Here is a 57,671-nt window from a genome sequence, read left to right as displayed (position 1 = left end):
AGGACGCCGTCTACTTCATGACCGGCGAGTCCCGCGAGGCCATCGAGAACTCCCCCCACATGGAGACCTTCCGCGCCAAGGGCGTCGAGGTCCTGCTGCTCACCGACCCCGTCGACGAGGTGTGGGTCGACGCGGTCGGCGAGTACGAGGGAAAGCGGCTGCGGTCCATCGCCAAGGGCGAGATCGACCTCGGCGACGGCGGCGACGACGGCGCGGCCGACGAGGAGAAGGGCAAGCAGGGCGAGGCGTACGCGGCCCTGCTCGGCTGGATGACGGAGCACCTCGCCGACGAGGTCAAGGAGGTCCGTCTCTCCTCCCGTCTCACGGTCTCCCCGGCCTGTGTCGTCTCCGACGCCGACGAACTCACGCCCGCGCTGGAGAACATGTACCGCGCGATGGGCCAGGAGGTGCCGCACGCCAAGCGCATCCTGGAACTCAACCCCGAGCACCAGCTCGTGAAGGCTCTCAACCGCGCCTACGCCGAACGCGAGGACCGCGCCGAGCTGACCGAGACCGCCGACCTCCTGCACACCCTCGCCGTGCTCGCCGAGGGCGGCCGGCCCAAGGAGCCGGCCCGGTTCGTGTCGCTGGTCGCCGACCGGCTGGAGCGCACCCTGTAGCGGGGACGCCCCGGCGCGTGGCCGCGTGGGTGACGGACCCCGCACGGCCACGCGCCGGACGGCTGCGGCCGCGGGCCGGAGGGCTCGCAAGGGGCGGTCGCCCGCGGTGGCGACGCGTTCGGCGACCCGGCGGTGCGCGCGGTGGTCGCGCACCGCGTCGTGCCGGGTGACCCGGTTGTCCCGGAACGCCAGGTCACCCGCCCGCCGGCGGAAGCGGACCCGGGCCCCCGCACGTCTCCCGTACGTGGCCCGGCGCGCCCTCGGGCGTCACGCCCACGTCCCGCCGTACGACGGACAGTTCGTGGCCCCACCGGCCGCAGGCCCGCTCCAGTCCGGCCGCGTCGTACTCGACGACCAGGACGCGGTCGCCGAACGCGTCGGTGTAGTCGCCGCATTCGTCGTGGCGGCCGCACTCCTCCGCCACGGCGAAGTCGACGCCCACCTCCTCACGGACGGGGGCGAGTTCGACGGTGTTCTTCTGGGCGATCGCCAGCCCGCGGCCGTGGGCGCGGGCGGCGAGCAGGGTGAGGAACGCCTTCGCGTCGCCCGCGCCGAGGAGCCCCTTCGGGGCGCGGGTGTAGCTGTCGTAGTTGTCGGGCTCCACCGCGTCGAAGCCCTTGTCGGCGCACGCGTCGATCCAGCCGCCGACCCTTTCGGCGATCCGCTCGCGCTTGCCCGCGTCGCCGATGTCGAGCAGCGCCTCGTCCCAGTCCTCGTCCATCACGACCCTGCCGCCCTCGCCGCCCTCGCGGAGCAGCAGGTCGGGCTCCCAGGTGTCCGCCGCGCCCGGCTGGGCCTGGAAGGCGTTGACGTAACAGACGTTGTACAGACCGGGCGCGGGCGAGGCCGTGTGGTCGCGCACCACGACCTCCACGCCCTCGGGCGGGGGATAGGCGCCGCCGAGCTGGTAGTCGAACCCGGCGTGCGCCGGCGGGGGCGTCACCCCGGACGCGCCCCGGGGGGTGCCGTCGGCGGCGCCGGACGACCCCCCGGCGGCCGTGCACCCGGTCAGGACGACGGCGACCGCGAGCAGTGCGGCGGACCGGCGGACGGGGGACCGGTCGGCGGACATGTCAGGCGGCTCCCAGGGACGGGCCCACCCCGCGACGGGCACGGGGGAGTCGGGCGGCCGGACCGGACGCGGACCGACCGGGGCAACCTAACCGACCCCCGAACCACCCGGCAAACCACCGCCATTCCGCCCCCGGACCGGCGCAGGACACCATCGGTGTCGTGCCGCCGACCCCGCGCGAACGAAGGCCCTGCGCCCTTCGCGGCCGGCCTCGCCCACAGCGAGATCGCCGCGACCCTGTTCCTCGGCCAGGAGAACGTGAAGGCGCTCGTCTCCCGCGCGCTCGCCGAACCGGGCCGCGCGCTCGCCGAACCGGGCCCGCGCGACCGTGACCGTGTCCGGGCCGCCGCCTACGACTACGCCTCCCGGCGCGGACTGGTGACCTGACGGGGCCGTGCCGCCCAGGCTGCCCTACCCGGCCGCCCCGAACCACCGGCGCAGGCACCGGGCCAGGCCCTCCTGGTCCTCGCCCGTCCACACCACGTGGCCGTCCGGGCGCAGCAGCGCCGCGGGGAGGCCCAGGTCCTCGCTCACGCCCGCGACACGGTCCACCCGGCCCTCCCACCCGGCCGCCGAGAGCCGGCCGGTCCGGTCGAGGAGCAGCCCCCGCCCGCCGTGCATCTGCCCGTACAGACGGCCCCGCTCCAGCGGGAGGTCCCGCATCCGCCGGCCGAGCGGCTCGCGGTCGTCGCCGACGTCGTAGCGGACCCCCACCGCGGTGATCGTCTCCGTCAGGTGCCGGTTCACGTCCGGGAAGGCCGCCAGCTCCGCGAACAGCTCCCGCAGGGCCACCGCGCCCGGATCGGTCCCCAGCAGCGCCATCTGCGCCCGTGTGTTGGCCAGCACCCGCGCCCCCACCGGGTGCCGTTCGCCGTGGTAAGTGTCCAGCAGGCCCCCGGGGGCGTGCCCGCGTACCTGGGCGGCGAGCTTCCAGCCCAGATTGAACGCGTCCTGGATACCGAGGTTGAGCCCCTGTCCGCCGGTCGGCGGGTGGATGTGCGCCGCGTCGCCTGCCAGCAGCACCCGTCCCGTCCGGTACCGCTCCGCCTGCCGGGTGGCATCGCCGAAACGGGAGAGCCATCGCGGTGTGTGCACGCCGAAGTCGGTCCCCGCCAGCTCCCGCAGCCGCTGCCCGAACTCCTCCAGCGTCGGCGCGGGCGCCCCGCTCCCGGCCGGGCCGCGGGCGGGCACGATGACCCGGTACACGCCGTCGCCGAGCGGCACGGTGCCGAACCGCAACTGCGTCCGGCGCACCCGCGTCACCACCTCGGCCAGCGTCTCGGGGGACGCCGTCAGCTCCATGTCGCCGAGGAGCGTCTCGACCCGGGCGTCCTCGCCGGGAAACCCCACCCCGAGCAGCCGGCGCACCGTACTGCGCCCGCCGTCGCAGCCGACGAGGTACCGGGCCCGCAGCCGCGTCCCGTCCGCCACCTCGACGTCCACCCCCCGCGCGTCCTGCCGCAGACCGGTCACCTCGCAGCCGCGCCGGATCTCGGCACCCAGCGCGACGGCGTGCTCGGTGAGCAGCCGCTCCGTGACCACCTGCGGAATGGCCAGCCCGTACGGGTGCGCCGTGTCCACCCCCTCCGGCCAGGGCAGCGCCACCCCGGCGAACGGCCCGCCGACGCGGAACCGCTCACCGGCCGCGAGGAACCGCTCCAGCAGCCCCCGCTGGTCCATCACCTCTACACTGCGCACGTGCAGGCCGAGCGCACGGGAGTGCGTGGCCGGCTCCGCCGCCTTCTCCAGCACGACCGTCCGCACACCGGCGAGCCTCAGCTCCGCGGCCAGCATCAGTCCGGTCGGCCCGCCGCCCGCGACGATCACGTCGTACCTCGTCAATGTCCCCACCTGATGTCCCCCCTCGGGTCCGTCGTAGGCCGGTGATTCTGTGGCACGAAGGGGGCCTTGTGGCAAGCCCCCCGGTGCGCTATACGTTGAGAGTGGAAAGGAACGGTGACACCGTCCTTTCCCTTTTTTGTTTCCCCCACCGCATTCCGGGTCTCCGGCTCCGCCGGGCTTTCCGGCACCGGGCGCGGCTCCGGGGAGAGCGGCTGTGACGTGGGACGATGACGGAAACGGAGGCCCATTCTTCCGGGCGGCCGTCATATCAGCGTCCTTTCGACGGAGGTCCCTCCGCTGTGATCGCGCCCACCCCCGAATCCACCGCACACCCCACGTTCCCCGTGCCCGGTGCTCCCCGGTGTCCGGACCTTTTCGGCCCCGCCCGCCTTCCCGCCAGAGCCGACGCCCGGCGCAACCGCCGGAAACTCCTCGCCGCCGCCCGCTCCGCCTTCACCGCCCCCACGGACACCGTCGTGCCCCTCGAAACCATCGCCCGGGCGGCGGGCGTCGGGATCGGCACCCTCTACCGGCACTTCCCCCACCGCCGGGCGCTCGTCGAGGCCGTGTACGCCGCCGAACTGGACGAGGTCACCGCCGAGGCGCCCGCGCTGCTCGCCACCCTGCCGCCCGACGCCGCCCTGCGCGCCTGGCTGGACCGGTACGCGCAGTTCACGGCCGCCGGGAGCGGCCCGGCCGGTACCGTGCCCGGCGGCGCCGTCACCGAGGCCGGCCGGGTACGGGTCACCGGCACCGTCGCGGCATTCCTGGCCGCCGGCGCGCGGACCGGCTCCTTCCGCCGGGACGCCGACGCCGACGACGCGGTCGCCCTGCTCCTGGCCGTGTTCGCGGTCCCGGCCCGCCGTGGCACACCGGAGCGGACCGGACGGCTTCTCGACCTCGTGGTCGACGCGCTGCGGCCGCACGCCGCCCCGCGTCCGGCGCCCGTGAGGGAGAGTTGACAGAAAACGGCGCGCACCGGGCGTCCGCGGGAGCATCCGCCGCGCGCACCCGTACCGCGCCGGTCCGGCGGGGCCCGCACCGACTCGGCGGGACAGCGAGGAGTCCTCGCCGAGCCGGCCGCGCCGCGTCCGTACCGAAGCCGTACCGAGCCCGTACCGACAGGAGGACCCCGCAGTGCACCCGGACACCATCGTCCTCGGCGACGTCGAGATCACCCGCGTCGTCGAGTGGGCGGGCCCCGTCCGCACCGCCCGCCGCGTCGTCCCGGACAGCGACGAGGAGACCTGGCGGCGCAACGAGTGGTGGCTCGCCCCCGACTTCTGGACACCGGACGACGACGCCTGCCGCTGCCGCGTCCAGACCTGGGTACTGCGCAGCGAGGGCCAGACCGTCCTGGTCGACACCGGCATCGGCAACGGCCGCGACCGGCCGCGACTCCCCGGGTTCGCCGGGCTGGACACCCCCTTCCTCGACCGGCTGCGCGCGGCCGGTGTGGCCCCCGAGGACGTCGACATCGTGGTGAACACCCACCTCCACCACGACCACGTCGGCTGGAACACCCGGTGGCGCGACGGCCGTTGGATGCCGACCTTCCCCCAGGCCACGTACCTCCTCCCGCGCCTCGACGACGTGTACTTCGACCCGGCCAAGGGCGGCCTGCGCAGGCCACCGCGCGACGCGTCCGAGCGGCTGCGCCGGGAGGAGGCCGAGCTGGCGTTCCGCGAGAGCGTCGAGCCCGTGCACCGGTCGGGGCAGGCGGTGGTGTGGGAGGGCAGCCACCGCATCGACCGCAACCTCACACTGGAGGCGGCACCGGGCCACACCCCAGGATCCTGCGTCCTCACGCTCCGCTCCGGCACCGACCGCGCCGTCTTCGTCGGCGACATGCTGCACAGCCCCGTCCAGGTGCTCCACCCCGAGTGGAGCAGTCGCTTCTGCGAGGACCCCGCCCTCGCGGCCCGGACCCGCCGCGCCTACCTCTCCCGCGCCGCCGAGCAGCGCGAACTCGTCATCCCGGCCCACTGGCCCGGCCACGCGGGTGCCGAAGTCCGGCGCCAGGGCGACGGATTCGCCATCGCCACCTGGGCGGGCTTTTCCCGGTCGACGGCCGGGTGAGGGCGGGGCGAGGGCGGGGGAGCGGTGACGGACCCGGGAGCCGCGGCCCCCGTGCGCTCGGTGTGGCCTACGTGAAGTCGTACACGGCCCAGTCGGTGACGGGACGGAACCCGACGCGCTGGTAGAGGGCGTTGCTCGTCGGGTTCGCCGCGTCGGCGAACAGCACGACCCCTTGGGCGCCCGAGGCCAGCGCGGCGCGGCTCACCTCGACGGTCACGGCGGCCGCGTATCCGTGCCCGCGCCGGCCGGCCGGGGTGTAGACGGGGTCCACCTGGGCCTGCCCGGCAACCGTCGGGTTCCGGCCCGCCATGGAGGCGGGCGTCCCCTCCGGCGTCTCCCAGAAGGTGTACCGCTTGTCGGCGAACCGGGTGCGGGCCCACGACGCCGTGGTGAACGCCTCGGACTCCCCGACGTCGGCCGCGAACTCCCGGCACCAGCGCACGACCCGCTGGAGGTCGCCGTCCTCCGCCGGACGCGCCCAGCCCGCGGGGAAGGGCTCGGGCGGGGTGAGCGTGCCGAGACGGTGCAGCCGCAGCCGGACCCGGAGCGTGGCCCTCGCGCCCGTGTGCCGCCGCCAGGCGTCGGCGAAGGCCAGGGCGGTGTCCTGGTCGGCGCTGACATAGGGCGGGGCCTGTCCCCGGGTCACGAGGTGGGCGGCGAGGCCGTCGGCCTCCCGGGCGCCCAGCGGCGTGAGCGCGAGCCCCCTCGACGAGAGCCGGTGGAACGTCGCCCGGACCTCGCCCGCCCGCTCCAGCCGGCCGAAGACGTGCGGGCCGTCGCCGTACAGGGCCGCCAGAGGTGAGCGCAGCCGCGCCAGCGCCGTCAACTGCGGGATGTGCCACACCGGCCGCGCCCGCAGGAACCCCTCGGCCCTGCCGAGGAACACGTCGACGTCATCGTCCTGGTGCCATCCGCCGGCTCGCATGCCGCATGATCCCGCACACACCCGGCCGAGGTCGACCCCCGCGCCCGCAGAGCCCGCGCCATCGGGTCACGGGCGGCAACTCCCTTGCCGGAAAAGGCAGTACAACCTTCCGGACCTCTCGTCGATCATGTAACCGGGGCACTCGGGAACCCCGGTGCGCCCACCATCCGCTCACACCCCTGGGGGGAACCATGAGACCTGCCTCTGCCGGGCGTTCGCCGCGCCGCGGAGCCGGTGTCGTCGCCGTGGCCGCACTGCTCACGGCCTCGCTCGCCCAACCCGCGTTCGCGGACGAGCCGCAGACCGACCAGTTGTGGATCAACCCGCCCTACCAGCAGACCCTGCCGCTCGGCGCGGACGGGGGCGGACCGCAGACCCGCCCGCTCGACATCGGCCTCTACCACGACAACGACAACTTCACGGTCACCGACGGCCAGGTCACCGTCGACATCTCCGGCCTCGCCGGCGTCGCCGAGGTGACCTGGCCGGAGAACTGCGCGCCGAGCGGGACGACCGCCGTGTGCGACGTGCCCGAGGTGCCCGTCATCGGGCCCGACTACACCGAGCAGATCCGCCTCATGGTCCGCGCGGCCGACGGCGCGACGGCCGGGGCACAGGGCCGCATCACCTACGAGGCGACGGCCACCGGCGGCCCCTCCGGCACGCTCGTCGCACCGCACGGCAGCTTCGACACCACGCTCACCGTCGCCAGCGGACCCGACCTGGCGATCACCGACATCGCCCCGATCCGGCACGCCCAGCCCGGCGAGGAGAAGACCCTCCCCTTCGCACTGGCCAACCACGGCGACACGACCGCGCACGGCTTCACCGTGACCATGATGGCCTCCTACGGGCTGGAGGAACTGACCCGGTACGACGCCTGCACGTACTCCCGCACGAGCGACGACGACTACGCGCCGATGACCCGCGCCGAGTGCGCCTTCGACCGGGAACTCGCGCCGGGCGACACCTTCGAACTGCCCGAGCCGCTGAAGGTGACCCTCGCCCGGCACGCCCTCCAGGAGCGCATCGACATCAGCGTCGACCCGGCCGACGGCGCCGAGGACCTGCGCGGCGAGGACAACTACCTGGCGCTGCTGATCGCGGCCGACAACACCGCCGACTTCTCGGTCACCGGTGACGCGGTCTCCGGACAGGCGGGCGAGACCGTCAGGGCCCGGCTCACCTTCAAGAACAACGGCCCCGGCTGGCTCGGCCACCTCGGCTCCGGCGACCCGGTCGCCCACGTCCGGCTGATCGTCCCCGAGGGCACCACGGTCACCGGTGTCCCGGCCGGCTGCTCCCCGCGCACCCTCTCCGGCGCCTACCATCCCCGGCAGACGGGCGCCCCGCGCTACGACTGCTCCCTGCGCTACTGGGTGCTGGAGGACACGGAGCGCTCGTACGACTTCTCGCTGCGCATCGATTCCGTGATCCCCGGCGTGACCGGCGCGGTGAGCATCCACCCCGAGTTCGGCGACTTCACCTATGATCCGGACGCCTCGAACAACACGGCGGTCCTGAAGGTCAACTGAGCCGACACCGCTCCCGGTCGCCGGTGGTCCCCGCCGAGCGGGGAGGGGACCACCGGTCTGCGCGCCGTCCGCCCCGGCGGAGACCGGGGACGGCCCCGGCGTGACGCCACGACCCCGCGGTCAGCCTCCCGCCTCCCGTGCCGCCGTCGACGGCGGCTCCCCAGGAGACGGCCGCCGCCTCCACCGGTACCAGGCTCCGGGTGGAGAGCCGGTAGCGGTCCGTCGCCGTCGGCGTGACCGCCTCCCCGGACGCCTCGATGCGCAGGCCCCCGAGCACCGGCATGCCGGGCTCGCGCGCCGTCGCGGTGAGCACCTGCTCGACGGCGTCGGCCAGTGCGGGCCCCTTCAGCACCGCGACCGGCGGCGACACCGCGCCGACCAGGGACGACGTGACCACGGCGGCCCTCGCCCGGACCGCCCCGGCGTCCGTGAGGGAGAGGTCCCGAGTCGGCGTAGAAGCGCAGCGCTCCGGCGGTCAGCCCGGTCTGCCGGGCGACGACCCCGATCGGCATCAGTTCGGATGTCGGCACCCGGCCATCGTGGGCCTTCGGCCTGCCCGAAGGTCAACACCCGCCCGCCGGGGCCGGTTCACGCCCCCGGCCCGCCCCGCCCCCGCAGGCCGCCTCGCACGGCCCCCGGCCCCGGGCATGCCGCGCCTCCGGGCGCCCGTTGCACGGAACGCTGCCCCCCCGTTTTCCCTGGCCGGAACGTGGTGGGTGGGGTGCCGGGAATCGGCAGGATGTCGAGATTCGAAGTTACTGTGAAGTAATGATTGACGGGCTCGCGCGGCCTTCCTACTGTTCCAGCCAATCGAACGGCGTACCGGCCAACGGAACGCCGTGCCGGGCTCAGGCCCTCGAATGGGGGGAACACACGTGACAAGCTCGGACATCACGGTCCTGCTCTCGCCGGTCGACCTCGGCCCCGTCCGCCTGCGGAACCGGGTCTTCGTCCCCGGCCACACCACGAATTTCGGCCACGAGAACCATCCGACGGAACGTCACGCCGCCTACCACGCCGAGCGGGCCAGGGGCGGGGTGGGCCTCATCATCACCGAGGGCATCCGCGTCCACCCCACCAGCGCCGGCCGCCACATCAGCCTCGGCAGCTTCGACGACGACTCCATCCCCGCCTACGCGGCCGTCGCCGACGCCGTCCAGGCCCACGGCACCCGGCTCTTCGCCCAACTGCTGCACACCGGACGCCAGGCCAACGGCGACGCCACCCGCACCGCCGCCTGGTCGCCCGGGACCACGCCGTGGGCCGCCGGCACCCACATCCCGCACGCCATGGGCCGCTCGGACATCGCCCTGGTCGTCCGCTCCTTCGGCGCCGCGGCACGGCGCATGCGCCAGGCCGGCTACGACGGCGTCGAGATCCACCTCGGCCACGGCCACCTGATCGAACAGTTCCTGTCCCCCTTCACCAACACCCGCGCCGACGCCTACGGCGGCAGCGCCGACGCACGGCTCCGCCTCGCCCGCGAGGTACTGGCCGAGGTCGTGGCCCAGGCGCCCGGTCTGCCCCTCGGCATCCGCGTCAGCACCGACGAGTTCCTGCCCGGCGGACTCACCCCGCCCGACATGGTCGAGATCGTCGACCGGCTGCGGCAGGAGTTCCCCCTGCTCTACGTCCACGCCAGCCACGCCGCCTACCACGGCAGCTACTCCCTCGCCACGCAGATGGCGGACATGAGCTTCCGGCACGCCCCGTTCCGGCACCACGCCGCCCTGTTCAAGAAGGAGGTCCCCGGCCTCCCCGTGCTCGCCGTGTGCCGGCTGGACAGCCTCCCCGAGGCCGCCGGCCTCGTCGCCTCCGGCGAGGCGGACCTCGTCGGGCTCGCCCGCCCGCACATCGCCGACCCCCACCTGGTCCGCCGCGCCGAGGAAGGACGCGCCCACGAGGTCCGCGCCTGCGTCGCCTGCAACCAGGGATGCGTCGGACGCCTGGAGGCCAGCCTGCCGATCGCCTGCGTCGTCAACCCGGAGGTCGGCGACGAAGGCGCCTGGGCACGGCTCCGCTCGGCCCGCCCCGCCGCCACCCGGCGTGTCCTGGTCGTCGGCGCCGGACCCGCCGGCATGGAAGCCGCCCTCTCCGCCCGCCGCGCCGGACACGAGGTCACCCTCGCGGAGGCCGGAGCGGCCCTCGGCGGAGGGATCGCCGTCGCCGCCACCGTGCCCGGCCGGGAACGGCTCGCCCTGATGATCACCGACCTGGCCCGCGAACTCGCCGACAGCACCGTCGACCTGCGGCTCGGCGAGCGGGTCGGCGCGGCCGACCTGCTGCCCGGCGGCCGGCTCGACGGTTACGACGACGTCGTCGTGGCGACCGGCGCCCGACCTCGCAAGCGCGAACTGCCGGGCGGACCACCCGTGTTCGACGTCCTGGAGACGGTCGCAGCACTCGGCGACGAGGCCTCCCCGCTGCGCGGCACGGTCCTCGTCCGTGACGACCAGGGCACGTGGACCGCCGCCTCCCTCGCCGAGGCCCTCGCCCACGCCGGTGCCCGCGTCCACGTCCTGTCGCCGACCGCCTCCTTCGCCGCCAAGATCACCACGTACTCCCGGCTGGCGCTCACCCGGCGCCTCGGCGAACTGGGGACCCGCTCCCACCTCATGCGGGACGTGCACACCGCACACGGGGCCACCGTCGTCCTGCGGGACGCGCTCGGCGGCCACACCGAAGAACTCACCGGCGTCACGGCCGTCGTGGACGTGGCACTGCCGGTGGCCGACGACCGGCTCTACCGAGAGCTGGACGCCGTGGACGGCGCCCCGCGCGTCCACGTCGTCGGCGACGCCAACGCCCCGCGCACCGCGCTGGAGGCCGTGTACGAAGGCCGGCTCGCCGGAACCTTCCTGACCGACGCCGTCACCGGCGCCGAACTCCTCGCCCGCACCCTCTGACCCGCGCCACCCCGCGCCACCCGCCGGCCGTCAAGGGCCGGGCCCCACCACACCGTCACCCCGCCCGTCCGCCGTACGCCCCACTCCCCGGCAGGGCGACGGGCCCGCCGGTCCGCCGGCCCCTCTCCCCACCCGGGCGTTCCTCGACGCACCCCCGTCCCCAGGACCGCTCGTCCGCCCGGCGCCGCCGCCCCGCCCCCGCGGCACCGCCCCCGGCGCCTCCGGTCGTACCCCGCACCGGCCCCCACCGCCCGGACACGCACCCGTCCCCGCCCCGGGGCCCCGCTCCCGCACGACCGCAGACCTGCCCGAACAGGAGAGACACGTGATCGACATCGAGAAGCGGCTCACGCTCGACGAACGCTCCGCCGTGGACTTCGTCCTCACCCTGCGCAAGCGCTGGTCCGACACCGTCTACCCGGCCCTCGCCGACGAGTACCACGCCACCGGCCCCGCCGCCGACGACATCGACGACGCCGTGGAACGACTCCACCGGCTCAGCCTGTACCCCTGGTACAGCCACCTGGAGCGCGTCCAGCAGAAGATGCTGTGGAAGACCGTCGGCGAGGCCGTCCTCGGCCGCGCCGAGACCCTGCGCCGCCAGCTCGACGACCTCCCGGACCATCCCCGGGGCGACCTGCGGCTCGCCCCCGAGACCGCACTGCCCGGCTGGTACACCGACTACGACATCCACATCCAGCCCGGCAGCTTCCACTCCGACGACCTGAGCGCCTACGTGTACGAGCTGGGCGCGCGGATCGTGATGCTCCGCGACAACGACGGCTACAAGTTCCACCGGCTCTTCACCGAGACCGCGCTGCCCGAGGTCCCCGAGGCGTCCCGCGTCGTCGACATCGGCTGCGGCTTCGGCAAGAGCACCCGCCCGCTCGCCGACCGGTACCCGGCGGCCGAGATCATCGGCATCGACCTCGCCGCCCCCGGGCTGCGCCTCGCGCACGCCGAGGCCGAGGCCGACGGCGCCGCCATCCGCTACGTCCAGGGCGACGGCCGCGACACCGGACTGGAGGCCGGCTCCTGCGACGTCGTCACCGGCACCATGGTGCTGCACGAGATGCCCGCCGAAGCGGTCCGCGAGACCGTCGCCGAGGCGGCCCGGCTGCTCAAGCCCGGCGGCACCATGAGCTTCCTGGAGTTCCATCCCACCGGCGACGCCTTCCGCGACGCCACCATCCACGAGCACGCCGAACGCAACAACGAACCGTTCTTCCGCGACCTGTTCGCCACCGACCTCCCGGCGGTCTGCGCCGAGGCCGGCCTGACCGGCGCCGGCTGGACCCCGTTCGACGAACGCCGCGACGGCGTCCGTCCCGACGGCTGGGGGGAACGCCGCGAATGGCACTTCCCCTGGGCCGTCCTGACCGCCACCAAGCCGCAGAACTGAGGCCCGCCGTGTCCGAAGAGTTCGACTACTTCCGCGACCGCAACATCGGCAAGCTGTTCGACCTCGTGCTCCAGACCAGCACCGAACTGCACGTCACCCACCAGCGGCTGCACGCCATGGAGGCGCTCCTGGTCCGCCACGGCGTCCTGACCGCCGGCGAACTCGACGCGCTGGAGCCCACCGAGGAGGAACAGCGCGTCCTCGACCACCAGCGCGACGCCGTCCTCGCCCGCCTCGTCCGCGTCATCACCGAGAGCGGGCCCGCCGAGCACCCGCTGCGCGACCAGTGGGAGTCCACCCTGCGGGAGACCGCCCGATGACCACCCCCCGGCTCCCGCACGCCGACACCGTCGACCTCTTCCTCCAGCTCTGCGAGGACCGACGGCTCGACGAGGCCCAGCGCATGCTCTCGCCCCACGCCCGCATCGTCTTCCCCGGCGGCGCCGTCTACGGCTCGCTGCCCGAGATGGCCGCCGGCCAGCGAGGCCGGTACCGGTGGGTGCGCAAACGCCGCGACCACTACCACGTCGGCACCACCCCCGACGGCCACGCCACCGTCACCTCGCTCGGCACCCTCTACGGCGAGGACCCGAACGGCCGTCCCTTCGAGGGCGTGCGCTACGCCGACGTCTTCGTCCTGCGCGACGGCCTCATCACCGAACAGCACGTCTACAACGACCTCGCGGACAGCGGGGTCAGCACCCCCGTCAGCGGCTGACCGCCTCCCACCGAACAGCAGAGGTACGCACCATGAAGCACGCCCTGAGAGCCGGCGCAGGCACCCTGACGCTGTCCGCCATGATCGCCCTCTCCGCCTGCGGCGGCTCCTCCGACTCCGCGGGGTCGGCCGACTCCGGCTCGGGGAAGAAGGCCGCCACGATCCAACTGGCCATCGCCTCCGCCGTCACCGGCCCCAAAGAGGAGGTCGCCACCTACTCCGTCGCCAAACGGGAAGGCTTCCTCGAAGAGGAGAACCTCAAGGTCGAGACCATCAACGCCGACGGCTCGGTCGCCGCGGTCCAGGCGGTCGCGTCCGGCAGCGCCGACATCAGCCCCTCCGACGCCAGCGCCATCCTCGCCGCCCGCGAGAAGGGCGTACCCGTCGTCGCCGTCGGCGGCCTCGTGCAGAACTGGCCCTGGCGTATCGCCACCAAGCCGGACAGCGCGGTCAAGACCGCCGCGGACCTCAAGGGCAGGAAGATCGGCGTCATCAGCCTGGCGTCCGGCTCCGCCCCGTACGCCCGCGCCTTCGCCGAGGACGCCGGACTCGACCCCGACAAGGACGTCGACCTGGTCCCGGTCGGCGTCGGCAGCCAGGCCCTGTCTGCGCTGGAGAGCGGCAAGGTGGACGCCCTGGCCCTCTACACCCAGGCGTACACCACCCTCGAACTCACCGGGAAGACCTTCTCCTACCTGGAGAACGGGGAGCGCTTCGACGGCATCCGCTCCCTGACCTACGTGGTCCGCGAGGACACCCTGCGCAGCAAGAAGGACGAGATCACCCGCTTCCTGCGGGCCTCCTACAAGGGGATGCTCTTCTCCGCCGTCAACCCGGAGGCGGCCATGCGCGACGGGTACGCCGTCTTCCCGGCCATCCTCTCCGGCCAGAAGGCCGAGGACCGGATCGAGAACGACACCGAGATCCTCAAGACCTGGGTCGCGACGGCCACCCCCGCCACCGGCGAACCCGCCTCCTTCACGGACTGGGGCGCCATCGGCGACGAGGCGTGGACGAAGACGGCCGACTACATGAAGTCCGCCGGGACCATCACCAAGGACCCCGACCTCGACGCCCTGTGGAACGACAGCCTGCTGAAGGACGCCAACGACTTCGACGCCGCCGCCGTCATCGGCAAGGCCGAGAGCGCCACCAAGTAACCGGCGGCGACGCCAGGAGCAGGAAGGCAAGGAGGCCACGATGGCCATCAAGACCCTCGGGCGCCGCCCCCGCGCGACGGCCGCCGCGGAAGCCGACGACGAGAGCTGGATCGAGCTGAGCGGGCTGCACAAGGTCTACCGCCCGCGCAAGTCCGCACCGACCCACGCGCTCTGCGACATCAACCTCAAGGTCAGACGCGGCGAGTTCGTCTCCGTCGTCGGGCCCTCCGGGTGCGGCAAGACCACCCTGCTGAAGATCCTCGCCGGGCTCATCCCGCGCAGCGAGGGCACCGTCCGGGTCGCCGGCCGCGACGTGGACGGTCCGCTGCCCGAGATCGGCATGGTCTTCCAGGCCGCCACCCTCCTGCCCTGGCGCACCATCCGCCAGAACGTGATGGTCCCGGTCGAGGTCCAGCGCCTGGACCGGACCGTCTACCGCGAACGGGCCGACCAGCTCCTCCAGATGGTCGGGCTCGGCGGGTTCGAGGAGAAGTACCCCGACGAGCTGAGCGGCGGGATGCAGCAACGGGCCGGCATCTGCCGGGCCCTGGTCCACGACCCGGCGGTCCTCCTCATGGACGAGCCGTTCGGCGCGCTGGACGCCATGACACGCGAGTACATGAACCTGGAACTGCTGCGCATCTGGCGGGAGAGCGGCAAGACCGTCGTCCTCGTCACCCACTCCATCCCCGAGGCGGTGTTCCTCTCCGACCGGGTCGTCGTGCTCAGCCCCCGCCCCGGCCGCATCGCCGAGGTGATCGACATCGACCTGGACCGCCCCCGCGACCTGAGCGTCATGGCCTCCGACCGGGCCGGCGTCCACGTGGAACGGATCCGCACCTTCTTCAACGCCCAAGGCGTGATCGACTGATGGGGCCGCTCATGACGCCGACCGAGAAGGGCCCGGAGGAAGCCGGCACCGAGCCGGACGGCACCCCTCCCGGCACCGCCCCGCCCGCACCCCCGAAGGCCGGGCCCGCCCGCCGCCGGGACCTGCGCGACCACCCCGAGTGGGTGCTCGTCCCCGGGGTGTTCGTGGTCGTCCTGCTGCTGTGGCAGTACCTCGTCCCCGTCCTCGGCGTCGACGAGTACGTACTGCCGCGGCCCTCCAGGATCGCCGAGGCGCTGATGACGCAGTTGTCGGACGCGCTGTTCTGGACCCATATGAAGGTGACCCTGCTGGAGTCGCTGTACGGCTTCGTCCTCGGCGTCGGCGCGGCGCTGCTGCTCGGCACCCTGATCTCCCAGATCCGGCTGGTCGAGAAGACGCTCATGCCGTACATCGTGGCCTTCCAGACCGTCCCGAAGGTGGCCCTCGCCCCGCTCTTCGTGGTGTGGTTCGGCTTCGGCATGACCAGCAAGGTCGTGATGGCCGCGGTCATCTCCTTCTTCCCGATGCTGGTCAACGTGATCGAGGGCCTGCGCTCCGCCGACGCCGACCGCGTGCAGATGCTCACCGTCTTCGGCGCCGGCAAGTTCGACGTCTTCCGCCGGGTACGGCTGCCCAGCGCCCTGCCGTTCGTCTTCGCCGGCCTCGACATCGGCATCGTCTTCGCCATCCTCGGCGCGGTCGTCGGCGAGTTCATCGGCGCCAAGGAGGGACTGGGCTACCTGCTGCTCCAGACCAACTACAACTTCGACATCGCCGGCATGTTCGCGGTGCTCGTCGTCCTGTCGGTGCTCGGACTCATCGCCCACTTCATCATCCGCGCCGCCCAGAAGCGCTTCGCCTTCTGGGCCGAGGACAACACGGTGATCGGCGCATGAGCACCCACACCACCGACCCCGTACGGTTCGACGGCAGGGTGGCCCTGGTGACCGGGGCCGCCCGCGGCATCGGCGCCGCCATCGCCGCCCGCCTGGCCGAACTCGGCGCCACCGTCGCCGCCGCCGACCTGCTGCCCCACGACCGCTGGGACGCCGACGCCCCGCCCGCCGGCGGCCCGCACACCCGCCACCACCTCGACATCACCTCCGGCGACTCCTGCCGGCGCACCGTCGAGGAGGTCCTCGCGGTCCACGGACGCCTGGACCACCTCGTCAACAACGCCGGCGTCGTCGCCAGGGGACCGGCGGCCACCACCAGCGAGGAGGACTTCCGCCGCGTCATCGACGTCAACCTCACCGGCACCTTCCGCATGTCCCAGGCCGCCTACCCCGCCCTGCGCTCCGCCGAGGCCGCCAGCGTCGTCAACATCGGCTCGACCAACGGCCACATCGCCGTCCTCGACACCCTCGCCTACTGCGTCAGCAAGGCCGGCGTCATGCACATGGCCCGCGTGCTCGCACTGGAGTGGGCGCCGGACGGCATCCGCGTCAACGCCGTCGGCCCCACCATCGTGCCGACCGACATGACCCGGGACGTCCGCGCCGACGACGCGTACATGACCGACAAGATGGCGAGCATCCCGCTCGGCCGGATGGCCGGCCCGCGCGACGTCGCCCTGACCGTCGCCCACCTGCTCAGCCCGGCCGCCGCCATGACGACCGGCCAGACCGTCTTCGTCGACGGCGGGGTCGTCATCCACTGACCGCCCAGGCCACCCCCCGTCCCCCAGCCGTCCCGTCCACGCGAGAGGGGAGCACCCCGTGCCCCAGCCCGACCTGCAAGCCGCCCTCGACGCGGTCGACCAGCACTTCGACACCTTCGTCACCGAACTCCAGGAACTGTGCCGGCTGCGCAGCAGACGCCAGGAACCCGAACGGATGGCCGCCACCGCCGACTTCCTCAAGCACTCCGTCGAACGCTGGGGTGGCACCGCCGACATCGTCCCCTGGGAACAGTCCCACCCCTACGTCCTCGCCGAGATCCCCGGCGGCGAACGGCGCCTGCTCCACTTCAACCACTACGACGTCGAGGTCGAACCGACCGGCGACGACGCCGAGTGGATCAGCCCGCCCTACGCGGCCGAGATCCACGACGGCCGCCTCTACGCCCGCGGCGTCGCCGACGACAAGGGCGCCCTCATGTCCCGCTTGCACGCCGCGGCGGCCTGGCGCCTGTCGGGCCAGCAACCCCCGGTCACCAGCCGGTACATCATGGAGGGCAAGCAGTGGCTGCACAGCCCCGGCCTGGGCGGCGTCGTCGCGGCGCACGCCGAGCGGCTGGCCGCGGACGCCGCCCTGTGGGAGAACTCCTGGACCGACGGCGACGGCCGCCCCCTGCTCAAGCTCGGCGAGAAGGGCGTCCTGTACCTCCGGCTCACCTCCCGCACCCTCACCCGCGACCTGACCAGCCAGAACACGGTACTGCTGCCCTCCGCCACGACCCGGCTCACCGCGGCCCTGGCCACCCTCACGCACCCCGACGGCACCCCCGCCGTCGACGGATTCGCCGACGACGCCCGCGTCCCCACCGACGCCGAACGCGCCCTGCTGGAGCGGATGCCGTTCGACGGGGACTTCCTCAGACGGCGCGCCGGCGTCGACGCCTTCACCGGCGGACTCACCGACACCGAGGCCGCCGTCGCGCTGCGCACCGTCCCCACCCTCACCCTCGCCGGCATCGAGGGCGGCGACACCACCGACGACGTGACCCTCGGCATCCCCGCCACGGCCGTCGCCAAGGTCGAGATCCGCCTCGTCCCCGGCCAGGACCCCGAACGGGTGCTCGCGGCGGTCCGCGCCCACCTGGCGGAGAAGGGCTTCGAGGACATCACCGTCGACGTGATGGCCATGAGCCGCCCCCACCACACCGACCACACCGACCCGTTCGTGGCCCTCGTCGCCGACACCGCCCGCACCGCCTACGGCGCCGAACCGCTCGTCGAGCCGTACACCCAGTGGATCGGCAACCAGGGCGTCCTCACCGGGATACCCATCGTCGGCGTCGGCGTCTCCCGGGCCGACGCCGGCATCGACGGCCCCAACGAACACATCCGCCTGGAGGACTACCGCATGGGCATCAAACACGTGGTCGCCGTCATGGCCGCCCTGGCGGTGGCCGAGTGACCACCCCCGCCACCCACCTCAGGGGCACCTCCCGGCGCGGCTACCTCGACCTGCCCTGGGGCCAGGTCCATTACCGCCGCTCCGGCGACCCCGCGGGCCCCGCCCTGGTCGTCGTCCACCAGTCGCCGCTCTCCTCCGCCACCTACGAGGAGGCCCTGGCCGCGCTCGCGGCCCACGGACTGCACACCGTCGCCCTCGACATCCCCGGCTTCGGCATGTCCGACCCCGCACCCGAGCCGTGGACCATCCCCCAGTACGCCGACGCCCTCTGGCAGACCGTCGACGCCCTCGGCCTCGGCGCGGTCCACCTCCTCGGCCAGCACACAGGCGCGATCATCTGCGCCGAGGCCGCCCTGCGCCGGCGCGAGCGCGTGCGGAGCCTGACCTTCCAGGGCATCCCGCTCTACTCCGCGCACGAACGCCGGGAGAAGGCCGAGGGCTACGCCCCCGGCTACACCCCCGCCCTGGACGGCAGCCACCTCAGGGTCGTCTGGGACCGCGTCCGCGGCCTCTACCCCACCATTCCCGCCGCCTCCTGCACCCGCCAGGTCACCGAATACCTCAGCGTCGGCCCCGACTACGGCGTCGCCTACCGCGCCGTCTTCGCCCACCACCTCGACACCGCGCCCCTCGCCGGACTGCCCACCCTGCTGCTGCACGGCAGCGAAGACGTCCTCGACCGCATGAACGACGTCGTCACCGCCGCCTTCCCCGACGCGCCCCTCGTCCGCATCGACGGCGGCACCGACTTCGTCGCCCAGGAACAGCCGGACGCGTTCGCCGACGCCGTGGCCGCCCACGTCCTGGCCCACACCACGCCCACCCCGGCCGTCTTCACACCGCTCTACACCGCCACCGTCGACGTGAGCGGCGGACGCGCCGGACACGCCACCTCCCGCACCGGCACCCTCGACCTGCCGCTGACCCGCCCCGCCGAACGCGCCGGGGACAGCACCGGCACCGACCCCGAGGAACTCTTCGCCGCCGGATACGCGGCCTGCTTCAGCAGCGCCCTCACCGTCGCCGCACGCCGCCGCCGCGCCACCGTCGGCCCCCTCGCGGTCACCGCCTCCGTCACCCTCGGCACCCTGCCCGGCGGCACCTACGGCATCGCCGCCCGCCTCGTCGTCAAGGCACCCGAGTGCCCGCAGCCCCTCCTGGAGGAACTCGTGGAGACCACCCACACCCTCTGCCCCTACTCCAACGCCGTCCGGGGCAACATCGAGGTCATCACCGAGACACACGGCGGCACTTGACGCCGCCGGCGCCCGGTGAACGACCCCATCCCGCCGGCCCACACCCGGGCCGGCCGACCGACCGAGGTTTCCATGACCATCGACCCCGCCGACACCGCCACTCCCAGCCGCTCCGGGATCTCCAGGGCGCTCTGCGTGATCGACGCCATCGCGCGCGGCCCGCACGCCCAGGGAGTCTCCGTGATCGCCCGGGAGACCGGACTGCCCAAGGCCGTGGTCCACCGCATCCTGCGCGAACTCGTCGCGGAGAACTTCCTCGCCTTCGACGACGCCACCAAGGCGTACCGGATGGGCCCCGGCGCCCTCGGCATCGGACTGGCGGCCATGCGCGAACTGGACGTGCCCGCCATCGCCCACCGCCACCTGGTGGCCCTGTCCGAGCTGACCGGCCAGACCACGACCCTCTCCCTGCGCCAGGGCTGGTCCCGCGTCTACATCGACCAGGTCCTCTCCCGCCAGGAGATCCGGATGTCGGTGGCCCTCGGCACCAGCCACCCCCTGCACGCCGGCTCCTCCTCCAAGGCGATCCTCGCCGCCCTGCCCGACACCGAGGTGGAGGACTACATCGCCCACCACCGCCTGGACGGCGTCACCGACGCCACCATCACCTCGGCGACGACCCTGCGCGACGAGATCGGCGCCATCCGCAAGGCGGGCTACGCGGTCAGCGTCGGCGAACGGCAGGTCGAGGCGGCCAGCGTGGCGGCCTGCGTGCACGGCCCGATGGGCCAGGTCATCGGATCGGTCTCCATCTGCGGGACGAAGGCGATGTTCGACGAGACCAGCAGCGGCCGGCTCGGCGAACAGGTGGCCGCGGCCGCCGCCGACATCTCCGCCGACCTCGGGGCGGTGCGCGACCCCGCCCCGAAACGAAAGGACACGCCATGACACCACCGGCGCCGCAGGCCCCCGACCCCGCCCCCGGCCCCCTCGAAGGGCTCCGTGTCATCGACGCCTCCACCATCCTCGCCGGACCGCTGTGCGCCCAGCTCCTCGGCGACTTCGGCGCCGACGTCGTCAAGATCGAGCATCCCGTCGCCGGGGACGGGATGCGCGGCCACGGCGAGTCCAAGAACGGCATCCCCCTCTGGTGGAAGGAACTCTCCCGCAACAAGCGCACCGTCGGCCTCAGTCTCTCCGACCCGCGCGGAGCCGGTCTCCTGCGCCGGATGGTGCGCGGGGCCGACGTCCTGATCGAGAACTTCCGCCCCGGCACCCTGGAACGCTGGGGCCTGGGCCCCGACGTCCTCCACGAGATCAACCCGGGACTCGTCCTCGTCCGCGTCACCGGCTTCGGCCAGAGCGGCCCGTACGCCTCCCGCGCCGGCTTCGGCACCCTCGCCGAGGCGATGAGCGGCTTCGCCCACCTGACCGGCGAACCGGACGGCCCGCCCACCCTCCCCGCCTTCGGCCTCGCCGACACCATCTGCGGCATCGCCGCCTCCTCGGCCACGGTCATGGCCCTCTACCACCGCGACCGCGACCCGCGACGCCGCGGCCAGGTCGTCGACATGAGCCTCATCGAACCGATCATGGCCGCCGTCGGCCCCTCGCCGACCGTCTACGACCAGCTCGGCACCGTCGGCCGCCGCCACGGCAACCGCTCCACCAACAACGCCCCCCGCAACACCTACCGCACCGGAGACGGCCACTGGGTGGCCGTCTCCACCAGCGCCCAGCGCATCGCCGAACGCGTCCTGCACCTCGTGGGACACCCCGAGATCACCGAGGAGGAGTGGTTCGCCACCGGCCAGGGCCGCGCCGCCCACGCCGACCTCCTCGACGACCTCGTCGGCGGCTGGATCGCCGAGCGCACCCGCGAGAAGGTCATCGCCGAGTTCACCGAGGCCGGCGCCGCGGTGGCGCCCGTCTACGACGCCCGCGACATCGTCGAGGACCCGCACATCCGGGCCACCGACATGCTCGTCACCGTCGACGACGAGGACTTCGGACCGCTGCTCATGCACAACGTCATGTGGCGGATGTCCCACACCCCCGGCCGCATCCGGTTCACCGGCCGCGCCCGCGGCGCCGACACCGACGACATCCTCGTCGGCGAACTGGGCGTCGACCCCCGCGAGCTGGCCGGACTCCGGGAGGACCGGGTCGTCTCCTGACCCCCCGAGCGGCACCCAGCGCACCGAACCACCCAGCGAAGGACGGCACCCACATGAGCAGCACCGCATCGATCACCGGCCCCTCCCCGACCCGGGCCCGGGACCCGCTCCTGGCGGAGGTACGCCGCGGGGTGCGCGTCCTGGACCTCGGCCGGCGCCTCTACACCGGCATGCCCCAGTCGCCCAACCACCCCGCCTACTGGCACACCCTGCCGCGCCGCCACGGCGACCGCATCCGCGCCGACGGCGGCTCCGCCGCCAACGACATGCTCGTCATGGGCACCCACGTCGGCACCCACATCGACGCCCTCGCCCACGTCTCCCACGACGGCAAGCTGCACGGCGGGGCGGACGCCCGCGCCGCGGTGCGCGGCGGGGTCTACCCCGACCACGGCGTGCACACCATCGCCCCCATGGTCTGCCGCGGCGTCCTCCTCGACGTGCCCGCCGCCCTCGGCACCGAGGTCTGCGAACCCGGCTACGAGATCACCGTCGCCGACCTGGAGGCCACCGAACGGCTCCAGGGCACCCCGGTCGGACGCGGCGACGTCGTCCTCGTCCGCAGCGGCTGGGGCCGCCGCTTCGACGCCCCCGACCGCGACACCTACATCGGCCACGACAGCGGCGTCCCCGGCGTCGGCGAGGCCGGCGCCCGGTGGCTCGCCGCCCGCGGGGTGCACGCCGCCGGGGCCGACACCATCGCCTTCGAACGCCTCGCCCCCGGCGCCGGACACGCCACCCTCCCCGCCCACCGCGTGCTGCTCGTCGAAGCCGGCATCTACATCATCGAGACGCTGGACCTGGAGGAGATCGCCGCCGAACGTGTCCACGAGTTCACCTTCGTCCTCTCCCCGCTGCCCCTCTTCGGCGCGACCGGCTCCCCGGTCCGCCCCCTCGCCGTCACCGGCACCCCGGCGGAGGTCGAGGACCATGGCTGAGCACACCCTCGCCCGGCAGCTCGCCGCGTTCGCCACCGGCACCGGGTACGACACGCTCCCCGCCGAGGTCGCCGACAGCGTCCGCCGGCGGATCGCCGACATCCTGGGCCTGTGCGTGGCCGCCCACCGCCTGCCCACCTCCGCGGCCATCGTCGCGCACGTACGGGAACAGGGCGGGGCGGCCCAGGCCACCGTGATCGGCGGCGGCCCGCCCGTCCCCGCACCCCTCGCCGCCCTCGCCAACGGGGTGCTCGCCCACTCCCTCGACTACGACGACACCCACCTGCCCTCCGTCCTGCACCCCAGCGCCTGCGTCGTCCCCGCCGTGCTCGCCGCCGCCGAGACGTCCGGAGCCGACGGCGCCCGCACCGTCCACGCCGTCGCCGTCGGACTGGAGGTGTGCGTACGGCTCGGCATGGCCGGCTACGACCGCGCCGCCGGCAACTCCACCTTCTTCGAACACGGCCAGCACGCCACCTCGATCTGCGGCGCCCTCGGCGGCGCCGTCGCCGCCGGACTCCTCCTCGGCCTCGACGAGGACGGGGTGGAGAGCGTGCTCGGCATCGCCGCCTCCATGGCCGGCGGCATCATCGAGGCCAACCGGACCGGCGGCACCGTCAAACGCCTGCACTGCGGACTCGCCGCCCAGTCGGCCGTCACCGCCGCCCAGTTGGTGCGCCGCGGCTTCACCGGACCGCCCACCGTCCTGGAAGGGCGCTTCGGCTTCTTCGAGGCGTTCCTGCACGGCGTGTACGACCCGGCGGCCGTCACCGGGGGACTGGGCACCACATGGGCCGTCCCCGGCATCTTCTTCAAGCCCTATCCGGCCAACCACTTCACCCACACCGCCGCCGACGCCGCCATGGCCCTGCGCGAACAGGGCCTGGACCCCGGCCGGGTGGAACGTCTCGTACTCGGCGTGCCCGCCCCCGTGATCCGCACCATCGGACAGCCCATCGAGCACAAACGCGCCCCCGAGACCGGCTACCAGGCCCAGTTCTCCGGCCCCTACATGGTGGCCGCCGGACTCCTCGGCGGCGGGGGACTCGGCCTCGGACTGGACGACTTCACCGACGAGCTGGCCCACGACCCGGCCCGCCGCGCGCTGATGGCCAAGGTCGAGGTGGTGGCCGACGAGACGGCGACCGCCGTCTTCCCCGAGCAGTTCCCCGCCGTGCTCACCGCCCACGACACCGACGGCCGCGTCTGGCGGCAGGAGGTGCTCGCCAACCGCGGCGGCAGCGAACGCCCCCTGTCCGACGCCGAACTGGAACTCAAGTTCCGCGACAACACCGCGGGACGCCTGGCCGACGCCGACGCCACCCTGGTCATGGACCGTGCCCTGCGCCTCGGCGAGAGCGACCGCATCCCCGACCTGCTCCGCCCCCTGGCCGAGCTGACGAACACCGCTGGAGGCCCCCGTGACTGACTACGACCTCGTGCTGACCAACGTCCGTGTCGTCACCGACGAACACGACGAACCGCGGGACGCCGACATCGCCGTACGCGACGGCAGGATCGTCCTCGTCGCGCCCGGAGCCGACCTCGCCCGCGCCGCCCGCGTCGTCGACGGCGGCGGAAAGCTCGCCTTCCCCGGCGTCGTCGACGCCCACCAGCACTGGGGCATCTACAACCCCCTCGACGAGGACGCCGCCACCGAGAGCCGCGCCTGCGCCCAGGGCGGCGTCACCTCGGTCCTCAGCTACATGCGCACCGGCCGCTACTACCTCAACAAGGGCGGCTCCTACGCCGACTTCTTCCCCGAGGTACGCGAACGCACCGCGGGCCGCGCCCACGTCGACTACGCCTACCACCTCGCCCCCATGTCCACGGCGCACATCGACGAGATACCCGCGCTCGTCCGCGACCACGGCGTCACCTCGTTCAAGGTGTTCATGTTCTACGGCGGCCACGGACTGCACGGCCGCTCCGCCGACCAGAGCTCCTTCCTCATGACCCCCGAGGGCGAACGCTACGACTACGCCCACTTCGAGTTCGTGATGCGCGGCGTCCAGGCGGCCCGCGAGGAGTTCCCCGCCCTCGCGGACCAGATCTCCCTCTCCCTGCACTGCGAGACCGCCGAGATCATGACCGCGTACACCAGGCTCGTCGAGGAGGCCGGTGAACTGAGCGGCCTCGCCGCCTACAGCGCCTCCCGCCCCCAGCACTCCGAGGGCCTCGCCGTCTCCATCGCCTCCTACCTCGCCCACGAGACCGGCCTGCCCACCATCAACCTGCTCCACCTCACCTCCCGCAAGGCCGTCGACGCGGCCGTGCGCATGGGCCGGGCCTTCCCGCACATCGACTTCCGCCGCGAGGTCACCGTCGGCCACCTCCTCGCCGACATCGACACCGCCCACGGGATCGGCGGCAAGGTCAACCCGCCGCTGCGCCCGCGCGAGGACGTCGAGGCGTTGTGGGAGTACGTCCTGGACGGCACCGTCGACTGGGTCGTCTCCGACCACGCCTGCTGCCGCGAGGAGGCCAAGTTCGGCGACCCCGCGGACGACGTGTTCCTCGCCAAGTCCGGCTTCGGCGGCGCCGAGTACCTTCTCGCGGGGATGGTGACCGAGGGCACCCGGCGCGGACTCTCCCTCGGCCGCGTCGCCGCGCTGACCGCCTGGAACCCGGCCCGGCGCTACGGCCTGCCCACCAAGGGCCGCATCGCCGCCGGCTACGACGCGGACATCGCCCTCGTCGACCCCGGCCACACCTGGACCGTACGGGCGGCCGACTCGGAGTCCACGCAGGAGTACACGCCCTTCGAGGGCTTCGAACTCACCGCCCGCGTCACCGACACCTTCCTGCGCGGCCACCACATCTACGCCGACGGCAAGGTCTGCGGTGACCCCCTCGGCTCCTACCTGCACCGCCCGACCGGCGGCTGAGCGGGCGCCCACACCCACCGCGGCGGCCGGGCCGGGACGTCCCGGCCCGGCCGCCGCGCGAGGAAGGAGAACTCACGTGAGATCCGCCCTCTACGTGCCGGCCGACCGCCCGGACATGCTGGCGAAGGCGCTAAACCGGGGAGCCGACGGGGTGATCGTCGACCTGGAGGACGCGGTCGCCCCGGCCGCCAAGGAACGCGCCCGGGGCATCTGCGCCGAGTGGCTGGCGGGCCTCGCGCCCGCCGGGGAGCGCCCGGGACCGAGGGTCTGGGTCCGGATCAACCCGGGCAGGCCCGGACTCGCCGACGCGCGGGCGGTGGCGCTCCCGGCGGTGAGCGGGCTGATGGTCGCCAAGACGGAACGCGTCGGCGACCTCGCCGCCGTCGCCGGGGAGCTGACGGCGGCCCCGTGGATCGCCCTGTGCCCCCTCCTGGAGAGCGCGTCCGCCCTGCTGTCCGCGCCCCTGATCGCTCGCGGGCCCCGGGTGAGCCGCATGCACCTGGGCGAGGCCGACCTGTGCGCCGACACCGGCATCGCCCCCGGGGCCGACGAACGGGAACTGCTCTGGCCGCGGACCCAGCTCGTCCTGGCCTGTGCCGCGGCCGGACTGGACCCGCCCCTCGCCCCCGTCAGCACCGACTTCCACGACCTCGACGGGCTGCGCACCTCGACCCGGGCGCTCAAACGCCTGGGATTCGGCGGCCGTTCCTGCATTCATCCGGCACAGATCCCGGTCGTCGAGGAGGTGTTCACCCCGAGCCCCGCGGAGATCGAGCGGGCCCGCGCGCTGGTGGCACGGTTCGAGGCGGCGGGCGCGGGCGCGACCCTGGACGAGTCCGGCCGCATGATCGACGAGGCGGTGGTGCGCGGGGCGCGGCGCGTCCTCGCCGCCGTGCCGGACCCGATGACGCTCCGTAGGTGACGGGCTGACCTCAAGGCCGCGGGACCCGGTGCCCCGCTCCTCCGGGACGGCGCCCGGGTCCGGCCTTTCGTCCCGGTAGGCATCGAAATCGCGCGTGAGGCCGGTTTTACGGCATATTGCGGCACTTTCTTGATCTCTTTGCCGTAACAAAACGTGTTGCGTCGCAATCGCAACGAGTAAAGAGATTTGGTGAAGAGGCCGTGCGAAAGGCTGCAATCCGGGCAAACCGTTCCACCAGATAGTCGTCAAATTGCGCAACCCAGACGAAAATCCAGGTGACAGCCTCAGGTCATCCTGATCGCCATCCGGCATCCTGGCGTGAAAGTGCTGTTACGGTGCCAAATGTTTGCGGGCTCAAAGAGCCCGCCTCTTTGTGAACGTCCCCTGTGCAGCGAAGAGCTGTCAGGCCGGAGCCCTTCCCGCAGCGCGCCGCGCGGGACGATCCGCCCGCCTGTCGGTCGACACGCAGCGTCGCGGCTGGTGCCGGGCTCCACGAGTCGGAAGGAGGTGGCGTGTGTGGTCGAAATGGACACAGCGCAATTCAACGTTCTGGTGGTAGTGGGTCTGCTGGTCCTCTTCTATGGAGGAACCTTCCTCATCTCGACCCGTATCGGCAAGAAGGAGGAGAACGCCGACGGCTACATGACCGCCGGCAACAACCTGGGCTTCGGAATCTCCGCGGCCAGCATGACGGCGACGTGGATCTGGGCGGCCTCGATGTACGCCTCCGCGACGTCCGGTTACACCTACGGGATCTCCGGCCCCATCCATTACGGACTGTGGGGCGCGTTGATGATCCTCTTCATCTACCCCTTCGGCAAACGCATCCGGGCCATCGCCCCCAAGGCACACACCCTGGCCGAAGTCCTCTACGTCCGCCACGGCCGCTCCAGCCAGTTGATGCTCGCCGGCTCCAACATCGTCGGCAGCCTGATCAGCCTGATGTCCAACTTCATCGCCGGCGGCGTGCTGATCTCCCTGTTGTCACCCTTCAACTTCACCCAGGGCGTCTTCGCCGTCGCGGCGGGCGTGCTGCTCTACACCCTGTGGTCCGGCTTCCGCGCCTCCGTGCTCACCGACTTCGTCCAGGTCGTGGCGATGCTCGGCGCGGTGGCCATCATCGTCCCGTTCATCTTCTTCGCCGCCGACTTCCCCGCGGCCTTCGAGACCGGAGCGAGCAACCTCACCGCCGAGCAGGGCAACTTCTTCTCCAGCGTCGCCTTCATGGAGCAGGGCGCCCCCTACATCGCGGCCGTCCTCGCCTACGCGATCGGCAACCAGACCATCGCCCAGCGGCTCTTCGCGGTGAAGGAGAGCCTCATCAAGCCGACCTTCATCACCGCGACCGTCGGCTACGGCGCCATGGTCATCGGCGTCGGCATGCTCGGCGTCCTCGCCCTCTACCTCGGCTTCGAGCCGACCGGCGGCGACCCGAACAACATCATCCCGGGCATGGCCTCCGAGTACCTGCCGCCCGTCCTGCTCGCCCTGTTCTTCATCATGATCATCGGCGCGCTCTCCTCCACCGCCGACTCGGACCTCGCGGCCCTCTCCTCGATCATGATGGCCGACGTCTACGGCCAGAACGTCGCCGGCAAGGAGAAGGCGAACCCGAAGACCATGCTGCTCGTCGGCCGCATCACCATGGTGCTGGCCACCGCGGTGGCCGTGGCCTTCGCCAGCCTTCAGTTGAACATCCTCGACCTGCTGGTCTTCGTCGGCGCGCTCTGGGGCGCGCTCGTCTTCCCCGTCCTCGCCAGCTTCTACTGGGGGAAGGTCACCGGCCGCGCGTTCACCACCTCGGTGCTCGCGGCGCTCTCGGTGTTCCTGCCGGTCCGCTTCGGCTGGCTGCCCCTGGACGGCGTGCTCGGCTTCGTCGTGGACCTGCTGTCGATCGTCGGTGTCGGTGTCGTCATCGGCCTGATGATCTTCGGCTTCTTCGGCCCCCGCCCGGCGAAGATCGCGGGTGTCGCGGCGGCCGTGGTCACCGCGCCCTTCGCCATCGGCTCGCTCCACGAGTACGCGACGCTCAGCGGCTCGCTGGTCGCCTACTCGGTCTCCACCATCCTGTGCTGGGCCATGTCGGTGCGCCGGCGCGAGGAGTTCGACTTCGCCGTCATCGCCCAGCGCACCGGCGACTTCGACGACGACACGGCGCCGGCCGCCGCTGCCGAACCGGGTGACGACGGCGACGCCGGTGTCCCCGGCCGGCCGGGAGGCACCGGAAACGACCCCGAACCCGCCGGAACCAAGTGAACCCCGAGGAGGAATCGTGAACACCGTACTCCTGAGCGTCTACATCCTGATGTGGCCCGTACTGGTGGCGGTCGTGCTGTTCGTGATCAGCCGCGGCTTCTTCCGCGAGTGGGCGGAGGCCCGCCGTAACGGGCAGGACCTGATCTGACCCGAGCCCACCCGAGACGAGGCGCCCGGCCCCTGACGAGAACCCCAGGGGTCGGGCGCCCTGCCATCGCCGGACCACCCGCCAGCAGCCCGCAGGGGCGAGGCACCGGCGGACCGACGCGTGCGCGAGCCGCGCCGATGAAGGCAACTCCCCGCGCGACGACCGAGGCCGCCCCGCACCGCCGGCCCGTGCACGACGGACCGCACCAGCGCGCACCACGCCGCCGCGTCGGCCCCGGCGGCCGGCTCCCGGCCCCGGGCCGCCCCGCCGAGCCGGACGGACAGCGCAGCTCGCTCCAGCCGCGCGGTTCCGCGAAGCCGGCGACAGCCCGCCGGTGACTCCCCGCCGGCAGGGCCCGGCACACTGCGCACCGCCTCCTCGAAGAACCCGCCTCGCTGCCGAGGACCACGCAGAGGCCGGAGGGGGAGTGACGGGAAGGAAGGGACCGGAGGGGAAGAGGCTGGAGGGGGGAGGCCCGGTCCCGAGTGAGGACACGGATCGACGTCCCGGGGCAGCCACCTCATGCGGCAGCGTGAACGTCCTCGTGGGCGGATGGTGACCGTGCGGTCCTGGGCACCGCCCGCCTGAGAGGCACGCTTGCCTCGCCGAGCGCTTGCTCCACAATGGGTCCGATGGAACGCACGACACGGAAGAAGCTGCCGGTCGGCGGCGACAGCTGGGTCACCGTCGACGTCTACGGAGACCCGGGCGCACCCGGTCTGGTCATCGTGCCCGGGGCGATGAGCGACGCACACGCCTGGCGCCGCGTCGCCTCCGCGATCACCGCCTGGCCCTCGGTGGCGGTCGTCAACCGCCGGGGCCGCGTCCCCTCGGGGCCCCTGACCGGCACGTACTCGCTGCGCACGGAGGTCGACGACCTCGGTACGGTCCTCGACGCCTTCCCCGGCGCTCCGGCGCTCTTCGGCTGGAGCTACGGCGGCCTGATCGCCCTGCTCGCCGCCGACGCACGCCCCCTGCGCCAAGTGATGGCCTACGAACCGGTCATGCCGCCCTTCGGCAGTCACGCGCTGCCCGAGCTGAAGGCCGCCGAGGAGTCGGGGGACCGGGACGCCACCGTCGAGATCGTCAGCCGGAAGGTCGCGGGCCTCGACGCGGCGCACGTCGAGGCGATGCGCGCCGACCCGCGAGGCTGGTCCGCGCTGCGTGACCTGAGCCGGCCGGCGTACGCCGAACTGGTCGCGCTCAACGCGGCCGTGCTGCCGCAGGGCGTGGCCCTGGCGCGGCGGGCGGGGCACGTCGACCTCGTCATCGGCGAGCACAGCCAGGGCACGGCCCCCTACGGCACCTCCTTCGACACCGTCCGCCACCACACCCCGCGCCACGCCACGATCCACACCCTCCCCGGCCAGTCCCACATGGCCCACCTCCAGGCCCCGGGACAACTCGCCTCCCTGCTGGACACGTTGGCGAGGGAAACGCCCTGACGCCCCGACGGGACGGGGAGGCGTGACGCCCGAGCGGTGCGCCGGAGGGCACCCGGGACCACTGTCGGGCATCAGGTCAGGACAGGGCCGGTGATGCCCCGGGCCGCCTTGATCACTGCCGCCCCCGCTGGTTGGCTTGCTTCATGGACGCACTCGGACCCGTCGCCTGGCCGCCCGTCCCCGTCGGGACCGAGCGGCTCCTGCTCCGTGAGCCCGAGGCCCGGGACCGTCCGGCGTTCGTCGAGTTGCTGACTTCGCCGGAGGCGCACACCTACCTCGGTGGTCCCCGGCGGCGTGCCGAAGTGGAGCGCGAGGTGCCCGAGGTGCCCGAACTGTGGCCCGGGAGTTTCGTCGTCGAACTCGACGGAGCGATGATCGGCCACATACTGCTCCGGAGAGCGTCCCAGCACCATCACCCGGCCGCCGTGGGGAAAGCCGACCTCGGATACCTGTTCCTGCCACGGGCCTGGGGACACGGGTACGCCGCCGAATCGTGCGGGGCGGCACTGGACTGGTTCGACGGCGTCCTTCCCGGTGAGTCGGTGGTACTCACCACCCAGACCGCGAACGCCCGCTCGATGCGCCTCGCCGCCAAGCTGGGATTCACCGAGGTGGAGCGGTTCCGGGCCTGGGACGCCGAGCAGTGGCTCGGCACACGGCCCCCGGCCTCGCCCTCGGCCTGAGCCCGCCCTCGACGCCGCCGGGCGTTGTTCACCCGACGAGGGAGGAGATCGCCGGCGGGGGACGGCCTCAGCGCCCTGGCATCGGCGAGGCGACGGCCGTCGCCGACGATCCCGTCTGGCATCTGGCGCCGGACAGAGAGGCCGGACTGCTCAGCGGGCAGCAGGCGGCCTTCCGGGAGCCCGCCGGTGGCGTCCATGGGGTGGCTGCTCCGGGAGATGACCTTCGACGGCGCGCGACGCCTGGTCGCCGGACTGGGGGCACCCCGGGTGCACCCCGCTCACAGGGGTGGGGGCATCGCGAGCACCATGCTCAGCGTCGCGGTCGAACACGCGCGGGCCGCCGGGACCGAGACGGCGCTGCTCCTGTGCCGCTCCGAACGGACCCCGCCCGCCACCAGGCCCGGCTGGCGCCGGATGACCGTGCCGGTCACCTTCCGGCAGCCCGACGGCCCCCGGCTCCGGCCGTTGGACACCCTGACCTACGACCTGACCGAAGCACCCCCACCCGCCCTCGGCATCGACCTGCGGGGCCTGCCCTTCTGAACCGCACGTCCGCCGGGGAAGCCGCCTCCTCACCGCGTGGCGAGAGCGAGCCGACGGCCCTGCCAGCCACGGCGGAGCCAGCGGTCGTGAGAGGCGATGACGACGGTCCCGGGATAGTCCGCGAGAGCGTCCTCGAGGGCGTTCACCAGCACCAGGGAGAGGTGGTTCGTCGGTTCGTCCAGCAGCAGAACCTCGGGCGGGTCGGCGAGCAGGATGGCCAGGGCGAGGCGACGCTGCTGCCCGACGCTGAGCCGGGCGACGGGCCGGTTCTCGTCCCGCCCGGCGAGCAGCCCGAAGGCCGACAGCGGCACGGCCTCGGCCCGCCCGCTGCCCACGGTGTCGACGTAGACCTCGGACGCGGTGCGATCCGGTCCGCGCCCGTGCGGATCGGGCAGCACGACCATCTGGTCCAGCAGACCGACCCGCATCGACGGGTGGATGTGCACCCGACCGCGCGTCGGCTCCGCCCGCCCCGCGAGCACATGCAAGAGCGTGGATTTACCGACCCCGTTGGGGCCGGTGACCAGCCACTTCTCCCCATGGCTCACCGCCAGGTCCACCGGCGACAACCGCCCGGCGACCTCCAGTCGCGTCGCCGTCAGCACGGGTCCGGACGGGTCGTCCGGGCCCGCCCCGGCGGCGCGCTCGGGAAGTCCGGCGAAGCGCAACTCGGCCGGGGGCCTGCGGACCTGCCGCCGCTCCAGGCCGTCCAGCCGGGCACGGGCGTCGTTCACCCGTCGGGACACGACCTTCGCGTTGCGGTCCGCGTAGAACTTCTGCGCCATCCGCACTTCCGTACGCGGCTTCCAGTCCACGTGCCCCACGCTCTGGTTGTCCCGCACGGCGGCACGCAGCCGTGACAACTCCGCCTGCTCGTCCCGGTACTGCTGCTCCCACCGGGAGCGCGCCATGGCCCGCGAGGCCAGGTACTCCGTGTAGCTGCCGGTGTACCGGGTCACCCCGATCCCGGTACCCGTGCCGTCCTGGACGAGGGCGCCCGTCGCGGCGTGAGGCCGCGGAGCCGGATCGAGGTCGATCAAGGACGTGACGGTCTCGTCGAGGAAGTCCCGGTCATGGCTGGCGAACAGCACCGGCCCGCGCCACGCCCTGAGCACCCGGTGCAGGTGATCCGTGGCCTGGTCGTCGAGGTGGTTCGTCGGCTCGTCGAGCAGCAGCACGTCCGGAGCGTTCAGCAGCACCCACGCGAGCGACAGCCGGGCCCGCTGCCCGCCGGAGAGGGCGCCCGTCGCCCGCTCGGGGGAGAGACCGCCCAGCCCGAGCCCGGACAGCATGGAGTCCACCCGGGCATCGATCTCCCACGCCCCCAGCCGTTCGGCGGCGTCCAGCGCCCACGCGTAGGCGTCGGCGACCTCCGGATCGTCCGGCGCCTTCGCCAGGGCACGCGCCTGCCGGTCCACGGCGTCCGTGGCCGCGCGGGCCGGCGCGATCGCCGACTCGAGCGCCTCGGCGACCGAAGCGGAGGCGGCGAAGGGCGGCTCCTGGTGCAGCAGCCCGATCCGCGGCACGCCCCCGCCCGGGGCGACGGCCTGCACCCCACCGGCGTCCGCGGGCGTACGCCCGGCGACGATGTGCAGCAGCGTGGACTTCCCGGAGCCGTTCTCCCCGATCAGCCCCACCCGGTCGCCCGCGGCGACCACGAAGGAGATGTCGGTGAGCACCCGATGGATCCCGAACGACTTGGACACGCCGTCGACGCGCAGATGGGCCGAGGAGTCGGCGAACGACGAAGAGTGAGCAGCGAGCATGCATACCCCATCACCACGAAGGAACCTGCCGGGCACGGCCTCGGACGCAGGCGGAAAAGGGCGCTCAGATGCTCATGCGGACCACCGTAACAGGCACGCTCTCCGCGCTCGACTCATTTTCCCCGCGCGTCGCACCGGACCACGGCGCCGCGCCGATCGCGGTGAACATGCAGGTCAGCGGGGTACGGGCGTCCCGGCCAGCCGGTTCTACGCCGCGCGGCACGATCCGGGCGCCGAGGCGCCGCGCGGCGAGATGGGACCGGTACCAGGAGGTGCCCGCCGCGTGAGGGGCGGCTGGCCAGGAGAGCATCAGGGGCTTCCAGAGGGAGGAGATCGGGCTTTCCTGGCCGGGGCCTTCAAGTCACCGCCATGTAGGAGCGAACCCGCTCCCGAACCGTTCAGGGCGCGGTGAGGCAGTCCCGGCAGGCGCCGGCGAGGCCGTCGTCGCGGCGTGTGCCGTCTTCGAAGCAGCAGATCACCGCCGGCCAGACGTCGAAGCGCTCGGCGACGGTGGTGAGGGCGAGCTCTTGGCCGGGCCCGCAGGCCAGAGGCCGGAGACATCCGGGATCCTGACCGGTGTGGCGAGGCAGTGGAAGATCTCCCAGGGCGATGCCCCGCTCGCGCAGGCGGATGATCTCCTTGTCCGTCCGCTCGCCGGCGGTCTGTCGAGTCAGCGCCCGGCCCCTTGACTCGGTCGTCGTCCCGGGTGCTGACGAGGGTGTGCGCGATCTGGTCCAGGGTGGCGGTGCGGGCCTTGACGGCGGAACAGGCGGTGTTGTGGAGAGCACGCATGCCGCTGACGGCGTCGTCCCTGGATATGACCGATGCCCGGCCGACCGGCAGCAGGGCGCGGGCGGTTGCGTAGGCGTCGACCGGATCGGACTTGCCGACCCGTCACCTTCCGGCTGCGTCGGGCCGGTTCGCCCCGACGCCGGCCAGAGCCTGAGCCACGATCGCCGGAACCGGCTACGCGTATCGATGTCGGACCCCGCTGATATACGTGGGCCATGGCCACCTTCCAAGACTTCTTCCTCAAGCTCGTTGTCGTCGAGAAGCTCATGTACCAGGACCGGACACTGACCCCCGCGTTCAGCCTTGAGCACCACATGCGAGAACGCGGTGTCGAGGACCTGGACGACTACGTGGGCGAGAACGAACTCGAGTTCACGATCCTCGACGAGGCCAGGGCTTACTTCGAGGCGCTGGACATACCAGAGGAACTCCTTGCCACAGTGGACGAGTTGACGTTCGACGGCGGGCTCCGGGTGTACATGGAGTGCGCTCCGGTATGGGACGGCGAGGACGACCTGTTCGACGTGCGCTCCCTGGTCGACCTGGATCTGCTGCCGAACCTCGAACTCGTCACGGGGGCACGGGCCTTGGAGCACATGTGCCCGGGAGCAACGGAGAACCTCGCGGCCCGAGGCATCACGGGACGCTTTTAGACGCCATTTCACTGGGCATGACCTTGCGGGAGTCTCGGGCGATGAGTGCCGCACTGTCGAGCGGATGGTGCCGGACGACCTGTGGACAAGGTTCCAGCGGGTGGTGCCGCCGCTGCCGGTCCGCCCGCAGGGTGGAGGGCATCGTCGGAGAGGGAACCGAGAGACGCGGGCCGCGATCACCCTTGTGGTCATGTCGGGCTGCACAGGGAACCAACTGCCGTCGGGCTTCGGCTCGTCGGGGGTGACCGCCTTCCGGCGGTTCACCCAGCGAAAATCCACCGCATCGTCGACCGCCGGGGCCGGTTCTGTCTGTCGGCCTCTCCGCGGCCGGCGTGCATGCCGGCCAGGCCCTCATCCCGCCGGCTCGCGGCATCCCGCTCATCCGGTCCCGACGCGGCCCCGAGACCGACGGCCCGGCAAGCTGCACGGGGGCGAGGGCCACGACTACCGCCACCTGCGCCGATGGTCGTTGCCCACGGATCCGGCACCGCCTGGCCCGCAAGGTCGTCGAGGCGGGCCCCCGGGAACGAGTGGGCCCGCCTCGTCTCTCACACCGTGCCGAACCAGGCGTCCGCGAGCGAGGGCAGAGCCCCTTCGGCAGGTGAGGGCAGTTCTCTCAGGTACCAGGGAAGGTGGCTGTATACGTGGAGCAACGTGAAGGCCATGAGTTCACGCGGCTCGAAGCCGTAGCCGTATGCCTCGGTGAGCCGAGACAACAGGGCCGGATCACCGCGGGTGACGAACAGGCCGACACCGACGAAGTCGTAGGCGCGGTCACCGATCATCGCCGGTTCGAAGTCGAACAGACCGGTCAGACGCCAGCCGTCGGGGTCGACCAGGAAGTGCTGCTGCATGACCTCGGTGTGCAACAGGGAAGGCTGCGGGGCTCGTGGCAAGGGAACCGACGCGAGGAAGTCCGGGATCTGCTCCAGCCAGGCCGCCGGCAGTCCATGGGCGCGCTGCCGTTCCACCGCACCGGCTCTCTGGCGGTCGAGAAAGCTGCCCCAGTCCTCGGGCCCGAGGACGTCCCGCAGCGGATCGGTGCTGAGGGAGTGCAACGACGCGAGGGACTCACCGATCTCGGCTACGAGCCGGTCACGATGACTCCCGGGCACGTGCCCCCAGGAGTGGGCGAGGTTCTCGCCGGGGAGCCTGGACATCAGAACGTACTGCCAGCCGTTCTCGTACGAGCCGGATGCCCGCACCACGGGTGTGGGCACCGGCAGTCGCCCCTGAACATGGGCAAGGACACGGCCCTCGGCGATTCCGCGCCGAGCAGCGAATCCGGGGAAGAGCTTGAGCACGTGGTCGTCCCCGACCGCGTAGACCGGCTGGGACCCATCGGGGAAGCGAACCAGTGAGGCGCCGGAGAGCCCGAGACGTGCACAGAGGTCTTCCGCCCCAGGACGCATCAGGCTCTCATCGGGGACGACGGCGTCCCACTCATCGGCCGTTTCGACCACAGGCAGCATTTCCGGGACCGTAGGCCACTGCTGGTCGGTCGGCAACGGAGTATCACCGACACCGTGGCCGGAAACGGCGGACGCGACGCACGATCCGCCGAGAAGCCCCAGATGGGCGTCTTCCGCTGATACGCAGCCTGCCTCACACCCAAAGGGGCCAGTGACCAGGCTGAAGGGTGAACCGGCGCCGACGGCCCTCAGCCTGTTGCACGACCACGCCAACTGCTACGGCGTCTGAGGCCCTGTCCGGCGTACTCCTGGCCGGAGCCGGAGCCGGAGCCGGAGCCGGAGCCGTATGCCTGGTCGCCACTGGCACGGCCCGGCCGTATCCAGGGGCATCAGCGGAGCAGTCCGGGAACCCGGATCCGGTCCGGAGACCTCGAAAGGCCGCGGACCGGTCCGGATCCGGTACGGAATTCAGTCCTCGACCTTGCTGCGGCTCTGGTAGGCCAGGTCCTGGTAGTCGGGGTGCCGGGCCATCCAGGCGGTGATGAACGGGCACACGGCGAGCACGCGCAGGCCGTCCGCCCGCGCGGCGTCCAGGCCCGCACGGGCAAGCGCCGAGCCGACGCCCTGTCCGTTGAACTCCGGGGCGACCTCGGTGTGGGTGAAGACGACGAGCCCGCTCTCGTTGGTCCGCAGGTACTCGGCGAACCCGGCGAGCCGCCCGTCCACGCGGGCCTCGTAGCGACGGGTGTCGGGGGAGTCGGTGATCTCGATGGTCATCGTGAGCCTTTCGGGCATGGGGGCCGGCGCCGGACCCTGCGTAAGGTATGTCCGGAGAGGCGCGTGTGGTCAGCGGGACGCCGACGGCGGCGTGGCGGTCGGGCGTACGGGGTGCTTGCTGAGGACGGAGACGCGGTTGAAGGCGTTGATGGTGATCGCGGCCCAGAGTACGGCCGAGATCTCCGCTTCGGTGAAGGTCTCGCGGGCCGCCGCGTACGCCGACTCCTGCGCGGTGGCGTCCTGCACGTGTGTGACCGCCTCGGCCAGGTCGAGCGCCGCTCGCTCCCGTACGGTGAACACTTCCGTGTCGCGCCAGCCCGGCAGGACTCCCAGGCGCATCGGGGACTCCCCGGCGCGCAGAGCCGCCCGGGTATGGGCGTTGAGGCAGAAGGCGCAGCCGTTGAGCTGGGAGACGCGGATGTTGACCAGCTCCAGCAGGACGGGTTCCAGGCCGGCTGCGACGGCTTCCGTGTGCACCGCCTCCGCGGCCTTCCGGAACGCCCGGTACGACGCGGGCGACGCCTTGTCGATGTAGACCCGCCGGGCATCCTGCCCCTGGGTTGTCGTGTCACTCACCGATCTGCCCCTCCTTCGCTGAAGGTCGCCGACCTGACCGGAACGGCTACCCGGAACTCATGTAGTTTAAGATTCAATCATATTTGGCTGGAGATCCCAAGTCAGATCCCGGAGGGGGCTGTGATGAGTGACGAGACGAGCGCGGAGACGGGCGGCGGAACGGGTGAGGGGGCGAGCGGCGGCCGCGTACCCGTCCAGGGCGCCGTGCGAGTGCTGCCCGCTCGCGAGGTGCCGCTCGGTGGCCCCCGGGCGATGACGGTGCGCCGTACCCTGCCGCAGCGGGAACGGACGCTGATCGGCGCCTGGTGCTTCGTGGACCACTACGGCCCCGACGACGTCTCCACGACCGGCGGCATGGACGTCGCACCCCACCCGCACACCGGGCTGCAGACCGCGAGCTGGCTGTTCAGCGGAGAGATCGAGCACCGAGACAGCCTTGGCAGTCACACCATGGTCCGACCTGGTGAACTGAACCTGATGACCGCAGGGCACGGCATCAGCCACACCGAGGTCTCCACCGAAGGCACCACCGTGCTGCACGGCGTGCAGCTGTGGATCGCCCTGCCGGAACGGCACCGGCACACGGACCGCGACTTTCGGCACCACGTGCCCGAGCCCGTCACTCTGGCGGGCGGCGAAGCCCGCGTGTTCCTCGGCACCCTCGCCGGGACGTCCTCCCCGGTGCCCACGTACAGTCCGCTGCTCGGCGCCGAACTGCGCCTGGCACCGCACGCGACCGTGACCCTCGACGTCGACGTCGCCTTCGAGCACGGCGTCCTCGTCGACCAGGGCACCGTCCGTCTCCAGGGCACCGCTGTGCCCTGGAGCGAACTCGGGTACCTCGCCCCCGGCGCCGCTTCCCTCACCCTCACCAACAGCGCCGACGCCCCGGCCCGGCTGCTTCTCCTGGGCGGCACACCCTTCGGCGAGGAGATCGTCATGTGGTGGAACCTGATCGGCCGCAGCCACGAGGAGATCGTCGCGGCCCGTGAGGAATGGCAGCGCGGCTCGGACCGCTTCGGCGTCGTCTCCGGCTACCCCGGTGCGCGCCTGCCCGCGCCCGAGCTTCCCCACAGCACCCTCAAACCACGCGGCAATCGGGCGCGGCCCTGACGCCATCCGGCGGATTCGGGGCGAACGAGAGGGCGGGGCCGGCCACCAGCGGCGTGCGGCGTCACCGGGCGGGCCGGCTTCGCCGGTTCTCAGGCGTGGGGGTCCACAAGGATCTTGACGGCCGTCTCATTGCGATGGATCAGGGTTTCGAAGCCCTCGCTGACGAGGTCGTCCAGCTTGATGGTCTTGGTGATGAACTGCGACAGATCGATACGTCCCTCCTGGACCAGCTTGATGGTCTGCGGGTGGGAATTGACGTAGGCGATCGTGCCGCGCAGGTCGACCTCCTTGAGGACGAGCTTCTGCATGTCGAGCGAAGCGGGCTTGCCCCAGATCGAGATCACGGTGATGACACCACCCGGCTTCACGGCGTCGAACAACGTGTCGAGAACCGCGTTGACGGATGTCGCCTCGAACGCGACGTCCGCCCCCTTGCCACCGGTCAGGCGGCGTACCTCCTCGGCGACATCGGTGACGGCGGGATCGATGGCATGGTCGGCGACCTTGGAGTCCAGCGCCTTCTGCCGGCGCAACGAACTGAGTTCGGAGACCGCGACCTTGATGCCCATGGCCTTGAGCACCGCACAGGTGAGCAGCCCGATGGGGCCGGCGCCGCCGACCAGGGCGAAGTCGCCCGCCTTCGCTCCCGACCGCTGGAACGCGTGGTAGCCCACCGACAGCGGCTCGATGAGGGCCGCCTGGTCCAGCGGAATGTCTCCGACCGGGTGAACCCAGCGTCGCTCGACGACGATCTTCTCCGCGAGACCGCCGCCGCGACCGCCCAGTCCGATGAAGTTCATGTCGGGTGACATGTGGTACGTCGGATTGTTCTCACTGGTGTCGACGTCGTCATGCAGGATGTAGGGCTCGACGACGACGTGGTCGCCCGGCTTCAGGCCCTCGACGCCGTCGCCCACCGCGTACACGACGCCGGACATCTCGTGGCCGAGGGTCACGGGTGCCGCCTCACCCGAGACCGGGTGAGGGTGACCGGCCGCCGGGACGAAGATCGGCCCGTCGAGGTATTCGTGCAGGTCTGTGCCGCAGATTCCGCAGTAGGCGACATCGATACCCACCGTGCCCGGCCGGACCACGGGCTCGGCGATGTTCTCGATCCTGATGTCGCCCCGGTCGTAGTAGCGTGCAGCCTTCATGTGCGGTGGCTCCTTCGCCTGTCTTCTGCTCACCTCGTGCTTCGAGCCGCCCCGTGGAGCGCGTCGACAGCCCGTCGGCGAATACGTTGACGATTCGGCAGGGCGGGCCGGACGCGCGCATCGACATCCTGGGGTCCCTGACGCGGTCGGCGCCGGTACGCGACCGCACCGCGTGTACGGCTCCGCGGCATGAGCGAGGGGATGAATGCCGCGGACCTCGGCACAACGCGACCTCGTCGCCCACGATACGCGCGGGGGGCACGGCCCGCATCAGGCGGCCGAAGGGGCCGGCAAGGGTGGGGTGCGGGGTGGGGTGTTGTCGTGGGTGTTGGTTTTGGGGGTGGCTTGTTTTGGTGTGTGTGGTGGCTGGTGGGTGGGGGATAGCACGGTGGTGGGGGTTGGTTGGTAGGGGTTGGGGGACGGGTCTTTCTCGTATGGTCATGTTCATGACGGGGTCCGGGTGGGTGGTGTCCTGTCCTGGCTTTCGTTGTGGCCGTGGCCTTTGTGGGCCGGGGCGTTTCTCCGTGTTGTTGGTGTCCGCGTCTGAGTGACGTGTTTCCCGGATCGAGGAGCCCTTGCGTATGTCGAGAGTCGTGTCCGTTTTCGTGGCGGCAGTGGTGTCCGTGCTGGCCTTGTTCACTCCGGCTGCGGTCGCGGCGCCGGTGCCTCCAGGCGGGGCCGGTCCGGAGCCGATCATTGGTGGGGGTTACGCCTCCAGTGGTCCGTGGGCGGCCCGGTTGTATTCGAACGGTCAGGAGACGTGTTCGGCGACGATTATCGCGCCGGTATGGGTCCTGACCGCGAAGCACTGTGTGTCGGGTGGTGGGCTGTCTTTCCGTATCGGCAGTCTGGATCAGTACAGTGGCGGCACGGTTGCCAGCGGGGTGCAGGTCTATACGCACAGTGCGGACCTGGCCCTGGTGCGCCTGGACCGTTCGGTGCCGGGGACGTATGCGAGTCTGGGGCAGCCGGGCACGGTGCGGGTGGGGCAGAGTGTCCAGGTCTACGGCTGGGGTGCCACGTCGCGGTGTGGTTCCGAGATCAATTGCCAGTCGCGCTATTTGAAGGTAGCCGATGTGACGGTGACCAGCGGCTGTGCGGATGCCTACGGGGGTTCGGCGATCTGTGCCTACCGAGGTAACGGCATCACGGCCGGGGGTGATTCCGGCGGTCCGATGATGGCGGGCGGGGTGCAGGTCGGTGTCGCTTCCACCAGTGACCGGCAGACGACCACCGCCTACACCAACGTGACCGCGTACCGGTCCTGGATCCAGTCCGTCGCCGGGGTCTGAGCGCCTCTTCGTCCGGCGTGCCGGGGCCCTCGCCCGATGGTGGCGGGGGCCCCGGGGTGTGTTCGCGGACGGCTGTCCGCCTCGTGCGGTGCTGCCCGCGGGGGCGGGGGCGGGGGCGGGGGTGGGGGTGGAGGGTGCCGGTGGTGGTGTCGGGGGGTGTGCCCGGCCGGGGGATGGCGGTGTCCGGGCTCTTTTGCGGGTCCGGCGCCGGCGGCATGCTCACCCGTCACCCGTCACCCGTCACCCGTCACCCGTCACCCGTCACCCGTCACCCGTCACCCGGCGCCGCGCTGTCCAGGGGAGGCCGCTCCCGGCGAGCCCCTGAACCTGAACCCCTGCCTGCCGCTCGGCCCTGGCCTGTACTGGCTTTTCATCATGAGACAGGTTCCCTGTCCGTTGCGAGACGTGGTGGTGTTGCACGTCGGGGCGCAGGCCGTCGTGTTCGTGCTTCTGTTGCTGGTGTCCTTCCATCGTGTGGCCGGCAGTGTGAGCCTTACCGTTGAGGCGGGTTTGTTCACCCGGTGCCCAATCTGCAGGGGAAGAGTTCGGCGTTGTCGAGAGACCAGCGCGTCACAGCGTTGCAGGCGTGGGATGCGGTGCCCTGGCCACGGGCTGTTGTCGTGGTCCGGTAGGGCATGACGCCGATCCGCCGAGCCGAGGCATACCTGGCCGTGATCGAGGCCGATCGCGGCCTCGGTCGGCGAGGCGTATGGCAATGCTCTGATGGTGAGCGCGGTCGGTCTGTTCAAAACCGAGTTGAGCAAGCCGTAGCGGCCCAAGAAGATATTCTCCCAGGTCGAGTTGGCCACCCCGGGTGGATCGACACGGGACGGTTCACATCGTCCCAGTTCAGAGGGATTCCGTGTCTTGATGTTCAAGCCCTGGACGCGCTGCTGGCCGGTGGATCAGTCCAGGAAGAGGCTCATGTACAGGGCCGTCTCCCCATTGGACGTGGTACCGCTGTAAAGAGAAGTGTCGAGGCCGCAGAAGGTGAAACCCATCCGCTGGTAGACGCGGATGGCCGGAGCGTTGGTGTTCGTCACTTCCAGCCAGACATGCCCGGCGCCGCGTTCCCGGGCCCAGTCGATGGCGTGGCTCATCAGGGTGCGTCCGATTCCCCGGCCCTGGTACGGTCTCGCCACCTCGATATCGGCAATGGTCAGGCGACGGTTCCAGGGCTCGTACTCCGTGTCGACATAGCCGCACACGCGATCACGATCCAGCGCGACAAACCGGCGATTGCCCTGCGAGACCTCATCGCGCTCGGGCTCGTCGGCGGGGAAGACCTTGTGAACCGGCGGGTCCAGCTTGACAGGCCGCAAGGTGAACCCGCTTCCGGAGCTGACCACCTCGAAGACGGTGTCCGAGACGAACTCCCCCCTGATGACGGCGGACTTGTCCCTCTCGCTTTCTGCCACGCGATATGTGAATTCGTCCAAAGCCTCGAGTTTCCCTGATGTAGTGTCAGATAGCGTCCTGTCCGTCCACAGGCTACCGGCCCCGTGCATCACGCAGTCGGGCGACAGCGCCCCAGGGCTCCGGGACAGTTCCGCCTCAGCGGTCAGATCCACTGCGCCGAACCGGCAAGTGAGCGCCGCAGCGGCGCGAGATGCCTCGTGGGTCATGCGTGGTTCCGACGTCGCCGAACTCGGCCACGAGCTGGGCATACGGGTGGCCGTGGCGAAGGTGGGCGAGAGTGAGCAGGGCCTGTCGGCCGGAGCTCAGGCGCCGCAGAGCGGGTACCGGGCTCCCGGCGGTGTTGGCGGAGCTTGGCGGACAGGCAGCGCAGGGCAGAGCGGGACACGTCGATGCCGGGCGGGTGGACAAGCACACGAAACCCTCTGATGGAGACGGACTTCTTGGTCGAAAACCCATCTACCAGGGGCTTCACCTGTCTGTCAGCCCAACTGAACAACCTGGGCGGCAGGTTGGAAAAGCTCAGTGTCAGAGCCGTGGAGGGGGCGACCGGTGGTGTCGGAGTCGGACCGGGGCCCCTTTTCTTCCCTCTTCCGGATCTCCCTGTTTTTCCTCTGTGTTTCTGCATGCGCACCCCGTCCGCCTTCTCGTCGGGGCCTTGTCCTCAGTATCCCTTCTTCCGTGCCCTGTCGTCCGTATTCCCTTCTTCGGACTTTTTATTGGTGTGCTCTCGCCCGTACCTCCCCTTTTTTTGGTGGTGTCCTGTTGTTTGTGATGCGGGTGCGTGTTTCGTTGTCGGGCGGTCTCTTTGGTCGTGCTGTTTGTGGGTCTGTTTGTTCATGAGGTGCGGTCGAGGAGGTACGTGATGAGGGTTTCCCATTGTGTTGCCGGTATGGGGGCCAGTCGGATCCCGGTCAGACAGGTACGGGCTGCTTGGAGTTGTTTCCGTGTCTGTTTGCGGGCGGCGGCTCGCCCTCCTGCTTCTTCTGTCAGGGCTGCCGCGCGTGAGGCGTTCTCTCCTTGCAGGGGTTCCGTACTGTCCAGCAGTGCTGCCAGTTCCCGGGCGGCGGGGCTGTCGCCGGTGAGTGCGGCGAGTACCGGGTAGGTCTTCTTGCGGTGCCGTAGGTCTCCGTGCACCGGTTTGCCGGTGACCTTTGGGTCTCCCCACACTCCCAGCAGGTCGTCCACGACTTGGAACGCCACTCCCAGATGGCGTCCGGCACGGTCGAACGCCTCTACCGTCGCCGTGGGGGCTCCGCCCAGTTCGGCACCGAGTGCCGCGGCACATCCGAGGAGTGAACCGGTTTTCTGCTCGGCCATCACCCGGTAGGCGGCCGGTCCCACCGCGCCGGGTCCCTGCCATGGCAGGCATGCGAACCGCAGATCGTCTGCCTGGCCCCGTACGAGCGAGGTCAGTGCCACGGACAGCCGCCGTACCGCGGCGGATGCCCGCTCTCCCGGTGTTTCGGCGAGAGTGCGGACCGCCAGCGCGTGCAGCGCGTCCCCGGCCAGTACCGCCGGCCCCACACCGTAGGAACACCACACCGCTGCCCGCCGCCGGCGTACGGGGTCACCGTCCATGATGTCGTCGTGTACCAGGGAGAAGGCGTGGACCAGTTCCACTGCGACCGCTGCCGGGATGGCCACCCGGCCTCGCGCACCCACGGCCTCGGCCGACAGCACCGCCAGCGCCTGCCGCAGACCTTTGCCCTCCGACGCGGAGGGGTCGGCGGCCCCGCTCGTGTCGCGCCAGCCCAGGGCATACGCCGCCATCTCACCGGTCCACGGATCCAGTTGCCCCACCGCTTCCACCAGCCCCGGACGCGCCACCTCCCGGCACCGGGCCAGAACCCCCACCGCACCACCCGGCCCCGCCACCGTGCCCGCAGCTCCCGGGGTTGCCCCCGCAGCATCCGGGGCTGCGCCTGCCACCGTCCCCGAGGCCACCCCCGGCGCCGTGCCCGCGACCGTAGTATCCGGGGCCGCGTCCGCTGTATCCGGGGCCGGCCCCGTCACCGTTCCCGATGCCGTGCCCGGGGCGGCGCTCGCTACGGTTCCTGCGGCCGCAGCGTCTGCGGTCGGGCCTGCCATAGTTGCCGTGTCCGTGGCTTTCGGGTCTGGGGGTGTGGGCGGCACCGTGGATGCCTTCACTGTTTTGTTCACAGCAGCCCCGCCGCATCCGCCACCGTTGGTGCTGGTGCCTGCGGTCCTGAGAGCTTCTCTGCCCGCGCCCGCTCCCGTGGGCGTGGCCGTGTCTGCGGTAACGGGTCCACTCCCAGCTCGGCTGCCGCTTTTTGCACCATTTCCCCTGCGTGCCGTAGTCCGATTCTCTCCAGTACGCCGCCCAGTTCCACCAGGTCCGCCGCTGTCCGCGCCCGCTCACGCCCGAGCCGGGACAGCGATTTGACCAGACCGAGCCGGGACAACGCCGTACCGCGCGGCTCCGCCATGTCCTCGAACTCCTCCCACGCCCGCTCGTACCATCCACGGGCCTCCTCGTACCGGCCCGCCCGGTACAGGACATTGCCGCGCATCTTGTGATTGAAGGCGAGAGCCCCCCGCAGATTCATGGAACGACACGCCTCCTCCGCTCGTGACAACAGCGACAGCGCACGCTCCACCTCCCCGTCCCGCACCGACACCACGTCGGCCACCCCCCGCAACGCCCATGCCCAGCCCCGCAGGTCCTCCGCCCGCTCGGCGATCTGCGCCGCCTCCTCGAACAAGGTCAGCGCCCGGTCGTAGTCACCCGTGTTGCGGTGCATCTGGGCGATCCCCTCCAGCGCCCACACGGTGTGCCGGGCCTCTCCCCGGCGCCGCGCCTCCGCCAGCAACTGCTCGTGCAACTCCTCCACCGCCGCGTAATCCCCCTGGATCCGCCCCGTCTCCGCGAGCCCGGCCAGCGCATACCCCCGCACCACGACGTCCCCGCCGCGCTCACCCCACTGGGCCGCCAGCCGCAGCAGCCGGTACGCCAGCCGGAACGCCCCCCGCTGCCGCGCCAGCGTCCCGCCGCTCCACAACGCCCACGCCATCGCACCGGCGTGCCGCGCCGCGCGGGCGGCACGGTAACTGGCCTTCCACGCCCGGTCGGCCTGTTCCGTCCGGCCCAGGCGCCGGTACGCCTCGGCGACCGCGAGGCCGCACCGCGCGGTCTCCCGCAGGTCTCCGGCCTCCTCCGCCGCCCGCAGCTCTTTGAGCCCCCGGGCCAGGACCTCCGGCAGCGGCGCGTTGACCGACAGCGACCCCAGCGCCCCCTGGTACTCCGCGGCCGACGCCTTCCCCCTGCCCCCCGGCCCCGCTTCCACCCGGCCGGCCTGTCCGGCCTCCGCCATGTCCGCCGCCTGGTTCTCCTGCCTTGCTCCTGCCTGGCCCTCCTGCCCTGTTTCCGCTCGACTGGCCTGTCCCGTTTCCAGTCGGTTGGCCTGTCCGGCTTCCGACTTGTCTGCCGTCTGGTCCGCCCGGCCCGGCATACGTCCACCTCCGTACCGCTCACCGTTGATCACGACAATCCCCAAGACGGCGCCCGGGGGCGGGGGTTGCGTAAACGGCGCGATGTCCTCCGGCAAGCGGGCGGCCCGTCATCCTCAGGTGCCGCTCACCCCCGCCCGGGTCCACCCACAGGGGGACACCGCACCGGCCACTGGCCGGACAACAGCCCTCGCGTCCGGCTGTCCTCGCGTCCGGCCGTCCTCGGTCCCGGCTGTCCTCGGGCCCGGACTCCTTACGGGGCAGGGGAGTGGGGCCTGGTGTGGGGCGGCTGGGAAGGGTAGGTCCGGCTGACCTGTGCTCCTACGGACCCGCCTTCACCCGACCGGCCCCGCCTCTTCGGGGAACGCGAGGGCTACCTGCTGCCTGTGTCTGCTGCCCGCGGGCCCGCCGTCCGCCTGCCCGTAGCTGCGGCCTGTCGTCTGCTGTCTGCCCGCGGCTGTGGCCTGCCGCTGGTGCGTGTGCGGGGCTGTGTGTCTGTCGTCTGCGGCCCGACTGGCCGTGCCTCGTTGGGGAGTGAGAGGGGCGTCCGGCCCCGCAGCCGCCGGCCCCGTAGCAGCCGGGCCGGTGTGACGGTGTGGTGCTGTGGTGGTGTGGCGGGACCGGTCTTCCCCGGGTATCCCCCGCTGGGGGCGGGATGCTCTCTCCCTCACCCTCCAGGGGGCGTGTCCCTCCTGATGTTCACCCGGAGCGCCTATCCTCCCTGCGCGCAGCCTGCGGAATGTGTCCGCGTGCACGGCCCGTGAGGAGAACCGACCGTGAGTACCACACCCCCTTCCGGGACGCCGCATCCCGGGACACCGCCCTTGGGGACACCGGACGTGCTCCGGCGGCGCCTGGGCGTGCCGGACGCGGTTCTGATCGGGCTCGGGTCGATGCTCGGCGCCGGTATTTTCGCTTCCCTCGCCCCGGCCGCCCGTGCCGCCGGTTCCGGCCTTCTTCCCGCCCTTGCCCTCGCCGCTGTCATCGCCTACTGCAACGCCACCTCCTCCGCCCGTCTCGCCGCCCGCCACCCGGCCTCCGGCGGCACCTACGTCTACGGCCGCGAACGCCTGGGCGATTTCTGGGGGTACCTGGCCGGCTGGGCGTTCATCGTCGGCAAGACCGCTTCCTGCGCGGCCATGGCCCTGACCGTCGGCGCCTACCTTCTGCCCGGCCATGCCCACGTGCTCGCCGTCGCCGCCGTCGTGGCCCTCACCGCCCTCAACTACACCGGCGTTCAGAAGTCCGCGCTGCTCACTCGCATCATCGTGGCGTGCGTCCTCGCGGTCCTCGCCGCCGTCGCGGCCGTCTGTCTCACCTCCGCCACCGCCGACCCGGCCCGCCTCGCCCTGACCGCCGACACCACCGCCAAGGGCGTCCTGCAGGCGGCGGCCCTGCTCTTCTTCGCCTTCGCCGGCTACGCCCGGATCGCCACTCTCGGCGAAGAGGTCCGCGACCCGGCCGTGACCATCCCGCGCGCCATCCCCCTCGCCCTCGGCATCACCCTCGCCGTCTACGCCCTGGTCGCCGTCTGCGCCCTGCTGGTCCTCGGCCCGCACGGCCTCGCCGCCGCCCCGGCGCCGCTGACGGAGGTGGCGAGAGCGGCCGGCGCCGGCCCGCTCGTCCCCGTCGTCCGTGCCGGTGCAGCTCTCGCCGCGCTCGGTGCCCTGCTCACGCTGGTCCTGGGCGTCTCCCGCACCGTCCTGGCCATGGCCCGCGACCGTCACCTGCCGCACGCGCTGGCCGCCGTCCACCCGAGGTACAAGGTGCCGCACCGGGCCGAACTCCTCGTCGGCGCCGTCGTCGCCGTCGTGGCCGCGACCACCGACGTGCACGCGGCCATCGGTTTCTCCTCCTTCGGCGTGCTCGTCTACTACGCCATCGCCAACGCCGCCGCCTGGACCCTGACTCCCGCCGAAGGCCGCCCGCCCCGCGTCGTTCCCGCCCTGGGTCTGACAGGCTGCCTCGCCCTGGCCTTCGCCCTGCCCGTCCCCGCCCTCCTGGGCGGTACCGCCGTCCTGCTCGCCGGCGCCGCCGTCCACACCCTCCGCCGCACGGCCACCCACCACGACTAGCCAGGGCCTGTCCGGTGGGTCGGGAACAGAGGCGTCCACCCCGGCTGCCATGGGGCGCTTCCATGCCCGGGTGGTGAATCGGACGCAGACGCACGACTGTTACGGGGATGCCGATGGCGTCCCCGCGCTTCTGGAACGGGTGGAAGGGGCTGAGGGCAGTGCCGGAGCGGGGGAGGGAGGGGGACAGCGGCCGGTTCTCGGACACGACCTCGTCTTGCCCGCCGGCTTTGCCACCCTGCCGCGCCTGGACCGGACTCGTCTGCTCGCAGTGCCGGAGGCCCGTGGGGTGCTTGTGGTGCTGGTGTGGTTGTTGCCTGTTCCGCCGGTGTGCCTGCTGGAGGGTCTGGTGTGGTTGTGGGGCATCCGGTCTGCTTTCACGTATGTCACCGGCGGCTGGGAGCTGGGCGGGACTGACGCTGTGAGGGTGGGGGAGGTCCCGGGGTGGCGGGTGCTGGTGGTCGGTGAGGGTGTTGATGCTGTGTCTGGCTCGGTTTGCCGTGGGCTGTGGTGTCGTGATGGGTGGGCCGGTTCCGGCTTCATGTGGGGGACCTGTCGACGTTGTTGTCGTGCGCGGTGCGTTCGCCCGCGTTTTCGTCGGTCACGTGGTTCTGCCGTACTGCCCGCTCTCTTGCTGTCCAGGCCCGGGGGTGTCGTCGGTGTGTTTCAGCGATGCTCGTGCCTGCCGTGTTGTGGTTCTGGGCAAGGTAGGCGCGCACTCGTCCACTCACTCATTGATGTGCCGGGTTTGGGGTGTGGTGGGTGCTGAGGCTGGGTGGGGGTCTGGTGGGCTGTGGCGGCGGTTCGCGTGGCCGGGTGTTCGGGGTGGTCGGTTGTATGTGGCGGGTGGCTGGGCTCGGCGCGTTCTTCCGGCGGTGTCTGTGTCTGGTTGTGCCGGTGGCCCTGGAGGGTCCGGCCTGTGTGGGCCTGCGCACTGTGACCGTGCCTGTCGATACGGGCGAGGTCTCCTCGTCGTCGGCCGTACCTGTCCGTCGGCCGGTAGGGCCGGGGCCAGGCGCTGCCTGGGGGCGGGTCATTCCCGCGGCAGGACCCCGACTACCCTCGGCTGACCGACTACCCTCGGCTGACCGACTACCCTCCGCTGACCGGCTGACCGGCTGACCGGCTGACCGGCTGACCGGCTGACCGGCTGACCGGCTGACCGGCTGACCGGCTGACCGGCTGACCGGCTGACCCGCTTACCCGACCGGCTGGCTCGACCGGGTGGCCGGGTGGCCCGCTGACCCGACTGGCTGGCTCGACCGGGTGGCCGGGTGGCCCGCTGACCCGACTGGCTGGGCTGGCCTGTGGAGTTGTGGTCTGTTTTGTGTTTTCCTCCGGGGTTTCACATGGTGTTGATGATGAGTCCGATGTGGGTGAAGTAGTTGAGTGCGCCGAAGGCGAGGAATGCCAGTCCGCTGAGGGTCCAGCAGGTGCCTACGATCCAGGCGGTGGTGTTGCTACGGCGTCGGAGCAGGGCGGGGTAGAAGAGTGCGCCGAGGCCGACCAGTACGTAGAGGCCCGAGATGAAGCTGGCTTCGAGCTGGGGGTGGTCGGCGAATTCCCCGGAGATGGGTTCCTCGGGCGGGGCGGCGAAGAGGGTGTACTTCCAGCCGGCTGCGGCGATGGCGAGGCAGGCCAGGCCCATGGCGAAGACGAACAGGGAGACGGGGCCGCTGAGCATGGCGGTGGTCCGGGGCCGGTCGGGTGTTTCCTCCCATTGCCGGCCCCGTTTCCAGAGGTAGAACGCCGCGGCCAGCAGCAGGGTGCCGAAGGCGAGGGAGGGCTCGCCGAAGATGATGTTGTCGAAGGGGAAGCCCTGGCCGGCCAGGGGCCAGGTGAGGGTCATGTGCAGGCCGGTGGCGAAGAGGATGATCCCGAGCACGCCGAAGGCGAGTGCCCAGCTCTCGGAGACGATGCCGTGGCCGTTCAGCAGCCGGTATCCGAGGGCCACGACCAGCAGCAGCCCGGCTCCGGCGGCGACGGACATGATGGTGTTGTAGGTCGGCATCCGGGTCCAGTCGATCTTCAGACCGTCTTGGGCCGCCAGCATCAGCTCGTTCATGAGCCGAGAAAACCCCGCGCCTCGCCCCGACGGCGTCACGGCGCCGCCCGCCCGGCGAAGAACACTCCGAAGACCCGGCCGGTGTACTCCGCATGGCGGTGCGCGCGAAGCCACCGGCCACCCCCGACCCCGCACCCGCACCCGGCCCAGACCCCGTATCCGGTCCCGCGCCCAGACCCGCACTCGCAGCGCCCGCGCGCCTGGACCCGCTGCCTGGACCGGGGGCCCGTCCACACCCGGCTCCGCGTCTGGGCTCGGGCCGGGGATTCGTCCGCACCGGTCTCGTACCCGGTGCGGGTCCGGCTCCGGGGCGACGACTGGCCCCGCTAGGTGTATTGATCACGAGCGTTGTTGACACTGCTGGATCTTGAACATGGCGAAGACCTCCGGTGTGGTGGGAGCTGTCTAGGAACTCACCGCACGGAGGTCTTCGTGCCCCACCGTAATGCCCGGCTGACCGTCTTCGGTAGAAGACTGCTGGTCGAACGTGTCTGCTCAGGCCGTCCGGTCGCTCACGTGGCCGCCGAGATGGGTATCTCCCGGGCCACGGCTCACAAATGGATCCGCAGGTGGCGGGCTGAAGGCGAGGCGGGCCTGCACGACCGGTCGAGCCGGCCTCACACGACGCCGCACCGGACCGCGGCCTCGGTCGAAACCCGCGTCTGCGACCTGCGACAGAGCCGCAAGCTCGGGCCGGCCAGGATCGGCCCGATCCTGGGCCTGCCCGCCTCGACCGTCCACCGGATCCTGACCCGCCACCGGCTCAACCGCCTGGCCTGGCTCGACCGCCCCACCGGCACGCTGATCCGCCGCTACGAACGCGAGCGTCCCGGGGAACTCATCCACGTCGACGTGAAGAAACTCGGCCGGATCCCCGACGGCGGCGGTCACAAAGCGCTGGGCCGCCAGGCCGGCCGGGCCACCCGCAACAACATGGGCTTCGACTACGTCCACTCCGCCGTCGACGACCACACCCGCCTCGCCTACAGCGAGATCCACGGCGACGAGAAGACCGCGACCTGCGCGGGCTTCCTCACCCGCGCGGCCACGTTCTTCCACAGCCAGGGCATCACCCGGATCGAGCGGGTGCTGACCGACAACGCCTGGGCCTACCGCAAGGGCCTGGCCTGGAAGGCAGTCCTGGCCGAGCTCGGCGCGACCGGCAAGCTGACCCGGGCCTACCGGCCGCAGACCAACGGCAAGGTCGAACGCTTCAACCGCACCCTGCTCGACGAATGGGCCTACCTGCGGCCCTACACCTCAAACACCGAACGGACCGAAGCCCTGGCAGACTTCCTCCACACCTACAACCACCACCGCTGCCACACCGCACTGGACGGACACCCGCCCATCAGCCGTGTCAACAACGCTGCGGGTCAATACACCTAGTGACCTGAGTCAGAGATTCGGTGGCAGTAGGCGGCGACTTTGTCGAGGATTTCGTCGGCCGTTTTGGTCCAGATGAAGGGCCTGGGTTGGTCGTTCCAGTCGGCCAGCCAGGCCCGGATGTCGCGTTCGAGAGCCTGGACGGAGCGGTGTACTCCGCGCTTGAGCTTCTTCTGTGTGAGTTCGGCGAACCACCGCTCGACCAGGTTCAGCCACGACGCGCTGGTAGGTGTGAAGTGCAGGTGGAAGCGCGGGTGGGCCAGCAGCCACTTCTTGATCTCGGGCGTCTTGTGCGTCGCGTAGTTGTCGAGGATCAGGTGGACCTGAAGGCCGGCGGGGACTTCCTTGTCGAGTTTGGTGAGGAACTTCTTGAACTCGACGGACCGGTGGCGGCGGTGGAGCGAGCCGATGACTTTTCCGGTCGCCACTTCCAAGGCGGCGAACAGGGTGGTCGTGCCCGCTCGGACGTAGTCGTGGCTGCGGCGTTCAGGGACGCCGGGCATCATCGGCAGGACGGGCTGGGAGCGGTCCAGGGCCTGGATCTGGGACTTCTCGTCCACGCAGAGGACCAGGGCCTTCTCCGGCGGGTCGAGGTAGAGGCCGACGACGTCGCGGACCTTGTCGACGAACAGCGGGTCGGTGGACAGCTTGAAGGTCTGTGAGCGGTGCGGGGCCAGGGCGAACGCCCGCCAGATCCGCGAGATCGTCGACTGCGACATCCCGGTGGCGGCCGCCATCGATCTGGTCGACCAATGGGTGGCGTTCTTCGGCTTCTCCTCAAGCGTCTTGACGATGACCCGCTCGGCGTCCGCGTCAGTGATCTTGCGCGGGACGCCCGGACGCGGGTCGTCACACAGGCCGTCCAGGCCTCGTTCGAGGAAGCGGCGCCGCCAGGTGCGGACCGTGTCCGGACTGACCCTCAGCCGGCGGGACACCTCCATGATCGAGTACCCCTCGGCGCACTCCAGCACGATCCGCGACCGCAAGGCCAGAGCCTGGGCCGTCGTGCGACGACGGACCCAGCCCTCCAGCGCGGCTCGTTGGGCATCAGTCACCGACAGCGGCGGAATCTTCGGACCCGGACGACTCATACCGAACCAACGACGAATCTCCGACTCAGGTCACTAGGAGCTGTCCGGCCGATCATGTGACGGTCGCCTGATCGGATCGTTGCCCTGTGTGTGGGGCAGGGTGAGCGAGGCGGTCTTTCGGATGCCGAGTGGGAGCGGCTGCGGCCGTTCCTGCCGGTGAGCAACGGGCGGTGTGGGCGGTGGCGTGATCACCGGCAGGTGATCAACGGGATTCTGTACCGGGTACGGACCGGGGTGCACTGGCGTGATTTGCCGGAGTGGTTCGGTCCGTGGAAGACGGTCTACGAGCGCCATCGGCTCTGGTCCGCTGACGGAACCTGGGAACGGCTGCTGCAGCAGGTTCAAGCCGCGGTCGACGCGGCAGGGGAGATCGACTGGGACATCTCGGTGGACTCCACCATCGTCCGAGCGCATCAGCATGCGGCTGGTGCCCGCACCGACCCGCCGCCGGCCCTCGCCGCCTCAAAGGGGGGCGAGGGGCTGGAACATCAGGACGAAATTCCGTGGCAGAGCCTGTCGGCCGGCTGGCGGAGGTGGCGCGGGAGGCGAAGGCCTGGGTCGTTCGCGCGGCGGTTTCACCGGCAAGGCCCATCTGAGCGCGGACAGCCGCTGCCGTCCGTTTTCCCTGATCGTCACGCCGGGGCAGCGGGCCGACTGCACACAGTTCATCCCGGTGCTGGGGAAGATCCGGGTCCCGCGGCTCGGACCGGGCAGGCCCCGCAAGAAACCCGACAGCGTCGCGGCCGACAAGGCCTACAGCAACAGTCCCTGTCGTGAGTACCTGCGGCGGTGCGGCGTCCGGCACGCCATCCCGGAGAAGACCGACAGCCGGGCCGCCCGCCTCGCAAAGGATCACGAGGCGGACTGCCCCAGGCTTCGACGAAGAGCGGTACAAGAAGCGCAACACCGTCGAGCGGGCCATCAACAGGCTGAAGATTTCCCGTGCCGTCGCGACCCGGTATGACAAGCGCGGCTATGTCTTCCTCGGCACGGTCACCGTGGCAGCGGTGATCATCTGGCTACGGGTTTGATGCCGTCACAGCATGAAAGGCCGGTGCTCCAGAGCCTGTTCGACCACTTCAGCGGCTGTGGGCTCCGGCCCACTCGGCCAGAAGATCAAGTCGCCGATACGGCCACTTGGACAGCCGAGGAGCCTGCCCAACGCCTCCAGCGCGTCGGCGGCCTCGGCATCGTCGGCGTAGTCCGCGTCCATGATCTTCTGCACCATTGCCACGGCAGCCTCACGAGCCATCACCACTGCAGCAACCCCTTCCAGGCGACTGGGAGATTAGCAAGTCTCATGATCGGCCGGACAGTTCCTAGGCACCGCCGGGCCTCGCCAGGCACCGGGAGGCACCGCCAGGCCTCGCCAGGCACCGGGAGGCACCGTGAGGCCTCGCCAGGTACTGGGAGGTACTGGGGGGCGCCGTCGGGCGCTGGGGTGTCACCTGTTCGTGTTGACTGCCTCTGCTTTCCGGGAATGTGAAGGGGCCCCGGAAATCAAGGGGGGAAACCTTTGTGCGTCGAATGGGTCGTTCCGAGGGCGTATTGCCGGTCGGCCGGCGGTATTCCTACGCTGCTCCCGGTTGGCTTCATGTGGTCGACCACGGAAAACGAAACGGAGAAAAGCATGGTCCGATTCAGGGGTTTCTCCACGCGTCTGCGGGCCGCCGCGGCCGTTCTGGCGTTCACTGCCGCCACCGCCACCATGACTGCGCATCCGGTGGCGGCTGACTCCGGGCAGTGTCCGTCCGGGTCCTTCTGTGTCTGGGAGCAGTCCAGTTACCGGGGTGACTTCCGGCACTACACCTCGTCGAATCCCAACGTCGGTGACTACATGAACGACCGCATGACCTCGTACTGGAACCGTACCGGCAAAACGGTCAGCGTGTACGAGCACTCCAACTACGTCGGCTGCATGTTCACCATCGCGGCGGGCAAGTCCGAAGCGGCCGTGGCCTCGCACTTCAACGACAAGATGACCTCCCTGCGTATCGGCAGCGGCTGCTGACCGAACCGCGAAGAAACCCGCCCGCAAAACCGGAACCGGAACCGGAACCGGTTCCGAAGCCGAAGCCGGGACCGGGACCGGGACCGGCCGGGGCCTGAAGACCGCCGCGGGCCCCGGCCGCCCCCGTCTCCTGGTCCAAGGCGCCGCCGAACACCGCTGCTGCGCGCCACCGAGCCCCACCGAACGCCACCGGGCGCCGCCGCCGGCCGCTGTCGAGCGTCGCCGGGTGCCGCCGCGCCCCTCCGGGCGTCGCCGCGCCCCTCCGGGCACCGCCGAACGCCGCCGGGCGCTGTCGAGCGTCGCCGAGCCCCGCCGAACATCGCTGCTGCGTGCCGCTGCACACCGTCGCCGGCCGCTGTCGAACGCCACCGAGCCCTACCGAGCCCCGCCGGGCGTCGCCGCGCCCGCCGCGCCCCGCTGCTGCGCGCCGCTGTACACCGCCACCGGCCGCTGTCGAGCGTCGCCGGCTGCCGCCGGGCCCCACGGAACGCCGCCGAGCCCACCGAGCGTCGCCGGGCGCTGTCGAGCGTCGCCGGGCCCCACCGAGCCCCACCGAGCCCCACCGAGCCCCGCCGGGTGCCGCCGCGCCCCGCCGGGCGCCGCCGGGCCCCACCGAACGCCGCCGGGCGCTGTCGAGCGTCGCCGAGCCCACCGAGCCCCACCGGGCGTCGCCGCGCCCCACCGGGCCCCGCCGAGCCCCGCTGCGGCGCGCCGCTGTACACCGCCACCGGCCGCTGTCGAGCGTCGCCGGCTGCCGCCGGGCCCCACGGAACGCCGCCGAGCCCACCGAGCCCGCCGGGCGTCGCCGCGCCCCGCCGGGCGTCGCCGCGCCCCGCCGGGCGCCGCGGGGCGTTGCCGGGCCCCGCCGAACATGGCTGCGGCGCGCCGCTGTACACCGTCGCCGGGCGCCGCCGAGCCCACCGAGCGTCGCCGGGTGCCGCCGGGTGCCGCCGGGTGCTGCCGAGCGTCGCCGGGTGCTGCCGGGCGTCGCCGGGTGTCGCCGGGTGCTGTTGGGTGCTGTTGTGTGGGGAGTTGCGCACCGTCGTCGTGTGCGGTTGTGGGGGGAGGGGGGTCAGTTGATGAGTGTCTCGGCGGCTGCTCGGCCGGTCCGGGCGGCTTCGGTGTCTCCTGTCAGGGATGCTGTGACGATGGCCCCCTCGGCCAGGAGGCACACCGGGCCGGCTGGGGCGTCGGTGACGGCGCCGACCCAGCGGGTGATCAGGTGGTGGAAGGCCCTTTTGTGTGAGCGTACTTCGGCGAGGACCGCGGGGGAGGCGGTACCCAGTTCGCCGTAGGCGTTGATCCAGGCGCAGCCGCGGAAACCGGGCTGCGCGAACCACCGTTCCAGCCAGTCGAAGAGGGCCAGGACCCGTTCGCGGGGGTCCTCGTGCCGTTCCACGAACTCCACGAGGCTCGCCAGCCACCGGTGGTCGCGGTGCCGCAGCACCGCGACCACCAGGTCCTCCTTCGACGCGAAGAGCGCGTAGATCCGCTTCAGCGGCACGCCCGAGGCCGCGCGGACGGCGTCCATGCCGACCGCCTGGATGCCCCGCTCGTAGAAGAGCGCCTCGGCGGCCTGAAGGAGTGCTTCACGGTCACGGGAGATCCGCTCTTCGCTGATCGGGGCCGGCACGCGGGGGTCTCCTTGACGTTGAGAACGATCGTTGCCTACGGTAGTCGACACCATTCGAGAACGACCGTTCTCCTGGAGGGGGAAGGGTGCCCGTGAGCGAGCCGCGACCGCCGTTTCCACCGTTCACCGAAGAGAGCGCACGCCGCAAGGTGCAAGCGGCCGAGGACGCGTGGAACACCCGGGACCCCCACCGTGTGGCCTGCGCCTACACACCCGATTCGGTCTGGCGTAACCGGGACCTGTTCGTGACGGGCCGTGAGGAGATCGTCCGCTTCCTGACCGCCAAGTGGGAACGGGAACTCGACTACGCCCTGCGCAAGAGCCTGTGGTCCTTCGACGGAAACCGTATCGCGGTCCGTTTCCAGTACGAGTGGCACGACGCGGCCGGCCAGTGGTGGCGCAGCTACGGCAACGAACTCTGGCAGTTCGACGCGCACGGGCTGATGGAACGCCGCGAGGCCAGCATCAACGACGTCCCGATCGCCGAGAGCGACCGCAGGATCCTCGGTCCCCGCCCCGAAGCCGACCACGGCAGCGACATCCCCCTGCGCTGACCGCCGGGGCAGCCCCCACGCGCCGGGGGAGTGGGTGCCGCGCGCTCACGGCCACAGCCGGTGGTGCTGCCACTTTCCGCTCGTGGTGTCGGGGCGTTCGTAGCGCAGCCGGTCGTGCAGGCGTCCCCGGTCCGCCTGCCAGAACTCGGCCTGGAGCGGGGCGAGGGTGTAGAGCGTCCAGGCGGGGCTGATCAGGGCGGGGTCCGCATCGAGGCGGGCCACCGCCTCCCGCAGGGCCCGCTCGCGGTCGCGTACATCCGTCAGAGGGTCGCTCTGGCGGCCCAGCAGCGCCTCGGCCCGCGCCGTCGGTGACCGGGCCAGCAGGTCGGCGGCGCTCGGCTCGGCCCCGGCGGCCTCCACGGTGCCGCGCAGGCGTACCTGGCGTCCCTGGAGGGGCCAGTAGAAGGTGAGGGCGGCGCGGGGGCGTGCGGCGAGCTGGCGGCCCTTGGGGCTGTGGGCGTGGGCGGCGAACTGCCAGCCGTCGCCGTCGACGTTCTTGAGCAGGAGGACCCGTGCGTCGGGACAGCCGTCCTCGCCCACGGTCGACAAGGTCATCGCGTGCGCGTCGGGCACTCCCGCCGCGACCGCCTCCCGCAGCCAGTGCAGGAACAGGTCGACGGGGTCGTCCGGAACACGGGCGGGGTCGAAGTCGGCCAGCGGCCCCGCGAACACCTCCAGCCCCCGCAGCCACCGCCGCACGTCCTCGGTCCGGTCCGTGCCGCTCCCGCTGTCCAACACGCCTGTCCTCCCGCCCCTCTTTTTTGTTGCTCCCCGGCCGGCCGTGGCGCCCTCGACCCTACCGGCACCGTCCGGACGGCACCGGCGATCCCCGCATCAACGGGAGTACGTCCCCGGCGTGTTCCCGAACGCGCGGCGGAAGCCGCCCAGGTACCGGCGGACGACCACCCGCACCGGCTCGCCCCCGGGGCGCCGGGTCCTCCCGGCCGGCAGCACCAGCACCCGGTACGGGCACGGTCACCGTCCCGGCCCGGCTCCTGCGTACCGCCCCGCGTACCGCCCCGCGTACCGCC

The 57,671-nt window shown here is 71.8% G+C and carries 49 protein-coding genes and 5 pseudogenes (1 of these 54 running past the window's edge); 35 read left to right on the top strand and 19 right to left on the bottom strand.

Annotated elements, in window-relative coordinates; translation table 11 throughout:
* Window positions 1-620 carry the 3' end of a molecular chaperone HtpG gene (gene htpG / locus VM636_RS00270; RefSeq protein ID WP_053912715.1) on the top strand. It extends 1,282 nt beyond the left edge of the window, so the window shows 620 of its 1,902 coding nt (coding positions 1,283-1,902); its start codon lies beyond the left edge, outside the window; the stop codon is at window positions 618-620.
* Window positions 621-710: 90 nt separating this feature from the next.
* Here the strand turns inward: htpG and VM636_RS00265 are convergent.
* Both VM636_RS00265 and VM636_RS00260 read right to left on the bottom strand, forming a co-directional pair.
* A pseudogene (locus VM636_RS00265) lies at window positions 711-842 on the bottom strand (taurine dioxygenase); the annotation flags it as partial.
* Window positions 814-1,692 (bottom strand): endo alpha-1,4 polygalactosaminidase, encoded by an 879-nt coding sequence (locus VM636_RS00260; protein WP_053912714.1) that lies wholly within the window; start codon window positions 1,690-1,692, stop codon window positions 814-816. The gene VM636_RS00260 and the pseudogene VM636_RS00265, both read right to left, overlap by 29 nt.
* Window positions 1,693-1,848: 156 nt before the next feature.
* Between VM636_RS00260 and VM636_RS00255 the strand changes: the two genes are divergently transcribed.
* Window positions 1,849-2,079: a hypothetical protein gene (locus tag VM636_RS00255; protein ID WP_053912713.1), complete on the top strand. Its 231-nt coding sequence runs from the start codon at window positions 1,849-1,851 to the stop codon at window positions 2,077-2,079.
* 24 nt (window positions 2,080-2,103) lie between these two features.
* Here the strand turns inward: VM636_RS00255 and rox are convergent, their stop codons facing one another.
* Window positions 2,104-3,534: a rifampin monooxygenase gene (rox, locus tag VM636_RS00250; protein WP_037858846.1), complete on the bottom strand. Its 1,431-nt coding sequence runs from the start codon at window positions 3,532-3,534 to the stop codon at window positions 2,104-2,106.
* A gap of 476 nt (window positions 3,535-4,010) precedes the next feature.
* Here rox and VM636_RS00245 point away from each other — a divergent pair, with 476 nt between their 5' ends.
* Both VM636_RS00245 and VM636_RS00240 read left to right on the top strand, forming a co-directional pair.
* Window positions 4,011-4,496 (top strand): helix-turn-helix domain-containing protein, encoded by a 486-nt coding sequence (locus tag VM636_RS00245; protein ID WP_324616663.1) that lies wholly within the window; start codon window positions 4,011-4,013, stop codon window positions 4,494-4,496.
* Between the two features lie 175 nt (window positions 4,497-4,671).
* On the top strand, window positions 4,672-5,613 hold the full coding sequence (locus VM636_RS00240; RefSeq protein WP_053912712.1) for an MBL fold metallo-hydrolase: 942 nt from the start codon (window positions 4,672-4,674) through the stop codon (window positions 5,611-5,613).
* 67 nt (window positions 5,614-5,680) lie between these two features.
* Here VM636_RS00240 and VM636_RS00235 read toward each other — a convergent pair whose 3' ends face one another.
* Window positions 5,681-6,538 (bottom strand): N-acetyltransferase, encoded by an 858-nt coding sequence (locus VM636_RS00235; protein ID WP_053912711.1) that lies wholly within the window; start codon window positions 6,536-6,538, stop codon window positions 5,681-5,683.
* A 191-nt stretch (window positions 6,539-6,729) separates the two neighbouring features.
* Between VM636_RS00235 and VM636_RS00230 the strand changes: the two genes are divergently transcribed.
* Window positions 6,730-8,073, top strand: a complete 1,344-nt coding sequence (locus VM636_RS00230; RefSeq protein WP_053912710.1) for a hypothetical protein — start codon at window positions 6,730-6,732, stop codon at window positions 8,071-8,073.
* A gap of 178 nt (window positions 8,074-8,251) precedes the next feature.
* On the opposite strand, the pseudogene VM636_RS00225 reads toward VM636_RS00230, so the two are convergent.
* Window positions 8,252-8,603 (bottom strand): annotated as a pseudogene (locus tag VM636_RS00225) (transcriptional regulator); the annotation flags it as partial.
* A 345-nt stretch (window positions 8,604-8,948) separates the two neighbouring features.
* On the opposite strand from VM636_RS00225, the gene VM636_RS00220 reads away from it, so the two are divergent.
* The 21 genes from VM636_RS00220 (at window position 8,949) to VM636_RS00120 (ending at window position 31,406) form a co-directional block, all read left to right on the top strand.
* Window positions 8,949-10,979: an FAD-dependent oxidoreductase gene (locus VM636_RS00220; protein WP_199809421.1), complete on the top strand. Its 2,031-nt coding sequence runs from the start codon at window positions 8,949-8,951 to the stop codon at window positions 10,977-10,979.
* Between the two features lie 325 nt (window positions 10,980-11,304).
* On the top strand, window positions 11,305-12,381 hold the full coding sequence (locus VM636_RS00215; RefSeq protein ID WP_030421763.1) for a class I SAM-dependent methyltransferase: 1,077 nt from the start codon (window positions 11,305-11,307) through the stop codon (window positions 12,379-12,381).
* Between the two features lie 8 nt (window positions 12,382-12,389).
* Window positions 12,390-12,701 (top strand): hypothetical protein, encoded by a 312-nt coding sequence (locus VM636_RS00210; protein ID WP_030421762.1) that lies wholly within the window; start codon window positions 12,390-12,392, stop codon window positions 12,699-12,701.
* Window positions 12,698-13,099 (top strand): hypothetical protein, encoded by a 402-nt coding sequence (locus VM636_RS00205; protein ID WP_053912708.1) that lies wholly within the window; start codon window positions 12,698-12,700, stop codon window positions 13,097-13,099. The genes VM636_RS00210 and VM636_RS00205 overlap by 4 nt, the downstream gene beginning before the upstream one ends.
* Window positions 13,100-13,131: 32 nt before the next feature.
* Entirely contained in the window at window positions 13,132-14,259 is a 1,128-nt protein-coding gene (locus tag VM636_RS00200) for an ABC transporter substrate-binding protein (RefSeq protein WP_030421760.1), read from the top strand.
* Between the two features lie 40 nt (window positions 14,260-14,299).
* Window positions 14,300-15,130: an ABC transporter ATP-binding protein gene (locus VM636_RS00195; protein ID WP_030421759.1), complete on the top strand. Its 831-nt coding sequence runs from the start codon at window positions 14,300-14,302 to the stop codon at window positions 15,128-15,130.
* A gap of 11 nt (window positions 15,131-15,141) precedes the next feature.
* Window positions 15,142-16,026, top strand: coding sequence for an ABC transporter permease (locus tag VM636_RS00190; protein ID WP_051821463.1), 885 nt, complete (start codon window positions 15,142-15,144; stop codon window positions 16,024-16,026).
* Complete coding sequence (locus VM636_RS00185; RefSeq protein ID WP_030421757.1) at window positions 16,023-16,790, top strand: SDR family oxidoreductase; 768 nt, start codon at window positions 16,023-16,025, stop codon at window positions 16,788-16,790. The genes VM636_RS00190 and VM636_RS00185 overlap by 4 nt, the downstream gene beginning before the upstream one ends.
* Window positions 16,791-16,848: 58 nt before the next feature.
* Complete coding sequence (locus VM636_RS00180; protein ID WP_030421756.1) at window positions 16,849-18,210, top strand: M20/M25/M40 family metallo-hydrolase; 1,362 nt, start codon at window positions 16,849-16,851, stop codon at window positions 18,208-18,210.
* On the top strand, window positions 18,207-19,466 hold the full coding sequence (locus VM636_RS00175; protein WP_199809420.1) for an Ohr family peroxiredoxin: 1,260 nt from the start codon (window positions 18,207-18,209) through the stop codon (window positions 19,464-19,466). Before VM636_RS00180 ends, VM636_RS00175 begins: the two co-directional genes overlap by 4 nt.
* 72 nt (window positions 19,467-19,538) lie before the next feature.
* A complete protein-coding gene (locus VM636_RS00170; protein WP_053912920.1) occupies window positions 19,539-20,354 on the top strand; it encodes an IclR family transcriptional regulator in 816 nt (271 codons plus the stop codon).
* On the top strand, window positions 20,351-21,583 hold the full coding sequence (locus VM636_RS00165; protein WP_030421754.1) for a CoA transferase: 1,233 nt from the start codon (window positions 20,351-20,353) through the stop codon (window positions 21,581-21,583). Before VM636_RS00170 ends, VM636_RS00165 begins: the two co-directional genes overlap by 4 nt.
* 53 nt (window positions 21,584-21,636) lie before the next feature.
* Window positions 21,637-22,521, top strand: coding sequence for a cyclase family protein (locus VM636_RS00160; RefSeq protein ID WP_030421753.1), 885 nt, complete (start codon window positions 21,637-21,639; stop codon window positions 22,519-22,521).
* Entirely contained in the window at window positions 22,514-23,950 is a 1,437-nt protein-coding gene (locus tag VM636_RS00155) for an MmgE/PrpD family protein (protein ID WP_053912707.1), read from the top strand. Before VM636_RS00160 ends, VM636_RS00155 begins: the two co-directional genes overlap by 8 nt.
* Entirely contained in the window at window positions 23,943-25,409 is a 1,467-nt protein-coding gene (locus VM636_RS00150; RefSeq protein ID WP_030421751.1) for a dihydroorotase family protein, read from the top strand. The genes VM636_RS00155 and VM636_RS00150 overlap by 8 nt, the downstream gene beginning before the upstream one ends.
* A 76-nt stretch (window positions 25,410-25,485) precedes the next feature.
* Complete coding sequence (locus VM636_RS00145) at window positions 25,486-26,331, top strand: CoA ester lyase (protein WP_030421750.1); 846 nt, start codon at window positions 25,486-25,488, stop codon at window positions 26,329-26,331.
* A 525-nt stretch (window positions 26,332-26,856) separates the two neighbouring features.
* Window positions 26,857-28,587, top strand: coding sequence for a sodium:solute symporter family protein (locus tag VM636_RS00140; RefSeq protein ID WP_053912706.1), 1,731 nt, complete (start codon window positions 26,857-26,859; stop codon window positions 28,585-28,587).
* 16 nt (window positions 28,588-28,603) lie between these two features.
* The gene (locus VM636_RS00135) at window positions 28,604-28,735 is read left to right on the top strand and encodes a putative transporter small subunit (protein WP_030421748.1); all 132 of its coding nucleotides are present in this window, start codon (window positions 28,604-28,606) and stop codon (window positions 28,733-28,735) included.
* Window positions 28,736-29,367: 632 nt separating this feature from the next.
* Complete coding sequence (locus VM636_RS00130) at window positions 29,368-30,180, top strand: alpha/beta hydrolase (protein WP_053912919.1); 813 nt, start codon at window positions 29,368-29,370, stop codon at window positions 30,178-30,180.
* A gap of 143 nt (window positions 30,181-30,323) precedes the next feature.
* Entirely contained in the window at window positions 30,324-30,863 is a 540-nt protein-coding gene (locus VM636_RS00125; protein WP_030421746.1) for a GNAT family N-acetyltransferase, read from the top strand.
* 195 nt (window positions 30,864-31,058) lie between these two features.
* Entirely contained in the window at window positions 31,059-31,406 is a 348-nt protein-coding gene (locus VM636_RS00120) for a GNAT family N-acetyltransferase (protein ID WP_051821456.1), read from the top strand.
* Between the two features lie 29 nt (window positions 31,407-31,435).
* Here the strand turns inward: VM636_RS00120 and VM636_RS00115 are convergent, their stop codons facing one another.
* Window positions 31,436-33,172 (bottom strand): ABC-F family ATP-binding cassette domain-containing protein, encoded by a 1,737-nt coding sequence (locus VM636_RS00115; RefSeq protein ID WP_030421744.1) that lies wholly within the window; start codon window positions 33,170-33,172, stop codon window positions 31,436-31,438.
* A 1,007-nt stretch (window positions 33,173-34,179) separates the two neighbouring features.
* Between VM636_RS00115 and VM636_RS00110 the strand changes: the two genes are divergently transcribed.
* Both VM636_RS00110 and VM636_RS00105 read left to right on the top strand, forming a co-directional pair.
* Window positions 34,180-34,617 (top strand): hypothetical protein, encoded by a 438-nt coding sequence (locus VM636_RS00110; RefSeq protein ID WP_030421741.1) that lies wholly within the window; start codon window positions 34,180-34,182, stop codon window positions 34,615-34,617.
* 64 nt (window positions 34,618-34,681) lie between these two features.
* A pseudogene (locus VM636_RS00105) lies at window positions 34,682-35,132 on the top strand (transposase); the annotation flags it as partial.
* 33 nt (window positions 35,133-35,165) lie between these two features.
* On the opposite strand, the gene VM636_RS00100 reads toward VM636_RS00105, so the two are convergent.
* The 3 genes from VM636_RS00100 to VM636_RS00090 form a co-directional block, all read right to left on the bottom strand.
* A complete protein-coding gene (locus VM636_RS00100; protein WP_030421740.1) occupies window positions 35,166-36,089 on the bottom strand; it encodes an aminoglycoside 3'-phosphotransferase/choline kinase family protein in 924 nt (307 codons plus the stop codon).
* 408 nt (window positions 36,090-36,497) lie between these two features.
* On the bottom strand, window positions 36,498-36,806 hold the full coding sequence (locus VM636_RS00095) for a GNAT family N-acetyltransferase (protein ID WP_030421739.1): 309 nt from the start codon (window positions 36,804-36,806) through the stop codon (window positions 36,498-36,500).
* Window positions 36,807-36,875: 69 nt separating this feature from the next.
* Window positions 36,876-37,382, bottom strand: coding sequence for a carboxymuconolactone decarboxylase family protein (locus VM636_RS00090; RefSeq protein WP_030421738.1), 507 nt, complete (start codon window positions 37,380-37,382; stop codon window positions 36,876-36,878).
* A 123-nt stretch (window positions 37,383-37,505) separates the two neighbouring features.
* Between VM636_RS00090 and VM636_RS00085 the strand changes: the two genes are divergently transcribed.
* Window positions 37,506-38,495, top strand: a complete 990-nt coding sequence (locus VM636_RS00085; RefSeq protein WP_053912704.1) for a pirin family protein — start codon at window positions 37,506-37,508, stop codon at window positions 38,493-38,495.
* Window positions 38,496-38,584: 89 nt separating this feature from the next.
* On the opposite strand, the gene VM636_RS00080 is transcribed toward VM636_RS00085, so the two are convergent.
* Complete coding sequence (locus VM636_RS00080) at window positions 38,585-39,649, bottom strand: 2,3-butanediol dehydrogenase (protein ID WP_030421736.1); 1,065 nt, start codon at window positions 39,647-39,649, stop codon at window positions 38,585-38,587.
* Window positions 39,650-40,224: 575 nt separating this feature from the next.
* Here VM636_RS00080 and VM636_RS00075 point away from each other — a divergent pair.
* Window positions 40,225-40,941 (top strand): trypsin-like serine protease, encoded by a 717-nt coding sequence (locus VM636_RS00075; protein WP_030421735.1) that lies wholly within the window; start codon window positions 40,225-40,227, stop codon window positions 40,939-40,941.
* Window positions 40,942-41,846: 905 nt separating this feature from the next.
* On the opposite strand, the gene VM636_RS00070 is transcribed toward VM636_RS00075, so the two are convergent.
* From VM636_RS00070 to VM636_RS00055, 4 genes and pseudogenes are all read right to left on the bottom strand, one after another.
* A complete protein-coding gene (locus tag VM636_RS00070; protein WP_338482879.1) occupies window positions 41,847-42,566 on the bottom strand; it encodes a GNAT family N-acetyltransferase in 720 nt (239 codons plus the stop codon).
* A gap of 4 nt (window positions 42,567-42,570) precedes the next feature.
* Window positions 42,571-42,772, bottom strand: a pseudogene (locus tag VM636_RS00065) (IS5/IS1182 family transposase); the annotation flags it as partial.
* Window positions 42,773-43,194: 422 nt separating this feature from the next.
* Complete coding sequence (locus VM636_RS00060) at window positions 43,195-44,235, bottom strand: polyprenyl synthetase family protein (RefSeq protein WP_234340355.1); 1,041 nt, start codon at window positions 44,233-44,235, stop codon at window positions 43,195-43,197.
* Window positions 44,236-44,516: 281 nt separating this feature from the next.
* Window positions 44,517-45,692, bottom strand: coding sequence for a tetratricopeptide repeat protein (locus VM636_RS00055; RefSeq protein WP_078962506.1), 1,176 nt, complete (start codon window positions 45,690-45,692; stop codon window positions 44,517-44,519).
* A gap of 912 nt (window positions 45,693-46,604) precedes the next feature.
* Here VM636_RS00055 and VM636_RS00050 point away from each other — a divergent pair.
* Entirely contained in the window at window positions 46,605-47,903 is a 1,299-nt protein-coding gene (locus VM636_RS00050) for an APC family permease (protein ID WP_267887090.1), read from the top strand.
* Window positions 47,904-49,245: 1,342 nt separating this feature from the next.
* Here the strand turns inward: VM636_RS00050 and VM636_RS00045 are convergent.
* Window positions 49,246-49,965 (bottom strand): DUF981 domain-containing protein, encoded by a 720-nt coding sequence (locus VM636_RS00045; protein WP_053912703.1) that lies wholly within the window; start codon window positions 49,963-49,965, stop codon window positions 49,246-49,248.
* 432 nt (window positions 49,966-50,397) lie between these two features.
* On the opposite strand from VM636_RS00045, the gene VM636_RS00040 reads away from it, so the two are divergent.
* Window positions 50,398-51,354 carry an IS481 family transposase gene (locus VM636_RS00040; RefSeq protein WP_338482875.1) on the top strand — a complete coding sequence of 319 codons (957 nt, stop codon included), beginning with the start codon at window positions 50,398-50,400 and terminating at the stop codon, window positions 51,352-51,354.
* Here the strand turns inward: VM636_RS00040 and VM636_RS00035 are convergent.
* Window positions 51,351-52,442 carry an IS630 family transposase gene (locus VM636_RS00035; RefSeq protein WP_053914774.1) on the bottom strand — a complete coding sequence of 364 codons (1,092 nt, stop codon included), beginning with the start codon at window positions 52,440-52,442 and terminating at the stop codon, window positions 51,351-51,353. The two genes, VM636_RS00040 and VM636_RS00035, sit on opposite strands and share 4 nt — an antisense overlap.
* A gap of 90 nt (window positions 52,443-52,532) precedes the next feature.
* On the opposite strand from VM636_RS00035, the pseudogene VM636_RS00030 reads away from it, so the two are divergent.
* A pseudogene (locus tag VM636_RS00030) lies at window positions 52,533-53,473 on the top strand (IS5 family transposase).
* Between the two features lie 5 nt (window positions 53,474-53,478).
* Here VM636_RS00030 and VM636_RS00025 read toward each other — a convergent pair.
* Window positions 53,479-53,670, bottom strand: a complete 192-nt coding sequence (locus tag VM636_RS00025; protein WP_338482874.1) for an e9imm peptide — start codon at window positions 53,668-53,670, stop codon at window positions 53,479-53,481.
* Window positions 53,671-54,072: 402 nt separating this feature from the next.
* On the opposite strand from VM636_RS00025, the gene VM636_RS00020 reads away from it, so the two are divergent.
* Window positions 54,073-54,453, top strand: a complete 381-nt coding sequence (locus VM636_RS00020) for a peptidase inhibitor family I36 protein (RefSeq protein ID WP_030423421.1) — start codon at window positions 54,073-54,075, stop codon at window positions 54,451-54,453.
* Window positions 54,454-55,525: 1,072 nt separating this feature from the next.
* On the opposite strand, the gene VM636_RS00015 is transcribed toward VM636_RS00020, so the two are convergent.
* The gene (locus VM636_RS00015) at window positions 55,526-56,086 is read right to left on the bottom strand and encodes a TetR/AcrR family transcriptional regulator (protein ID WP_030423420.1); all 561 of its coding nucleotides are present in this window, start codon (window positions 56,084-56,086) and stop codon (window positions 55,526-55,528) included.
* Between the two features lie 92 nt (window positions 56,087-56,178).
* Between VM636_RS00015 and VM636_RS00010 the strand changes: the two genes are divergently transcribed.
* The gene (locus VM636_RS00010; RefSeq protein WP_030423419.1) at window positions 56,179-56,640 is read left to right on the top strand and encodes a nuclear transport factor 2 family protein; all 462 of its coding nucleotides are present in this window, start codon (window positions 56,179-56,181) and stop codon (window positions 56,638-56,640) included.
* A gap of 45 nt (window positions 56,641-56,685) precedes the next feature.
* Here VM636_RS00010 and VM636_RS00005 read toward each other — a convergent pair whose 3' ends face one another.
* The gene (locus tag VM636_RS00005) at window positions 56,686-57,378 is read right to left on the bottom strand and encodes a pyridoxal 5'-phosphate synthase (protein ID WP_234312872.1); all 693 of its coding nucleotides are present in this window, start codon (window positions 57,376-57,378) and stop codon (window positions 56,686-56,688) included.
* Window positions 57,379-57,671: the final 293 nt, after the last annotated feature.

It is taken from the genome of Streptomyces sp. SCSIO 75703 (assembly GCF_036607905.1).
GTDB lineage: Bacteria > Actinomycetota > Actinomycetes > Streptomycetales > Streptomycetaceae > Streptomyces.
The sequence above is the reverse complement of the archived record's forward strand: the minus strand, read 5'-3'. Positions and strand labels throughout refer to the sequence as shown.

Bases quoted from the DNA above. Each gene is read 5' to 3' on its own strand.
- VM636_RS00260 (WP_053912714.1), bottom strand. From the start codon at position 1,692: ATGTCCGCCGACCGGTCCCCCGTCCGCCGGTCCGCCGCACTGCTCGCG.
- VM636_RS00235 (WP_053912711.1), bottom strand. From the start codon at position 6,538: ATGCGAGCCGGCGGATGGCACCAGGACGATGACGTCGACGTGTTCCTC.
- VM636_RS00230 (WP_053912710.1), top strand. From the start codon at position 6,730: ATGAGACCTGCCTCTGCCGGGCGTTCGCCGCGCCGCGGAGCCGGTGTC.
- VM636_RS00205 (WP_053912708.1), top strand. From the start codon at position 12,698: ATGACCACCCCCCGGCTCCCGCACGCCGACACCGTCGACCTCTTCCTC.
- VM636_RS00200 (WP_030421760.1), top strand. From the start codon at position 13,132: ATGAAGCACGCCCTGAGAGCCGGCGCAGGCACCCTGACGCTGTCCGCC.
- VM636_RS00195 (WP_030421759.1), top strand. From the start codon at position 14,300: ATGGCCATCAAGACCCTCGGGCGCCGCCCCCGCGCGACGGCCGCCGCG.
- VM636_RS00190 (WP_051821463.1), top strand. From the start codon at position 15,142: ATGACGCCGACCGAGAAGGGCCCGGAGGAAGCCGGCACCGAGCCGGAC.
- VM636_RS00185 (WP_030421757.1), top strand. From the start codon at position 16,023: ATGAGCACCCACACCACCGACCCCGTACGGTTCGACGGCAGGGTGGCC.
- VM636_RS00170 (WP_053912920.1), top strand. From the start codon at position 19,539: ATGACCATCGACCCCGCCGACACCGCCACTCCCAGCCGCTCCGGGATC.
- VM636_RS00165 (WP_030421754.1), top strand. From the start codon at position 20,351: ATGACACCACCGGCGCCGCAGGCCCCCGACCCCGCCCCCGGCCCCCTC.
- VM636_RS00160 (WP_030421753.1), top strand. From the start codon at position 21,637: ATGAGCAGCACCGCATCGATCACCGGCCCCTCCCCGACCCGGGCCCGG.
- VM636_RS00155 (WP_053912707.1), top strand. From the start codon at position 22,514: ATGGCTGAGCACACCCTCGCCCGGCAGCTCGCCGCGTTCGCCACCGGC.
- VM636_RS00140 (WP_053912706.1), top strand. From the start codon at position 26,857: ATGGACACAGCGCAATTCAACGTTCTGGTGGTAGTGGGTCTGCTGGTC.
- VM636_RS00130 (WP_053912919.1), top strand. From the start codon at position 29,368: ATGGAACGCACGACACGGAAGAAGCTGCCGGTCGGCGGCGACAGCTGG.
- VM636_RS00125 (WP_030421746.1), top strand. From the start codon at position 30,324: ATGGACGCACTCGGACCCGTCGCCTGGCCGCCCGTCCCCGTCGGGACC.
- VM636_RS00120 (WP_051821456.1), top strand. From the start codon at position 31,059: ATGGGGTGGCTGCTCCGGGAGATGACCTTCGACGGCGCGCGACGCCTG.
- VM636_RS00115 (WP_030421744.1), bottom strand. From the start codon at position 33,172: ATGCTCGCTGCTCACTCTTCGTCGTTCGCCGACTCCTCGGCCCATCTG.
- VM636_RS00110 (WP_030421741.1), top strand. From the start codon at position 34,180: ATGGCCACCTTCCAAGACTTCTTCCTCAAGCTCGTTGTCGTCGAGAAG.
- VM636_RS00100 (WP_030421740.1), bottom strand. From the start codon at position 36,089: ATGCTGCCTGTGGTCGAAACGGCCGATGAGTGGGACGCCGTCGTCCCC.
- VM636_RS00095 (WP_030421739.1), bottom strand. From the start codon at position 36,806: ATGACCATCGAGATCACCGACTCCCCCGACACCCGTCGCTACGAGGCC.
- VM636_RS00085 (WP_053912704.1), top strand. From the start codon at position 37,506: ATGAGTGACGAGACGAGCGCGGAGACGGGCGGCGGAACGGGTGAGGGG.
- VM636_RS00080 (WP_030421736.1), bottom strand. From the start codon at position 39,649: ATGAAGGCTGCACGCTACTACGACCGGGGCGACATCAGGATCGAGAAC.
- VM636_RS00070 (WP_338482879.1), bottom strand. From the start codon at position 42,566: ATGACCCACGAGGCATCTCGCGCCGCTGCGGCGCTCACTTGCCGGTTC.
- VM636_RS00055 (WP_078962506.1), bottom strand. From the start codon at position 45,692: ATGGCGGAGGCCGGACAGGCCGGCCGGGTGGAAGCGGGGCCGGGGGGC.
- VM636_RS00045 (WP_053912703.1), bottom strand. From the start codon at position 49,965: ATGAACGAGCTGATGCTGGCGGCCCAAGACGGTCTGAAGATCGACTGG.
- VM636_RS00035 (WP_053914774.1), bottom strand. From the start codon at position 52,442: ATGAGTCGTCCGGGTCCGAAGATTCCGCCGCTGTCGGTGACTGATGCC.
- VM636_RS00025 (WP_338482874.1), bottom strand. From the start codon at position 53,670: ATGGTGCAGAAGATCATGGACGCGGACTACGCCGACGATGCCGAGGCC.
- VM636_RS00020 (WP_030423421.1), top strand. From the start codon at position 54,073: ATGGTCCGATTCAGGGGTTTCTCCACGCGTCTGCGGGCCGCCGCGGCC.